Origin of the sequence: Nocardioides sp. 503 (assembly GCF_004522095.1) — a bacterium.
Classification (GTDB): Bacteria; Actinomycetota; Actinomycetes; order Propionibacteriales; family Nocardioidaceae; genus Nocardioides.
Map to the genome: position 1 here is coordinate 1,356,675 of NZ_SPUI01000003.1, position 47,280 is coordinate 1,403,954.

A 47,280-nucleotide genomic window follows, 5' to 3' on the forward strand; every position below is an offset into this window, starting at 1 on the left:
ACAAGGACGCCGCCCGGACCTACTACAGCTTCCACGAGGGCAGCACCGCCCACGAGGGTCGGTGGGCCCAGGGCAACACGCTCATCGGGAACGAGGAGATCCGCTTCGAGGAGGGACGCCCGCTCTCGGACGACATCAACGACATCCCGGCGCCCGACCCCCTGCTGTTCGCGACCTACGACGGCCACAAGGGCCCCGGCAAGCCGGGGACCGCCGGCGGTGCCTATGTCCAGGGCGCGGAGAACCTGCTGTCGAAGGCCAAGGACGCCCTCACGCCCAACGACTGACGCCGCCCGCCACCACGAGGAGAGCATCATGGTTGAGATCCTGCTGCGGCCGCTGGCCGACGCCTTCATGCAGGTAGGGGTCTTCGTCGCTCTCCTCGTGGCGCCGTTCGGCTGGGCCCGCTACCGCTGGGGGCACCGGCTCGACGACGCCCTCGTGCGGCACCGCCGCCTCGGCCCCCTCGTGGCCGCGGCGCTGACGGTGCCGCCCGGGTGCGGCGGTGCCATCATCGTGATGGCGGTCTACTCCCGGGGGGCCGTGTCCTACGGTGCCGCGATCGCGGCCCTCGTGGCCACGATGGGCGACGCCTCCTGGGTGCTGCTCGCGGCCGACCCCGTGCTGACCCTGCAGCTCAAGGTGCTGCTGGTCGTCACCGGGGCGGCCGCGGGGTACGTCGTCGACGCTCTCGGGATCGCGCCCCGGCTGCGGCACGGGGCCGCCGTCGCCGAGCAGCGCCCGGCGCGGCCGGCACCCGTCGTGCTGCCTCCCGCGCCGGTGCGGCTGGCCTCGGCCACCCGGCTGCACGAGCTGGGCGTCCTGCCCGCGCTCCTGTGGCTGACCCTCGGCACCGGGGCGACCGTCAGCGTCCCGGTCACCTTCCAGCTGCTCCAGCCAGACAACCTCTACCTGGTGCTCGGTGTCGCCGGGACCCTGCTGGCCGTCGTCGCGTTCGCGCGCGGCGGGGGCAAGCTGGCCGACGACGACACCGAGTCGGCCCACCCGACGTCGATGACCCAGGTCCTGCGCCACGGCGGCCACGAGATCGCGTTCGTCACCGTGTGGGTCGCCGTGGCCTACGTGACCTGGTCGGTGGTGTCCCACACGACCGGCTTCGACGGCTCCCAGCTCCCGCTGTTCGGCGTCGCCGGCGTCCTCGTGGGTGCGCTGATCGGGCTGGTCCCGGGGTGCGCCATCCAGATCGTCTTCGCCGGCATCTTCCTCGCCGGGGGCATGCCGCTGCCCACGCTGGTCGCCAACACGATCAGCCAGGACGGCGACGCGCTGCTGCCCCTGCTGGCCCTCGAGCACCGCTCCGCCCTGCTGGCGACCGTGCTCACCACCGTCCCGGCGCTCCTCGTCGGCTCGGCCCTGCTCGTCCTCACCTGACACCTGCGGAGGTCTCCATGCACAGCACGCTCGGCACGACCCGGCTCCACCTGCTCCTCGCCGCGACCGCGGCGCTGACCGGCACGACGTACGGCCTCGCGGTGGCGCTCGGCGTCCTCGTCGTGGTCGCCCTGCGGCTCGCCGCGCGCGAGCTCGTGGCGAGAGAGGTCTCAGCCCCAGTGGGTGCTGGGGTGCTCGCCCCGGCGCAGCACGCCCACGTGCTCGATGCGGCCGGCCGCCCGCGCCATCGCCTGGCTGGCTGAGCGCAGCCGCGCGGAGGTCGGGTCGGGGGTACGCCGGGCGGCGGCGTCCACCAGATCGCGACCGTGGTCGATCACGGTCAGCGGCAGCGCGGCCAGCGCGTTGCCCGGAGGTCGGCGCGCGACGACGCGGTGCGGCCGCGTCGGCGCGGTGCGCCGTACGACCTCCCACGCGACGCCGAGCTGCCGCAGCCGGCTGGGCGGCACGGCCCCCTGCAGCCGCGGGAGCAGCCGGTCCTCCTCGTCGCGCACGTCCTCGCGCAGCACCTCCACCAGGCGGTCGAGGGCGGAGCACCGCTCGGCCGCGTCGAGCTCGTCGCTCTCGAGGCGCACCCAGATCTCGTTGACCTCCTGGTGCTCCTGCTCGACCTGCAGGGTCAGCTCCTCGCCGTCGGGCAGGACGCGCCGCAGCTCGGGCCACAGCACCGACTCCTCGGCGAAGGCGTGCGGGAAGACCAGCCGCGCGATCGCGTGCAGGACCCGCTCCTGGGCCGAGCCGGACGTGCCCTCGAGCTCCTGGAGGAGGCGGTCGAGGCGGACGTGGTCGCGCTTCTGGCGGGCCAGGACGCTCCACGGTCCGCCGAGCTGCTCGACGGACTGGTCGGCGAGGGAGGGCATGGGGATCTCCTGAGGTGGGGGACCGGGTGGTACCCCGGGCGCGGTCCGCCATTCGGCCCCCCCACTCTGCGTGCGGGGAGGCCTAGCCCGCGGCGTCGGCGAGGCGCCTGGACAGGCGGGCGCAGGCCTCGCGCAGCTCGGGCGGCCCGACCACGGTGACGTCGGCGTCGAAGCGCGCGACCGCCGCGGCCAGGCCGGTCCAGGACCACGAGCCGAGGACGAGCCGGCAGCGGTCGGGACCGAGCTCCTCGACCACCCCGTCCATCGCGTACGGCGTGACGTCGCGGGCGGGCAGCGCGAGGACCACCTCGCCCGTGCACGGCCAGTCGCCGGGACCGTCGGCCCCGCGGAACCGGCCGGCGACGAACGCCCCGACGTCGCCGCCGGGCACCTCGCGCGGGGTGAAGCGCGGGCCGGTGGGGGTGCGCGGCGTCATCCGGTCGGCGCGGAAGGTGCGCCAGTCGTCGCGGTCGAGGTCCCAGGCGAGCAGGTACCAGCGCCCGCCGCGCGACACCAGGTGGTGCGGCTCCGCGCGACGGGGAGGGGCGTCGTCCTCGGGTGGGCCGTAGTCGAAGCGCAGCACCTCGTGGGCGGAGATCGCGGCGGTGACCGCGACCAGGACGTCGGGGTCCACCGCGTCCGGCCGGGCGCCCACCGCGCTGACCTGGACCGCGTCGATGCGGTGGCGCAGCCGCGAGGGCATCACCTGCCGCAGCGTCGTGAGCGCCCGGGCCGCGGCCTCCTCCACGCCGGCGCCGCTCGCGGCCACGACCCGCAGGGCGACGGCCAGCGCGACGGCCTGCTCGTCGTCGAACAGCAGGGGCGGCAGCGCGGTGCCCGCGTCGAGCCGGTAGCCGCCGTCCGGACCCTTCACGGCGTGCACGCGGTAGCCCAGCTCGCGCAGGCTGTCGACGTCGCGCCGCACGGTGCGGGGGCTGACCTCGAGCCGCTCGGCGAGCAGCTGACCGGGCCAGTCGCGGCGTACCTGCAGCAGCGAGAGCAGCGCCAGCAGCCGGGCGGAGGGTCCGTTCGTCATGACCTCATCCTCGCGCAGGTAGCGGACAGGATCCGACCGCTACTCCCGTCAATCTCTCCCCAGTGCCCCGGACGGACCGGGGCCACATCTGCGAGGAGAACCCATGAGCATCACCACCGTCGCCCACCTCAACCTCCGCGGCGACGCCCGCGCCGCGCTCGAGCTCTACCGCTCGGTCTTCGGCGGCGACCTGGTCGCCGTCACCTACCGCGACGCGCACAGCGTCACCGAGCCCGACGAGGCCGACTGGGTCATGTGGGGGGAGGTCCGCTCCGAGGCCGGCTTCCACGTCATGGCCTACGACGTCCCGTCGGCCCGCCCGTGGAGCCGTGGCGAGGACCCGTTCTTCGTGTCGGTGCGCGGCACCGACCCGGCCGAGCTGACGGCGTACTGGGAGAAGCTCGGTGACGGCGCGACCGTGGTCGTGCCGCTCGCGCCGGCCGCGTGGTCCCCGCTCTACGGGATGCTCACCGACCGCTTCGGCGTCACCTGGGTCCTCGACGTGGCCGTCGCCTACGCGTAGCCCGACGGCAGGCGAGGCGTGTAGGCCTCCTCCAGCGAGGCCACCTGGTCGTCGGTGAGCTCGAGGTCGAGGGCCGCGGCGGCGTCGGCGAGGTGGTGCTCCTTGGTGGGCCCCACGATCGGGGCGTCCACCGACGGGTGCCGGAGCACCCAGGCGAGGGCCACCTGGGCCATCGGGACGCCGTGCTCCTCGGCCACCCGGCCGACGGCCGCGACGATCGGCTGGTTGGCCTCGTCGACGTAGCGCTGGCCCATCGGGTCGTTCTCCGAGCGGAGGGTCTGCTCGCCCCACGGCCGGGCGAGCCGGCCCTTCGCCAGGGGGCTCCACGGGATGCTGCCGACGCCCTGGTGGGCGAGCAGGCCGAACATCTCGCGCTCCTCCTCGCGCTGGAGCAGGCTGTACTGGTTCTGCATCGACACGAACCTGGTCCAGCCGCCCAGGTCGGCGGCGTGCTGCATGGTGGCGAACTGCCACGCGTGCATCGAGGAGGCGCCGAGGTAGCGGACCTTGCCGGCGCGCACGACGTCGTGCAGGGCCTCCATCGTCTCCTCGACGGGAGTGTCCGGGTCGAAGCGGTGGATCTGGTAGAGGTCGACGTAGTCGGTGCCGAGCCGGGTGAGCGAGGCGTCGACCTGCTCCAGGATCGCCTTGCGGGACAGGCCGGAGCCGCCCGGGCCGTCGTGCATCGGGAAGAAGACCTTGGTCGCCAGCACCACGTCCTCGCGGCGGCTGTAGCGCGCGATGGCGCGGCCGGTGATCTCCTCCGACGTGCCGGCGCTGTAGACGTTGGCGGTGTCCCAGAAGGTGATGCCCAGCTCGACGGCCTGACGGAAAATCGGCTCCGCCGCGTCGTCGCCGAGCGCCCAGCCGTGGGCGCCGCGCGAGGTGTCGCCGAAGCTCATGCAGCCCAGCGCGATGCGGCTGACCTTGAGGCCCGAGCCGCCGAGACGGGTGTAGTCCATGTCCTGCTCCTTGGGTGTCCGAGAGGTGCTTCCACCGTAGGCGGCCCGTGGGGAGGTCCTACCCCGAGCCGGTGAGAATCACCGGGTACCCGGTGAAACTCACGCTTCCTGTAGGAAACTTCGTACGGGAAGCAGGAGTTTCTCGACGGCCGTGTGGCGGGTGGGAAGGGCGGGACGGGTGCCTGGGACGACGAGCACCGCCGCGATGATGTGGCTGCTGGTGCGCGGGGCGCTGTACGTCGCCGTCGCCGTCGTCCTCTCCCAGTACTACTGGCCGGAGCCGGCCCCGCCGGACGGTGGCAGCGGGGACGGGGTCCTCTACGAGATCGACGAGTTCATGTCCGCGGGCGCCATCGCGATCATGACGGGCGCCGCGGTGGCGCTCGGCGAGCTCGCCGCCCACCTCCACGGCGATCATGACGGGCGCCGCGGTGGCGCTCGGCGAGCTCGCCGCCCACCTCCACCGTGACCGCCGCCGGCGACTGGCCGCAGCCCACGGGACCGGCGCCGTCCGAGGCTGAGGCGCTCCCCGCCGGCGAACCTCCGGACGGAAAGCGCGGCGAGCCCTCCACCCTGACGCTGGTCTAGGCCGATCGACCTGCTCGCACGAAGGACCCTCACGTCCGGCGCGTGCCCCGCAGACTGTGACGCGGACCTGAGTGCTCGCTCGCAGCGCTGGTCGGCAGGAGTCACGACGTGGCACCCTCGGTGGCGGACCGGTTCCTGGCCTGGCGCTGGCTGCTGTACGTCGTGGTCGTGGTCGTGGTGGCGTGGCTGCTCTGGCCGGATGCTCCACAGTCGGGCGACGACCCCGACATCGACGACGACGGTGCCCTCCACGAGTGGATCCAGCTGCTCGCACTCGCGGCCGCCCTGGTGGTGGGCGCCGTCGTCGCACTCCTGGGGGAGCTGGCCGCTCACCGCCGTGCTGCTCGGGGGCGTCGCGAGGTCACGCACTCGCTGTAACGCGGAGTTATCTGCTCTGCGGCCCCCCTGCAGGGGAGCCGAGGAGCCGACAGAGGGGCACCAGACGCGCCGTCGCGGGGACCCGTACGCCGCCGTCAGGCGCGCAGCTTGGCGTTGACCGCGTCGGGGGAGAACTGCTGGTCGACGACCAGGCGGGTGAGGCCGGCGACGGCGGCGTCCTCGCCGAGGGTGCCGAGCTGGAGCGCCATGTGGCGGGTGGCGCGGGGCAGGGCCAGGCGGTAGAGGGTCTCGCGGATCCCGGCGAGCAGCGAGGCGGAGGCCAGCGCGCCGCCGATGAGCACCACCTCGGGGTTGAGCAGGCACACGACGGTCGCCATGACCTCGCCGATGCGCTGGCCGGCCTCCTGGGTGAGCCGGGCCGCCTCGGCGTTGCCGGCCTGGAGGAGCTGGCGCACCTCGCGCCCGGACGTCGCCGGGATGCCGAGAGCGGTGAGCTCCGCGGCCACCGCGCGGCCGCTGGCCACGGCGGCGAGGCAGCCGGTGAGGCCGCACTGGCAGCGGGCGTCGGAGCGCGGTGAGACGCGGACGTGGCCGATGTCGCCGGCCCCGCCGTCGACGCCGCTGTAGGAGCGGCCGTCGATGACGATGCCGGTGCCGATGCCCGTGGAGACCTTCACCAGGCAGAGCGAGCGGACGTGGGAGTAGCCGGCGGCGTACTCGCCCATGGCGGCGGCGTCCGCGTCGTTGGCCGTGAGGACGGGGACGCCGGGCAGCGCGCTCTGCAGGTGCTCGGCGATGGGGTAGGCGTCCCAGCCGGGCAGGATCGGCGGCTGGCTCGGGCGGCCGGACTCGGGGTCGACGGGACCGGGCAGGCTCAGCCCCAGACCGCACAGGTGCTCGACGCCGACGTCGTGCTTGCCCAGGAGCGCGCCTGCGGCCGCGGCGATCCGGTCGAGCACCGCGGAGGGGCCCTCCTCGACGGCCACGTCGATGGAGTCCTCCGCGAGCACCGCGCCGCCGAGGTCGGTGATCGCGATGCGGGTGTGGGTGGTGTCGATCGCGGTGACGAGCACGTGGGACTGCGAGGTGTTGAACTCCAGGCTGCGCCGACGGCGCCCGCCGGTGGCCTCGGTGGTCGGGCCCTCGACGATCATCCCGGCGGCGAGCAGGGCGTCGATGCGCTGGGTGATCGTCATCCGCGACAGGCCGGTGACCGCGAGGACGTCGCCGCGGGTGCCGGCGCGGCCGTGGCGGATCAGGTCGAGCACGTCGCCGGGGCCGGTGGGCATCGGGCACCCCTCTCTGCCGGTCCGTGGGGCGCGAACGGGCCATCCAAGCACCGTTGCGGACCCTGAGTATAACGAGCGCGCAACAAATGCTTGACAGATATACGACATAGGTCCAATGTCTGGACAAAACTATCCGAACTCCCGGAGGCCTCATGTCCACACCCCGTCGGCGCCGCGTCAGCGTGGTCGCCGCGCTCTCGACGCTCGTGCTCGGAACCCTCGCCGCCTGCAGCTCCGACGACGGCGGCGACGGCGGCGGCGACGGCGACGCCATCACCGTCTGGATCGTCGAGGACCTGCCGGACCGGGTGGCCGCCACCCAGGCCATCGTCGACGACTTCACCACCGCCTCCGGCGTCGACGTCGAGCTGGTCTCGGTGGCCGAGGACCAGTTCAACCAGGTCCTGACGTCCAGCGCGGCGGCCGGCGACCTCCCCGACGTGATCGGCGGCCTGCCGCTCGGGCAGGTCCGCACGCTGTCGGCCAACGAGCTGGTGGACACCGCGGCCGTGGGCGACGTGCTCGACACCCTCGACCCCGGCACGTTCAGCGAGAGCTCCCTGGAGCTGACCTCCGACGGCGACGACCAGCTGGCCATCCCGAGCGAGTCCTGGGTGCAGCTGCTGGTCTACCGCAAGGACCTCTTCGAGCAGGCCGGCCTGGAGGTGCCCTCGACGTACGACGACGTGCTGGCCGCCGCCGAGGAGCTCGACTCCGGCGACGTCGCCGGCTTCCTCGGCGCCAACGTCGCGGGCGACGCGTTCACCGCGCAGACCTTCGAGGAGATCGGCCTGGGCAACAACTGCCAGATGGTCGACGACGAGGGCGAGGTGACCTTCGACAGCGACGAGTGCGTCGAGGCGCTCGACTTCTACGGGACGCTGCAGCAGGACTACTCGATCGAGGGAGCCCAGGACGTCGACACCACCCGCGCGGCCTACTTCGCCGGGCAGGGCGCGATGCTGATCTGGTCGAGCTTCATCCTCGACGAGATGGCGGGCCTGCGCAACGACGCCCTGCCGAGCTGCCCCGAGTGCAAGGGCGACCCGGGCTTCCTCGCCGAGAACAGCGGTGTCGTGACGTCGATCCAGGGTCCCTCGGGCGAGGAGCCTGCGACGTTCGGCGAGATCACGTCGTGGACGATCACCGCCGACTCCGCGACCGACTCCTCGAAGAAGTTCGTCGAGTACCTCCTCAGCGACGGCTACGAGCCGTGGATAGCGATCGCCCCCGAGGGCAAGATCCCGGTCCGCACCGGCGACACCCCCGGCGGCACGGAGTACTCCGAGGCCTGGGCCAAGATGGACGTCGGCGTGGACACCAAGGCGCCGCTGTCGAAGTTCTACGGCCCCGACGTCATCGAGGCCCTCACCGGTGGGGCGGACACCCTGGCGCGCTGGGCGATCCCGCAGGGCCAGGGCGACCTGCTCGGCGCGATCCAGGGCGAGCAGCCCGTAGCCAACGCCGTCAACCAGGTGGCCGGCGGCACCGATCCCGAGGAGGCGGCCAAGGCCGCCGACGAGGCGATCACCTCGGTCCAGGACTCCCAGTGAGGGACGACCAGTGACCGATTCGCCCGCTCGGGAGCACCGATGACCACAGGCGGACCGGCCGGACAGGCGGCCACGGCCCTGGAGGCGCCTCCCCCGGCGCCCCAGGGCCGGCGGCCCCGCCGCGCGCGGGGCAGCCGAGCGAGCGACGACCGGCGCGCGGGCTACCTGCTCATCTCGCCGACCGTCGTCATCGTCTTCGCGATGGTCGTGCTGCCGATCCTCTGGACGTTCTCCCTGGCCTTCCAGCAGGTGCGGCTCCTCAACCTGCGCACGACCGGGATCATCGGCGACTACAGCCTGGAGAACTTCACCAACGTCCTGACCTCCCCGGGCTTCGTCGACGCGCTGACCACCACGCTCGTCTACTCCGTGGCCGGTACGGCGTGCGCCATCGGCCTCGGCCTGGTGGCGGCGCTCGCGCTGCGCGCGCCGTTCCGCGGGCGGGGGCTGGTGCGCGCCTGCATGCTGCTGCCCTACGTCGCCCCCGTGGTGGCCGCGACCTTCGTCTGGTCGACGATGCTCAACCCGCAGTTCGGCATCGTCAACCACTACGGCGCGAGCCTGCTCGGCTGGGACGACCCGATCGCGTTCCTCAGCTCCTCGGACCCGATCTCGCCGTTCGGCATCGACCTGCACGTCAGCATGTCGCTGTTCACGGTCGTGCTCTTCGAGGGCTGGCGTTCGTTCCCGTTCGCGTTCCTCTTCATCACCGCACGGATGCAGGCGATCCCCGAGTCGCTGGAGGAGGCCGCGACCGTCGACGGCGCCACGCCCACCCAGCGCTTCTTCCACATCGTGCTGCCCCAGCTGCTGCCCACGATCGCGGTGCTGACGGTGCTTCGATTCATCTGGACCTTCAACAACTTCGACGACATCTACCTGCTCACCGGCGGCGCGTCCGGCACGCAGGTCGTCGCGGTGCGGGTCTTCGACTACCTCATCAACCGCGGCGACATCGGCGCCGCGGCCGCCCAGGCCCTCGTGCTTGCGGCGATCCTGGCCGTGCTGGTGGGCATCTACCTCAAGTTCTTCGGCCGGTCGGAGGACGTGGCATGAGCTCCTTCAACCGCGACGCCGTCGAGCGGCGCATCTTCGGCGCCCTGCGGCCGCTGACGATCGTCGTGCTGCTGCTGATCTGCCTGTTCCCCTTCTACTACATGCTGCTGCTGTCCTTCCGACCGCTCGACGCGGTCATCCAGGACCCCGGCGCCCTGTGGCCGAAGGGCGGCGAGATCGACCTCGGCACCTACCGCGACGTGCTGGCCTCCCCCGAGGACGGCGGGCAGGGCTTCCTGGTCTTCATCCGCAACAGCTTCATCGTGGCGATCGGCACCGTCGTGCTGACGTTGCTGGTCGCGATCCCCGGCGCCTACGCCGTCAGCCGGCTGGAGTTCTTCGGCCGCCGGCAGATCAGCGCCGTCTTCCTGGGCGTCTACTTCTTCCCGGCGATCCTGCTGGCGATCCCGCTGTTCGTGTTCTTCACGCGCATCGGCCAGCGGGGCACGCTGCTGGGGCTGCTGGTGGTCTACGTCGCGCAGGTGGCGGCGGTGTCGATCTACATGCTGCGCAACTACTTCGACACGATCCCGGCCGCCATCGAGGAGGCGGCCGCGATCGACGGGTGCACAAGGCTGCAGGCGATGCGCCACGTCAGCCTGCCGCTGGCGATGCCGGCGATCATGTCCAACGCGCTGTTCATCTTCATGATCGCGTGGAACGAGTTCCTCTTCGCGCTGCTCTTCCTCGTGGAGAAGCGCGAGAACTGGACGGTCTCGCTCGGCCTCTCCCAGCTCGCCGGCAGCATCGAGGTCCCCACCACGGTCCTCATGGCCGGCTCGGTGATCCTCACCGTGCCGATCATCGCGCTGTTCTTCCTCAGCGAGCGGTGGCTGGCCGGCGGCCTGACCGCCGGCGCCGAGAAGGGCTGAGCGGCCCACCGCCCGACCCCGCGCTGTCCCTCCCTCGTCCCCTCGCCCCACCCAGGAGCTGTCCGTGCCCGACGTCGTGTCCTTCACCGCACCCTTCGAGGTGGCGCTGGTGCCCACCGAGGCCCAGCCGCTGGCGCCGGGCACGGTGCGGGTCCGCACGTGGTACTCCGGCATCTCGGCCGGCACCGAGCTGACGGCGTACCGCGGGTCCAACCCCTACCTCACCGGCACCTGGGACGCCGAGCGGCGGCTCTTCGTCGAGGGCGCGCCGACGTTCGGCTACCCGGTCGAGGGCTGGGGCTACTCCGAGGTCGGCGAGGTCGTGGAGGTGGCCGACGGCGTGGAGGCGCCCGCGCCCGGCGACGTCGTGCACGGCATCTGGGGCCACCGCAGCGAGGCGGTCGTCCCGGCCGCGGCCGTGCGTGACCGGGTCTGGACCGGCGAGGACGCGCTGGCCGGGATCTTCGCCCGCGTCGGCTCGATCGCCCTCAACGCCGTGCTGGCCGCCGAGGCCCGGCTCGGCGACCGGGTGGCGGTCTACGGCCAGGGCGTCATCGGCCTGCTCGCCACGCGGCTGGCGGTGCTGAGCGGCGCCGAGGTCGTGGCCGTCGACGGGGTGCCCGACCGGCTGGAGACGGCCCGCCGCATGGGCGCGAGCCACACACTGGCGCCCGACGCCCCCGGCGGGGCGGGCGCGCACGTGCGGGAGTGGTCCGGCGGCGGCGTCGACTCGGCCATCGAGCTCAGCGGCAACGACCGGGCTCTGCACGAGGCCGTGCGCTCGGTGGTCGTCGACGGCACGGTGGTGGCGTCGGGCTTCTACCAGGGCGGCGCGGCGCACCTGCGGCTCGGCGAGGAGTTCCACCACAACCGGGTGCGGATCGTCGCCAGCCAGATCTCCGGTACGCCGCTCGCGCTCGGGCCGCGGTGGGACCAGCCGCGGCTGGTCCGCACGTTCATGGAGCAGGTGAGCCGGGGTCGGGTCGACGTCCGCTCGCTGGTCACCGACGTGCTGCCGGCCGCCGAGGTGGCCTCGGTCTTCGAGCGGCTCGACCGCGGCGACCCGGACGTGCTGCAGGCGGTGCTCCGCTTCCCGGCCGCGCCGGAGGAGCAGTGAGCGACCTCGACCTCGCGCGGTTCGACACCGGCCCGCGCTTCCCCGAGGACCGCGGCGGGGTCGCGATCCTGGGCGCCGGCACGATCGCGCAGTCCGCGCACCTGCCGGCCTACGCCCAGCACGGCGTCGGCGTGACCGGCGTCTGGAGCCGGACGCCCGCCACCACCGCGACGGTGCGCGAGCGGTTCCCCTTCGTCGGGCGGGTCTACGCCAGCGCCGAGGAGCTCCTGGCCGACCCCGAGGTGCGCTTCGTCGACCTCGCGACCGGGCCGGAGGGCCGGCTGGACTGGCTCGAGGCGGCCGTCGAGGCCGGCAAGCACGTGCTCGCCCAGAAGCCGCTCACGCTCTCGCGCGACGACCTCGACCGGCTGCCGGCGCTGTTGGCACGCGCCGAGCGCGCCGGCGTGCGCATCGCCGTCAACCACAACGGGCGCTGGGCCCCGCCCTGGCGCGCGGCGACCCTGCTGCTGCGCGCCGGGGCGATCGGCGACGTCGTCGGCGTCACCCACGTGCACGACAAGGCCCTGCCGCCGCTGGCCGGCACGCCGTTCGACGACGTGCCGCACATGCTGCTGACCGACTACCTCCTGCACTGGGTGGACATCACGCGCACCTGGCTGCTCGACGGCGGCGCCGGCCCGGTCACCTCGGTGCAGGCCGTCGACTCCCGGGTGCCCGGCCAGCCCCCCGAGGCCCGCAACCCCTGGTCGGCGACGGTGTCCCTCGCCACGGCCTCCGGCGCGACCGCCAGTGTGCGGATCGTCGGCAGCGTCGTCTCGTCCGAGCCCGGCTGCCCGTTCTGGGTGCACGGCACCACCGGCACCCTGCGCGGCAGCGTGCTCCTCGACTCCGACCGGCTCGAGCTCGACGACGGTCGGCACCGGACCGCCGTACCGCTGACCGGGGCGTGGTTCGTGGACGGCTTCGCCGCCGCGATGGGCGAGCTGATGTGCGCGGTCGCGGAGGACCGGCAGCCGGAGAGCTCCGCGGCCGACGCCGCCGAGTCCGTGCGCCTCGTGCTCGCGGCCGCCGAGTCCGCGGAGCGGGGCGGGACCCCGGTCGAGGTGTCGGCGTGAGCGCACCCGAGCCCGGCCACGTCGTCGACGAGGTCTCCGTGGACCCCGTCGCCGGCCGCGTCTACGCCGAGGGCTGGCAGAGCTGGAGCCCCGCGACCTGGTACGCGGTCGGCGGCACCGGCCGCGCGCCCGCCGAGGAGTGGGAGCACCAGATGCGCTTCCGGCCCGGCACCTCCGTCGCCCGCCACGGCCTCCAGGGGGAGGGGCTGCTCGTCGTCGACCCCGGCACCGGCGCGCCCGCGCGCTGCTACGGCTCGACCGACCCGACCGTCGTGCCCACCGTGCGCGCGCACCTGGAGGGCGACTCCGTCGTCGTCCGGTCCACCGGCGCCGTCGCCACCACCGAGCACGCGGGCGGCGGCGAGGCCGCGCTGGCGGCGTACGGCGACACGCTCGCGGCCGGCGTCGAGCGCCGTCCGCTGCCGCCGCCGCGCGTGTGGTGCTCGTGGTACCGGTTCTTCGAGGAGGTCACCGCCGACGACGTGCTGGAGGCGGTGCGCGACCTCGACGCCTACGACCTGCCCGTCGACGTCGTCCAGGTCGACGACGGCTGGAGCCCGGGTCTGGGCGAGGGGCTCGTCGTCGCCGACCGCTTCGGCTCGCTGCCCGCGGTCGTCGACGCGATCCGCAGCTCCGGGCGCCGCGCCGGGATCTGGCTGGCGCCTTTCACCGTGGGCGCCGGGACCACGCTGGCTCGCGAGCACCCCGACTGGCTCGTCGGGGAGGCCGGGCGCAACTGGGGCCAGCCCCTGCGCGGCCTCGACCTCACCCACCCCGGCGTCCGCGACCTGCTCGCCCAGTCGCTGCGCGGCCTGGTCGACCTGGGCGTGGACTACCTCAAGCTCGACTTCCTCTACGCCGGCGCCGTGCCCGGTCCGCGCCACTCCGGCGTCGACGGCGTCGCCGCCTACCGCTCCGGGCTCGAGCTCGTGCGCGAGGTGGTCGGGCCGGACGTGCAGCTGGTCGGCTGCGGGGCCCCGCTGCTGCCGAGCGTGGGGCTGGTCGACGCGATGCGGGTCTCGCCGGACACCTTCCACGAGGGTGGCGAGGACGGCTCGACCGGCCTGCGAGGGCTGATGCCGCTGGCCGCCCGCGCCTGGCAGCAGGGCCGGCTCTGGGTCAACGACCCCGACTGCGTCGTCGCCCGTCCGTCGTACTCCCAGCGCGAGACGTGGGCCGACGCCGCGCGCACCTACGGCGGCCTGCCGTCGTTCTCCGACCGCGTCGGCGAGCTCGACGAATGGGGCCTGGAGACGGTGCGCGGCCTGCTCGCGGGCGGCGGCACGGCTGAGCCGTTCGCGCCCGACGTGCTGAGCTCCGGCGCGGCGCTGGCCCGCTCCGAGGGGGAGCGGTGAGCGCCGGCCCGCTGGACGCCCGCGACCTCGCCGCCCGGATCGCACCCCACCTGGCGCTGCTCTACCCTGACGAGCACGCGGAGGTCTCCGCCCGGCTGGTCGGCCTGGCGGAGCGGTACGCCGCCCGGCTGGCCGGGCGCGCGGTCGACCCACCGACCCACCGGACGGCGTGCCTGATCACCTACGGCGACGGCATCCGGCGCCGCGGCGAGGCGCCGCTGCACACGCTGGCGGTCTTCCTGCGCGAGCAGGTGGGCGACGTGCTCAGCGACCTGCACCTGCTGCCGATGTTCCCCTGGACCTCCGACGACGGCTTCGCGGTCGTCGACCACCGCGCGGTCAACCCGGCCCTGGGCACGTGGGACGACGTGGCCGAGCTGGCCGCCGACCGGGCGGTGATGTTCGACTTCGTCGCCAACCACACCTCGAGCCACAGCCCGTGGTTCCTGGGCTGGCTGGCCGGCGACCCGGCGTACGACGGCTTCTACGTCGAGCGCGACCCCGGCTTCGACGCCTCGCGCGTCGTGCGGCCGCGCACGTCGCCGCTCTTCCACGCCTACCTGCGGCCCGACGGCACGCAGCGCTGGGCGTGGACGACGTTCGGTGACGACCAGGTCGACGTCGACGTGCGACACCCGCGCACCTTCGAGGAGCTCACCGACGTGCTGCTGGGCTACCTCGACCGGGGCGCGTCGGCCGTGCGGCTCGACGCGATCGGCTTCCTGTGGAAGGAGTCCGGCACCACCTGCCTGCACCTGCCGCAGACGCACGCGGCGATCAAGGTCTGGCGGGCGCTGGTCGAGCACGTCGCCCCGGGCGCCCGGCTGCTGACCGAGACCAACGTGCCGCACGCCGAGAACATCTCCTACTTCGGCGACGGCCACGACGAGGCCCACCTCGTCTACCAGTTCGCGCTGCCGCCGCTGGTGCTGCACTCCTTCGTCGCCGGCTCCACCGCGCGGCTCAGCGCGTGGGCCGACGGGGTGGGTCCGGTCAGCGACACCGCCACCTGGTTCAACTTCCTGGCCAGCCACGACGGCATCGGCATGCGCGCCACCGAGGGCATCCTCGACGACGCCGAGCGCGAGGCGCTGGTCGAGCGCACGCGCTCCCACGGCGGCGAGATCTCCTGGGCCGGCCGGCCCGACGGCACCCGTGCGGTCTACGAGCTCAACCTCAGCTACCTCGACGCGCTGTGCACCGTCGAGGAGGCCCACGACCCGGCGGTGCTCGCGGCGAAGGCCCTGGCCGCGCATAGCATCCTGTTCGTGTTCCTCGGCGTCCCGGCGGTCTACCACCACTCGCTGGTGGGCTCGCCGCCCGACCTCGAGGGCATGGTCGAGAGCCGCATCAACCGCCGCATCAACCGCGCCGTCCTGGACGCCGACCGGCTCACCGCCGAGCTGCACGACGACCCGCGCCGCCGGGCCGTTTTCGAGGGCATGCGGCACCTGCTCGACGTACGCCGCCGGCACGAGGCGTTCTCGCCGTTCGGCACCCAGCGGGTCGAGCGCCTCGACGACCGGGTCTTCGCCGTGCGCCGCGGCGAGGGCACCGGCGACGAGCTCCTGTGCGTCACCAACGTGTCGGCCGAGGCGGTGACGCTGCCCGTGCGCGGGCTCGACGTCCTCACCGGCGAGCGCGCCGACCCGCTGGTGCTCCGGCCGTGGGGCTACGCCTGGCTCAGGCCGGAGGCGTGAGCGCGCTGCGCGTCGTCGTCGCGATGGACTCCTTCAAGGGCTCGCTGGCCAGCGCCGCGGCCGGCGAGGCGGTGCGGCTCGGAGTCCTGGACGCCGCGCCCGAGGCCGAGGTGCTCGTGCTGCCGCTCGCCGACGGCGGCGAGGGCACGGTCGAGGCCCTCGCCTGGGGCGCCGGGGGCGAGCCGGTCGAGACGGACACGGTCGACGCGCTGGGGCGGTCGCTGCGTGCGGCGTACGTCGTGCTGCCCGACGGCACCGCCGTGGTCGAGGCGGCCCGGACGATCGGCCTCGAGGGGCTGGCGGTCGTGGACGACACGGTGCCGCCGCGGGCGTCGTCGAGCGGACTCGGCCTCCAGCTGCGCCACGCGCTCGCGGCCAGGACGGGCACGGTGCTGGTGGGGCTGGGCGGCAGCGCCACCACCGACGGCGGCACCGGGATGCTGCGCGCGCTCGGCGCCGACGTGCGCGGCGGGGAGGGCAACCCGCTGTGGTCCTTCGCGTCCCTGGATGTCGCCACGCTGCCGGACCTGTCGCGGGTCGTGGTCCTGTCCGACGTCACCAACCCGCTGACCGGCGACGCCGGCGCCGCGCGGGTCTTCGCGCCGCAGAAGGGCGCCACCCCCGAGCAGGTCGAGCACCTCGAGGCGCAGCTGCTCCGCTGGGGCGCCGCCCTGGACGGCCTACGTCCGGTCTCGGGGCTGCCCGGTGCGGGCGCGGCCGGCGGGCTGGGCGCCGCGCTGCTGGCGTGCGGGGCGCGGCTGGTCGGGGGCTTCGACGAGGTGGCCCGCCGCAGCGGGCTGCGCGAGGCCGCGACCGGCGCCGACCTGGTCCTCACCGGCGAGGGCTCGCTCGACCACCAGACGGCGATGGGCAAGGGCCCCGCCGGGGTCGCCCGGCTGGCGGCCGAGGCCGGCGCGCTCGTGGTCGGGCTCGGTGGTCGGGTCGACCGACCGGCGCCGGCGCCGTTCGACGCGGTCTTCGCGATCCACGCCGAGCCGCGCAGCCTCGCGGCCGCGCTCGACCCCGCGACCACCGCCGCCGAGCTGCGCGCGACGGCGCGCGAGGTGGTGGCGCTGCTCGGGCACCGAGCCCCCCGAGGGGCCCGGTAGCCCGGCAGCGTCGTGCCGTGGACCGGGCCGTCAGGCGCTGAGCCGGGCCCCGCTGGCCGTGTCGAAGACGTGCACCTTGTCGGGCGTCGTCGCCAGGTGGACGGTGGCGCCCTTGACCAGGTCGCGGCGCGCCTCGACGCGGACCACCATCTGGTGCAGCGGGTCCGAGCCCTCGGCGGCGGGGGTGCCGTAGAGGTAGGCGTCGGCGCCGAGCTCCTCGATCACCGCCACCTTGATCGGGTAGCCCGGCTCGCCGTCCTCGGCCAGTCGCCAGGACTCCGGACGCACGCCCAGGGTGACCTCGCCGTCGGCGCGCGAGAGCGCGGCGCGGTCGACCAGGAGCTCGTGCCCGTCGACCTCGACGCGGCCGTCGGCGCCGACCTTGGCGTCGAGCAGGTTCATCGCCGGTGAGCCGATGAACCCGGCGACGAACAGGTTGGCCGGCCGGTCGTAGAGCGCGAGCGGGGTGTCGACCTGCTGCAGGATGCCGTCCTTGAGCACGGCGACCCGGTCGCCCATCGTCATGGCCTCGACCTGGTCGTGGGTGACGTAGACGGTGGTGATCCCCAGGCGCTGCTGGAGCGCGGCGATCTGGGTGCGGGTCGAGACGCGGAGCTTGGCGTCGAGGTTGGACAGCGGCTCGTCCATGCAGAACACCTGCGGCTGCCGCACGATCGCGCGGCCCATGGCGACGCGCTGGCGCTGGCCGCCGGAGAGCGCCTTGGGCTTGCGCCCGAGGTAGTCCTCCAGGTCGAGCAGCTTGGCGGCCTCCTGGACGCGGGTGCTGCGCTCGGCCTTGCTGACGCCGGCCATCTTGAGCGCGAAGCCCATGTTCTCGGCGACGGTCATGTGGGGGTAGAGCGCGTAGTTCTGGAACACCATCGCGATGTCGCGGTCCTTCGGCGGGACGTGCGTGATGTCGCGATCGCCGATCCTGATCGTCCCGTCCGTCACCTCCTCGAGACCCGCGAGCATGCGGAGGGAGGTGGACTTGCCGCATCCCGAGGGGCCGACGAGGACCATGAACTCCCCGTCCTCGATCTCGAGGTTGAGGTCGTCCACGGCCGGCGTGTCCGACCCCGGGTAGATGCGCTGAGCTTTCTCGAAACTGACAGAAGCCATGACGAGGCCATCCCTTCACCGGCAGGCACGTGCCGGACGATCCGTAGTGAGAGGGTCGACCGGGTGATCCCGGTCACAGCGGACTCTACGGTGCGTCGCCGGGGGTGACCAGGGTTGCGAGTGGGTCTTGCGCGGGAGCAGGGTTTTCAGCAGATGCGGAAAAACCTGACGTTCTGGGCCGAAATAACGGCCCAGAAGCGAGGGGAAAGCACCAGAACCTGCCGATGCTGGTGGGCGGCCGCCAGCTCAGTCGGGCGCGACCTCGCGGGTGATCAGCTCCAGGAACTCATCGGCCATGTCCAGCTGGCGGGCGAGGGCGGCCCGGCGCTCGATGGCCTCGGTGCGGATGGCGTCGACCCGCTCGCGCGCCGTACGCCGTGCCTCGCCGTCGGCGGCGGGGTCGCAGAGGGTCTCGGTGTCGACGAGGACGCCCTTCATCTGCTCCAGGGTGAAGCCGAGCGGCTTCATCCGTCGGATGACGAGGATCTTCTCGACGTCCGACTCCTGGTAGAGCCGGAAGCCGCCGTCAGTGCGGCCCGACGGGTGCAGCAGGCCGACCTCGTCCCAGTGCCGCAGGCTGCGCAGCGACAGCGACGTCCGGGCGGCCACCTCGCCGATGTGCATGGCGGCGGAGCTGCCGGACATGGCGGCGGGATCGCTCACGGTGCTCAGCCTCACTCTCGGGACGCCCAACCCTACCCTCACGTGAAGGTAGGGTTGGGTGACGCCGAGGCAGACCGCCCGCCACCTCGAACGGAGCACGACCATGTCCGCCACCACCTCCCGCGCTCTCCTGCCGGAGACGCCGACGGTGCGTGACGCGCTGCGCTCACCGCGGCTGCTGCGCACGGAGGTCCTCGCCGGGCTGGTGGTCGCGCTGGCGCTGATCCCCGAGGCGATCTCGTTCTCGATCATCGCGGGCGTCGACCCGCGGGTCGGCCTGTTCGCGTCGTTCACGATGGCGGTGGCGATCTCGTTCCTGGGCGGGCGCCCGGCGATGATCTCGGCGGCCACCGGCGCGGTCGCGCTGGTGATCGCGCCGGTCATGCGGGACCACGGCTACGACTACCTGGTCGCCACCGTGCTGCTCGGCGGCGCGATCCAGGTCGTGCTGGCGCTCGTCGGGGTCGCGAGGCTGATGAGGTTCATCCCGCGCTCGGTCATGGTCGGCTTCGTCAACGCGCTCGCGATCCTGATCTTCGAGGCGCAGCTCGACCACCTCGTCGACGTGCCGTGGCTGGTCTACCCGATGACGGCCGTCGGCATCGCCGTCCTGGTCGCGCTGCCCCGCGTCTCCACCGTCGTCCCGGCCCCGCTGGTCGCCATCGTCGCGCTGACGGCGTTCACGGTCCTCGGCGGCCTGAACGTGCCCGACGTGGGCGACGAGGGGGAGCTGCCCGACAGCCTGCCCTCGCTGTTCCTGCCCGATGTCCCGTTCAGCCTCGAGACGCTCCAGACCATCGCGCCGTACGCGCTGGGCATGGCGCTCGTCGGGCTGCTCGAGTCGCTGCTGACCGCCAAGCTCGTGGACGACATCACCGACTCCCCCTCCGACAAGACCCGCGAGGCCTGGGGCCAGGGCGCCGCCAACGTCGTCACCGGGTTCTTCGGCGGGATGGGCGGCTGCGCCATGATCGGCCAGACGATGATCAACGTGAAGGTCTCGGGAGCGCGCACCCGCATCTCGACGTTCCTCGCCGGCGTCCTCCTGCTCGTCCTGGTCGTCGGCTTCGGGGACGTCGTGGCGCTCATCCCGATGGCCGCGCTGGTCGCCGTCATGGTCATGGTCTCGGTCGGCACCTTCGACTGGCACTCGGTGCGGCCGAGCACGCTGTGGCGGATGCCGAGGTCCGAGACCGCGGTGATGCTCGCGACCGTCGTCGTCACGGTGCTGAGCCACAACCTCGCCCTCGGCGTCGGTGCGGGGGTCCTGGTCGCGATGACGCTCTTCGCACGCCGCGTCGCCCACGTCACCGAGACCCACCGCGAGCTCGTCGAGGGGCCGGACGGGACCGCCACGGCGGTCTACACGGTCACCGGCGAGCTGTTCTTCGCCTCGAGCAACGACCTCTACACCCAGTTCGACTACGCCGGCGACCCCGCGCGGGTGGTCGTCGACCTGTCGGCCTCCCACGTCTGGGACGCCTCCACCGTCGCCTCCCTGGACGCGATCACCTCCAAGTACGAGCGCAAGGGCAAGACCGTGGAGATCGTCGGCCTCGACGCGGCGAGCGCCGAGCGCCACGGCCGCCTGACCGGACGGTTCTCCGCCCCGTAGGCGCCAGCCGCCGTCAGGACCTCAGGTACGTCAGCGTCGCGAGCACGCGGCGGTGCCCGCTGTCGGAGGTGGAGAGGCCGAGCTTGGAGAAGATGTTGCCGATGTGCTTGCTCACGCCGGTGTCGGAGAGCACCAGCTCGCGGGAGATGTCGGCGTTGGACTTGCCCTCCGCGACCAGCGACAGCACCTCGCGCTCGCGCGGGGTCAGCGAGCGGATCGGGTCGTTGCCCGAGCGGCGGCTGAGGAGCTGGGCGATGACCTCGGGGTCCATCGCGGTGCCGCCGTCGATCACGCGGCGCAGCGCGTCGACGAACTGGCCCACGTCGCCGACGCGGTCCTTGAGCAGGTAGCCGACACCCCCGGAGCCGCCGGAGAGCAGCCGGCCGGCGTACTGGTCCTCGACGTGGGCCGACAGCACCAGTACCGGGAAGCCGGGCTGCCGCTCGCGGAGCTCCAGGGCCGCGCGCAGGCCCTCGTTGGTGAACGTCGGCGGCATCCGCACGTCGAGCACGGCGCCGTCGACGCCCTCCTCGCGGTGCGCGTCGTACGCCGCCAGGAGGTCGTCGGCGTTGTCGACCGCCTGCACGACGGTGAACCCCTCGCTCTCGACGAGCAGGGTCAGGCCGGCGCGCAGCAGCGCGTCGTCCTCGGCGATCAGAATCCGCATGGGAGCTCCACCCGCACCATCGTCGGCCCTCCGGCCGGGCTGATCAGCACCAGGTCGCCCTCGAAGGCCGCGGCGCGGCGGCGGATGCCGGTCAGGCCGCTTCCGGTGCCGTCGTCGACCGCGCCCCCGTGGCCGTCGTCGCGCACCTCGACGACCAGGACCTGCTCGGCCTCTCCCTGCTCGGTGTCGACCCGCTCGGTCCGCAGTGCCACGTCGATGCGGGAGGCGCCGGAGTGCTTCATCGCGTTGGTGAGCGCCTCGGCGAGGACGAAGTACGCCGCCGACTCGACCGCCGCCGGGGCCCGGCGCAGCCCGCTCACGTCGAGGGTGCAGGGGATCGTGGAGCGGCTGGTCAGGGAGGAGGCCGCGTCACCCAGCCCGAGCTCGTCGAGCACCGGCGGGTAGATGTCGTGCACCGCCGTGCGCAGGCCCGACAGCGCGTCCCCGGCCGCGTCCTGCGCCTGCTCGAGCAGCGGCAGCGCGTTGGTCGCGCCGCTCTCCAGGGCGCGGCGGGCCATGCCGAGCATCATCACCACCGAGACCAGCCTGTTCTGCGCACCGTCGTGGAGCTCGCGCTCGATGCGGCGCAGCTCGGCGGCGTGCGCGTCCAGCGCGGCGGCCCGGCTCACCGAGAGCTCGTCCACCCGCCGGGCGAGCACCTCGGAGCGCGGCGCCTCCAGGATGCCGAGGGTGCTCCGGGCGATCCGGTGGGAGGTCCACGGGACCAGCACCCACGCCAGTGCGCCGTAGAGCAGGCCGAGCGCCACGGTCGCCCCGGCGCGCTGCCAGCTCGTGATCTCGAAGGCCAGCGACATCGGCACGTCGTCGGGGAACAGCCACCACCAGGGGGCGGCGAGGGTGTAGAGCACCGGGGCGACGCTCAGCGCCACGAGCAGCAGGGAGAGGGCGAAGACGACGGTGGCGTGCAGGACGAGCCACCACAGGTTGCGTCGCGTCTGCGGCGCGCCCAGGCTGGCCGCGGCCTCCTCCGGCAGCTCCGTCGTACGGCGGTCGGTGGCGAGCCGCGCGGCGGCGGCGTGGGCGCGCAGCGCGAGCCGGTGGACCACGTCGAGGGTGGGGGAGCCGCCGGTGCGCCCACCGACGAGCACCGCCAGCGGCAGCACCACGACGCTGGCGACCAGCAGCGCCATCGACGCGGGCCACGAGACGGCCTCGAGCGCGAGGTAGCGCAGGTCGCGACCGCGGCGCCTCAGGGCGGGGGGCGTCGTCACGGTCACCGGTCCATCCTCCCGTCCGCGCGCCGCTTTGTCGGTAGAGCTGGCTACACCATCAAGAGGGTGGTCAGCACGGTCGAGAGTGCCGCGTCCGAAACCTAGCGTCGAAGACACACCACGACGCACCACGGACGAAGGACGGACCATGCAGACCCAGGACCTCACCACACCCCCCAGGACGGCCGCCGCCGCGCTCTCGCTGCGCCACGTCACCAAGACCTACGGCAGCGGACCGCGTCCGGTCACCGCCCTGCGCGACGTGTCGGTGGAGATCCCCACCGGGTCGTTCACGGCCGTGATGGGCCCCTCGGGCTCCGGCAAGAGCACGCTGCTCCAGGCGGCCGCCGGCCTGGACCGCCCCGACAGCGGCACCGTCGTCGTCGGCGGCACCGACATCTCCCAGCTGCGCACCAAGGCGCTGACGACCTTCCGTCGCGACCACGTCGGCTTCGTCTTCCAGGCCTACAACCTGCTCCCGCACCTCTCCGTCGAGCAGAACGTCACCCTCCCGCTGCTCCTCAGCGGCCACGACGTCGACCGCGCCTGGCTGGCGCACATCCTGGAGCAGGTCGGGATCGCCGACCTCGTCGGCCGGATGCCCTCGGAGCTCTCCGGCGGCCAGCAGCAGCGCGCCGCCATCGCCCGCGCGCTGGTCACGCGGCCCGCGGCGGTCTTCGCCGACGAGCCCACGGGCGCGCTCGACTCCGTCACCGGCCAGCAGGTCCTCGAGCTGCTCCGGCAGACCGCCCAGGACCTCGGCCAGACGGTCGTCATGGTCACCCACGACGCGGTCGCGGCGGGCTACGCCGACCGCGTGCTGTTCCTCGCCGACGGCGAGCTCGTCGGCGCGATGGACGCACCCGACGCGCGCCGCGTGGCCGAGCACATGACGACCATGATCGCGGGGCGCTGACATGTGGGGCCTCGCCCTCGCCGGGATCCGCCGCCACCGCGGCGGGTTCGTGGGCGTGTTCGTCGCGGTGCTGCTCGCCTCGACGCTGATGACCGGGCTCGGCGTGCTGATGGAGTCCGGGCTGCGCGGCGGCGTACCGCCCGAGCGCTACGCCTCCGCCGACGTCATGGTCGGCGGCCGCCAGTCGATGCCGGTCGAGGAGGACCTCGCCGTGCCGTTCGCGGAGCGGGTGACCCTGCCCGAGGACGCCGTCGACGAGATCGCCGCCCTGCCCGGGGTCGAGCGCGCCGTGGCGGACGTCAGCGTGCCGCTGGGCACCGCCGACGGCGAGCCGGTCGACGCCCACGGCTGGGGCTCCGCCGTCCTGGGCTCGCAGGACCTGGTCGACGGCGAGGCGCCGCAGGGCGACCTGGACGTCGTGGTCGGCACCGGCCTCGGGCTTCACCCCGGCGACGACCTCGTCCTCACCCACGGCGCCACCCCGACGACGTACACCGTCAGCGGCACGGTGCGCGGCGACGCCGACACGGTGCTGCTCAGCGACGCGCGCGCCGGGGAGCTGTGGCCCCACCCGGGGCGCGTGGCCGCCGTCGGCGTGCTCGCCGCCCCCGGCACGGACGCCGACGACCTCGCCGAGGTCGTGGAGCGCGAGGTGGCCGGCGTCGAGACCTACACCGGCAGCCGACGCGGCGACCTGGAGTCGCTGGAGTCGTTCTCGGCGCGCGACCAGCTGATGCTCCTCAGCAGCTCCTTCATCGGCGTCGCCCTGGCCATCGCGGTCTTCGTCGTCGCCGGGACGCTCTCGATCGCCGTCGGCCAGCGACGCCGCGAGTTCGCGCTGCTGCGCGCGGTCGGCGCCCTGCCCGGACAGGTGCAGGGGCTGATCCGACGCGAGGTGCTCGTCGTCGCCGGGCTGGCCGCGCTCATCGGCGCCGCTCCGGGCTACTGGATGGCCAGCGTGCTCGGCGGGCAGTTCGCCCACGCGGGCGTCATGTCCACCGACTTCGCCCTCGCCTACAGCCCGCTGCCGGCGCTGACCGCGGTCGTGCTGTGCCTCGTCAGCGCGGTCGGCGCGGCCGCGCTCGCCGGGCGGCGTACGTCGCGGATCTCGCCGGTCGAGGCGCTCGCCGAGGCCGACGTCGAGAGCCCCGAGCTGTCGCGGCTGCGGACCGTGAGCGGGCTCGTCCTGATCGCGGGCGGCCTCGCGTCGGCCGGTGCGCCGTTCGTCGTGTCCGGCGTCGCCGGGCTCCTGGCGGCGGCCAGCGCCGCGCTGCTGCTGCTCTTCGGGGTGGGCCTGCTCGGCCCCCAGATCGTGCAGCGCGTCGTCGGGACGGCACACCGCGTCACCCGGCGCAGCAGCTCGCCCAGCCTCACGCTGGCGAGCGCCAACCTGCGCGGCTACACCCGCCGCTCGGCCTCGGCCGTCGTGCCGCTGGCCCTGGCGATGTCCTTCGCGTGCGTGCAGCTGTTCCTGCCCACCACGGTGGAGGCCGAGGCCTCGGGGCAGTCGCGAGACGGCCTCGTGGCCGACTACGTCGTGGCCGCCCCCGCGGGCATCTCGGCCGGCGCCGCGCAGGAGGTCGCCGGGCTCGAGGGCGTCAAGGACGTCAACCGGGTCGTGCGCAGCCAGGTGCTGATGACCGGGACCATGCTGGGCGACCCGACCACGGAGGCCTTCGCCGCCCAGGGCGTCGACCCCGAGGCCCAGGAGAGCACGCAGGACCTGGACGTGACCGACGGCTCGGTGGCCGACCTGGGCCGTCCGGGCACCGTCGCCCTGAGCACCGAGGCGGCCGGCTTCGTCGGCGCCGACGTGGGCGAGGTGGTCTCGCTCCACCTCGGCGACGGCACCGCCGTCGATGCCGAGCTGGTCGCGACCTACCAGCGCGGCCTGGGCTTCGGCGACGTGACGATGGACGGCGAGACCCTCCGCGAGCACACGACCGCGGGGCTCGACGACTACCTGCTGGTCAACGTCGCCGACGGGCAGCAGGCCCAGGTCGAGGCGGCCGTGGGGGAGCTCGGCCTGGCGCCGAGCAGCGCGGAGTCCCTGGCCGAGGAGGGCTCCGCGGAGCGCGACTCCCAGGCCTGGGTCAACCGGATCGCGCTCATCGTGATCCTGGGCTACGTCGCCCTGTCGGTCGTCAACAGCCTCGTGATGTCCACGCTGGGCCGGCGCCGCGAGCTCACGCTGCTGCGGCTGGTCGGCGCGCAGGACCGCCAGGTGCGGGCCATGACGCTCATCGAGTCGCTGGCCACGGGCGTGATCGCCGTGGTGCTCGGCGTCCTGGTCGCCGTTCCGCCCCTGGTCGGCATCGCGCTGGGGGTCTCGGGGCAGCCGCTGCCCTCGATCGTGCCGGTGGAGCTGCTCTCCATCGCCGCGGGCGTCCTGGTGCTCGGAGTGGCGGCCGTCGCCCTCCCGACCCGCTCCCTGATGCGGGCCCGGCCGGCCCCCTGAGCGGGCGGAGGTCCCCCGGCCCCGGGTCCGCGCCAGCGGATCCGGGGCCAGGTCACGGCGAAGACTCGGTTTGGACACAGTGCTTGACAACACACCGGCTAAAAAGGATCCTCATCCTACTAAATGTGTCCCAGGATGGAGACCGCCTTGAAGAGAACAATCACCACCGCCCTCGCCGCGTGCGTCGTCGCACTGTCGCTCACGGCCTGCGGGTCCGGCGGCAGCGACGACGACAGCGGCAACGCGGCCGACGAGCTGCGCCTCGGCATCGCCCTCGGCGACCTCGCGACGTTCGACCCCGCCCGGGTGCTCGCGGACGCGATGCAGCTCGTGATCCCGATGTACGCGGAGACCCTGGTCGACGTCGACCAGGACGACCCCAAGACCGTGCTGCCCAACCTGGCCACCTCCTGGGAGGCCTCCGAGGACCTGAAGACCTACACCTTCAAGCTCCGCGACGACGTCACCTTCCCGAGCGGCAACACCATGACCGCCGAGGACGTGAAGTTCAGCCTCGAGCGCGTCAAGAACGTCCAGGGCGCCTCGGCGTTCAAGATGGGCATCGTCGACTCGGTCAACGTCGTCGACGACACCACCGTCGAGTTCGTGCTGACCGGCCCGGACAGCTCCTTCCCCTCGCGCATGGCCGCTCCCTACCTGTCGGTCTTCGACTCCAAGGTGCTCCAGGAGAACGGCGCCGTCTCGGACGCCTCCGCCGTCACCGCGGACGACGCCCAGAAGTTCATGGACGAGACCACGGTCGGCACCGGCCCCTACGAGCTCGAGGAGTGGCGCCGCAACTCCGAGGTCGTCTTCAAGCTCCGTGACGACTACTGGGGCGAGGCCCCGGCGTTCGACACGATCGTCCTCGAGGACATCCGCGACGCCTCCACGCAGGCCCAGCTGGTCGAGCGCGGCGACATCGACATCGCGATGGACATCGAGCCCGACACCGCCGCCTCGCTCGAGGGCAAGGACGGCATCAAGGTCGTCACCGAGCCGTCGTTCAACATCAACTACCTGGCGATGAACCACAAGAGCAAGGACGCCCCCGAGCTCGCGGACGACCGCGTGCGCCAGGCGATCCAGATGGCCGTCGACTACGACGGCATCAGCTCGGCGCTCGCCGACGGCGCCCCGCGTCCCGCGGCCGTCGTCCCGATCGGCTTCGTGGGCTCCGACAAGGTCGAGCCGATCGGCTACGACCCCGACGCCGCCAAGAAGCTGCTCGACGAGGCCGGTGTCTCCGGTCTCGAGCTGGATGTCGAGTTCGCCAACGTCACCTGGTACGGCGTCTCCCAGCAGAGCCTGTGGGAGAAGCTGCAGTCCGACTTCGACAAGGTCGGCATCAAGGTCAACATCCGCCCGGTGGAGTACGAGAAGTGGATCGAGGGCTACCGCGCCGGCGAGTTCTCGATCACCTCGGGCCTGTGGGCGCCGGAGGACTTCGACTCCTCGTCCTACTTCGACCCGTTCGGTCGCGAGGCCGGCATCTACGGCGAGCGCACCTCGATGGACTTCCCGATCGGCCAGAAGCTCTACGACGAGTACCTCGCCGAGAAGGACCCGGCCGGCCGCGAGAGCATCGCCGAGGAGCTCATCACCGAGATGCGCGACGACGCGACGCTGATCCCGCTGTTCCAGGCCAACAAGTTCCTGGTGCACTCGGACGCCGTCACCGGGGTGCGCTACAGCCCCAACAAGCAGATCCGCCTCTCGGAGATCAAGCCCAGCTGATCCCCGCAGGCTGACCGGCCCGCTCCACCCGTTCCACCCGCGAGGCCCCCGACGACGACGTCGGGGGCCTCGCGGCACTCCCAGGAGGATCCCTGTGCGCATCACCGGCCGCACCGCCGTCATGTTCATCCTGTGCGACCCCGTCGACCACGTCCGCGGGAGCGACCTGCTCAACCGCCGCTTCGCCGCGGCCGGCGACGACGTGGCGGTGTCGCCGCTGCACGTGCTGCCCGAGGACCTCGCCGCGGTCGTCGGGACCCTGCGGGCCCTGCGCAACGTCGCCGGCTTCGGCGTGACCATCCCGCACAAGGTCGCGGTCGTCGACCGTCTCGACGACCTGACCGACCGTGCGCGCCTGGTCGGTGCCGTCAACTTCGTGCGCCGCGACGCCGACGGTCGGCTGACCGGCGACAACGTGGACGGCGGCGGCTTCCTCGCCGGTCTCGCCGCCGACGGCATCGCCGTCGAGGGTGCCTCCGTGCTGCTGGTCGGGGCCGGCGGCGCGGGACGCGCCCTGGCCTTCGCGGTGGCCGGGGCCGGTGCCCGGCGGCTGGCGATTCACAACCGCAGCGAGGACGCCGCGCGCGAGCTGGCCGCGGCGGTCGCGGCCGCCCGCCCGGGCTGCGAGGTCGTCGTCTCCGACGGCGACCCCGGGGCCGTCGACCTGCTCGTCAACGCCACCTCGCTCGGGCTGCGCGCCGGCGACCCGCTGCCTGCGGACGTCTCGCGGATGTCGCCCGGGGCAGCGGTCGCCGAGATCGTCATCGAGCCCCGGACGACGCCGCTGCTCGAGGCCGCCCTCGCCCGCGGCATGCGGGTGTCCTACGGGCAGTCGATGCTCGAGGGCCAGTTCGACCTGGTCCGCGCCTTCGTCTGGCCCGACCGGCTGCCGCCGCGCGTCTCCGAGGGCTGAGTCAGGACCAGGTGGTCTCGCCGTGCCGGTCCACGAACCGGCCGGAGGCGTGGCCGGGTCCCTCGGTCGCGAGCGCCACGACGGCGTCGGTCCCCTCGGTCACGGTCTGCGGGCCGCTGTGGGCGTTGAGGTCGGTCGCGGTGTAGCCGGGGTCGGCGGCGTTGATGCGGATGTCCGGGAAGGCCTTGGCGTACTGCGTCGTCAGCATCGTGAGGGCGGCCTTGGAGGCCGTGTAGACGGGTGCGACGACGTGCGACTCCGGGCGGGACGGGTCATGGGTGTGCTCGAGGGAGCCCATCCCGCTGCTGACGTTGACGATGACGGGGTCGGCCGATCGTCCCAGGAGCGGGAGGAAGGCGGTGGTCGTCCGGACGGCGCCGGCGACGTTGACGTCGAGCACGTCGAGGACGTCCTGGCCGCTGAGGTCGGCCGGCTCGACGCCGTAGGTGCCGGCGACGCCGGCGTTGTTGATGAGCACGTCGAGGTGTCCCTCGTGGCTCTCGACGTCGGCGGCGGCGGCCCGGACGGAGTCGTCGTCGGTGACGTCGATCTGGGCGAACCGGACGCCGAGGTCTCGCGCCGCGGCGGCGCCGCGCTCGGGGTCCCGCGCGCCCAGGATGACGGTGTGGCCGAGCTCGGCGAGGCGGCGGGCGGTCTCGAGGCCGAGGCCCTTGTTGGCTCCGGTGATGAAGGTGGTGGTCATGGCTCGATCCTGCGCGCTCCGGCAGGGCGCCACCAGGGACGTCGCGACGGTAGGAGCGGCAGTACCACCCAGGATCGCCCCGAGGGTGCGTCGGCGAGGGATGATGGTGGGGTGACGACCGCCAGCGACCTCGGCTCCACGATCCGTGCCTGGCGCGACCGGCTGGCACCGTCCGCCGCCGGGCTGCCCACCCGGCTCGGGCGGCGGACGACCGGGCTGCGCCGCGAGGAGCTGGCCGAGCTGGCCGGTGTCTCGGTCGACTACGTCGTACGCCTCGAGCAGGGCCGGGCCACGACGCCGTCGTCCCAGGTCGTCGCCGCGCTGGCCCGCGCCCTCCAGCTGAGCGCCGAGGAGCGCGACCACCTGTTCCGGCTGGCCTCCCTCGCGCCGCCCAGCAGCGGGCACGTCTCCGAGCACCTGTCCCCGAGCGTGCAGCGCGTCGTGTCGCGCCTGGGCGACGCGGCGGTCGCCGTCTTCGCCGCCGACTGGCAGCTGGTCTGGTGGAACCGCAGCTGGGCCGCGGTGCTCGGCGACCCGGCCGGCGTGCCGGTGCCCGTGCGCAACTTCGCCCGCTGCGTCTTCCCCCTCCCCGGAGACGGTGCCGCCGTCGCCCAGTGGCCCGTCGTCGTGCAGGACCAGGCGCACACCGAGGCCGCGGTGGCCTCCGACCTGCGTCGCGCCACCGGCCGCTTCCCCGACGATCCGCGGCTCCACGGCCTGGTCCGGAGCCTGCTGGCCGGCAACGCCCGCTTCGCCGAGCTGTGGGCCGCCGGCACGGTCAGCGCCCACCGCGAGGACCGCAAGGTGGTTCACCACCCCTCCGTCGGACCGATCTCCGTCGACTGCGACACCCTCACCGACGGCGACGCCGACCTCAAGATCGTCGTGATGTCCGCCGCCCCTGGCACCGAGGACGAGAGTTGCTTTCGCCTCGCCGTGGTCGTGGGCGCCCCGGACTCCGTGCCAGCCATGCCGAAGGCCTGACGATCAGCCCGAGGTCGACCTGGCGAGGAACTCGCGGACGGCGTTCTCGGTGAGCCGGGCGACGTTGTTGTCGAAGCCGTCGTAGGCCAGGCTGCCGGTCCACGAGATGGCGGCCGTCGACAGGACGGCGCCGCCCGCCGGCGTCTCGAAGTACGTGACGTCCGCCCGGACGTCGGGGTTGTTGGTGCCGTTGATCAGCGGCGTCGGCGCGGGCACGTTCTCGTTGGAGGCGAGGTAGTAGGCCGAGTGCGGCTGGGAGGTCGCCACGACCAGAGCGTGCCGCGGGGTGCCGAGACTGACGTCGGCGCGGTCGATCTCGTCGCCGGCGGCGCCGCCCAGCACGAGGCCGAAGTCGCCGATCACGTCGCCCTCGACGCCCTCGAAGAGGAACGCCGCGCGCTCGTCGTGCGAGGCCTCCGTGCGCTCGAAGCCGGGCGTGGCGTCGTCCCAGCCCTGTCCGGCCATGCCGATCCCGACCAGGAGGTTGGGCGCCCGGCCCCGCAGCCGCCAGAGCCCGCCCTCCTCCACCGACTGGCTCATGACCGTCTCGCCGGGCTCGCTCTGCCAGGTGCGGATGCCCTGGTGGCCACGGCGCATCTCGACCAGGTGCGGGCGGTCGAGGTCGGCGCTGGTCACCCAGTAGAAGCCGTTGCCGCCGAGGTAGACGATGCTGCCGCCGTCGTCCAGGAGGGCCTGGGCGGCGTCGAGCATCCGCTTGCTCCAGTACTCCGGGTGGCTGCCCGTGACCAGGACGCGGTGCCCGGCGAGGGCGTCGACACCCTGCTCGTGCAGCGCGTGGTCGGTCGTGACCGCGTGCTCGATGCCGAGGTGCCGCAGCCAGGTCGGGATGACCAGGTCGGCGGCGAAGTGGCGCGGCGCGTCCTGGATGGCGCTGCGGAAGTCCCAGCGCATGTTGAGGATCGGGCGCAGGTGCGAGGAGTAGCAGACTCCCGAGCCGTCGGTGTGGTGGTCGTAGAGGGAGCTGCCGAACTCGCGGTGCGCGTAGATCTGCTTGTCGCGGTCGCTGGGGATGACCTCGCGGTTGGTCAGGACGTCGCCGGAGTAGTCGAACTCCTCGGCCAGCCGGGCGTTGGCGTAGGCCAGGTAGGAGAACGTCGGCAGCAGGAACAGCACGCCGCCCGGACTCTGCGGCCGTACGACGACGGGCACGTGGTCCACCGAGTCGGAGCCCTCCACCAGCACCGCGTAGATCCCGCTCGGGAGGTCGTCGGGCAGGGCCAGCTCGTGCGTGACCGTCCAGCCGCAGTCCTCGAGGTCGTCGCTGTGGAAGTGCGCGGCGGCGTACTGGCCCGGCGCGAGGCGGTGGTCGACCTCGGTGGCGTCCCACCAGCGACCGGTGACGTTGCGGGTCGGGGCGTTGACGAGCAGTCCGTCCGGGGCGCCGTCGGTCGTGCCGCGGAACACCGTGGTGGCGAAGTCGCTGCCGAGGTCCCAGGCCGCGAGCGGGGCGTGGGCCCGGGGGTCGGTCGCCAGCTCCGCCAGGGCGTCCGCGTCGCGGGCGCCGTCGAGGACGGTGGGCGCGTCGAGCTTGCCGTCGTAGCAGTGGAGGCCGCGCGGGCTCCCGTCGGCGGCGGTGGTGGTGCCACCGGCCGCGAGCAGCAGGCGGTGCAGCGGCCCGAGCCCGCCCAGGTCGCCGCTCGCCTCGGTGGTGCGGGGCCGGTCGCCTGGCACGAGCCGGTCGAGCGGGCGCACGTGCAGCCGCAGGCTGCCGGCGAGGGGGTCGACCGAGAGGGCGAGGGTCACCCACTGCCGCAGCTGGAGCGGTACCTCGTCGACGACCTCGACCACCCGGCCGCCGGTGCGGACGCGCCCGGTGAGCACCCCGTCGGCGTCCGCGGTGAGCTCGACGGTGCCACCGACAGTGCCCTGGTCGCCGCCCAGGGACAGCAGGGTCGAGCCCTCGCTCGCGAAGCGCGTGGGCCAGGCGTGCACCACGACCGTGAGCCCGCCGTCGGCGGCGAGGTCGAGGCCGTCGACGAGGCCGAACGACCCCACGTGGATCGGCTGCGCCGTCCCCGAGGTCTCCTGGACGGGGACGGAGGCAACCGGCCGGTGCCGGTGCCGGATCCGCTCGGTGTCGCCGTCGGCCCAGGGCCGCACCAGCGACACCCGCAGCCGCTCCGAGCCCGACGACGTGTGCAGCCGGACGACCTCACCCGGGGCGTGGTCGAGGCGGTCGCAGTAGGCGAAGGTCTCCTGCTCCGAGGTGCCCGCCACCGCTCAGGAGGCCTGGCTGGTCGGGGCGATGACGACCTCGCGGACGCACACGTCCTGGGGGAGCTCGTAGAGGCCGACGATGGTCTCCGCGATCGTGGCCGCCTCCAGGCCGCCGCTCAGGCGGGTCTTGGTGGCCTCGTAGGACTCCTTGATGGCGGCGTCGGACACCGACACGAGGAGGTCGGTGTCGACGATCCCGGGGGAGACGAGGCTGAAGCGCACGCCGTCGTCGGCGTGCTCGCGGCGCATCGTCTCGGTCATGGCGTTCACGGCGAACTTGGTGCCGCTGTAGACCGCGTGGTTGGGGTAGACGTTGTGGCCGGCGATGGAGGAGATGTTGACGACCGTGCCGCGGCCGGCGGCGACCATGCCCGGCAGCACGAGCTGGGTGGCGGTCAGCAGGGCCAGGCAGTTGACGTCGAAGAGGGTGCGCCACTCCTCGGGGTCCTGGTCGACGACCCGCGACAGCGGCATCACCCCGGCGTTGTTGACGAGCAGGTCGGGGGCGCCGTGGCGCGCCGTCGCCTCGTCCAGCGCGGCGGCGAGCGCCTCACGGTCGGTCACGTCGACGGACCGGGCGAGGGAGTCGGGGACCTGCAGCTGCTCGATGAGCTCGGCGCGTCGGGCCAGGAGGAGGGTCGGGTAGCCCCGGCTGCCGAACGCCTGTGCCGTGGCGGCACCGATCCCGGAGCTGGCTCCGGTGATGACGACGAGCGGACGGTCCTGGGACATGCGGATCTCCTGGGGGGGATGGCGGACCTGGTGGTCCGGGTGGGGGTTCAGAGGCGCGAGGAGTTGCTCGCCCACTTCTCGGGTCGCAGGACCGGCGAGTCGAGGTGTCCCGACTTCTTGATCACCGCGAGGAAGGACTTCAGGTGGCGCTCCATCGCCTCGGAGGCCCGCTCGGGCTCCCGGGCGGCGATGGCCTCGACGATGTCGCGGTGCGCGCCGCGGGCGACGCAGACGTCGTCGTGGGACAGGCCGGCCTGCGGGGTGTGCCAGGCCGCGATGTTGAGGACGTAGCCGAGCGAGACCCGGTAGAACTCGTTGCCGCACGAGTCGGCGATGAGGTTGTGGAAGGACACCACGCCCTCGACGGTCTCCTGACCCTCGTCGTCGGTGGCGCGGAACATCGCCTCGATCTGCTCCTCGGTGGCGTGCGTGGCCGCGAGGCTGGCCGCCGCCGACTCCACCCCGAGGCGGAAGTGGAACAGGTCGCCGAGCGTGGCGTCGGACAGCGCGAGGAGGACGGCGATGGACCGGGTGGCCTGCGAGACGTCCGGGCGGCTGACCCGCACCCCGCCGTAGGGACCGCGGCGGGTGCTGATGAGGCCCTCGGACTCGAGCAGCCGCAGGGCCTCGCGGACCGTGCCGCGGCTGTAGCCGGTGCGCTCGATCAGCTCGCTCTCGTTGGGGAGGTCGCGACCCACCGGCATCTTGGTCACGACGATCTCGTCGCGCAGCTTGTCGGCGAGGACGGCGGAGGCCTTGGGCACCTTGGACTTGGGCCAGGGCGGCCGCTCGCTCTGGTCGGCCTTGATGAGGTCGCGACCGGAGAGGTCGTAGTTCATGGGGGGCTCCTGGGGTCTGGACGCCGGGAGGGGACCGGCGCTCACGAGTCTGCGCCACCGTGGCGCATGCGTCGGATCATCTCCTGCGACAGCCCCAGTGTCTGCAGCACCGCGTCGGTGTCCGCGCCGTGGCGCGGCGGCGCGGACGTGACGGGCAGGGAGGCCCCGTCGACGCGCAGCGGCGTCCGGACCTGCGGGACGCCGTCGACCTCGACCACCATCCGCTCGGCGATGACCGGGTCGGCGAAGACCTCGGGGAGCGTGTTGACCGGCGCGACAGGGACCTCGGCGGCGGTCAGGACCTCCAGCCAGTGCGCCCGGCCATGCGTCAGCAGCCGCGCCTCGAGCTCGGCCACGAGCTCGGCCCGGTGGGTCACCCGGGCCCGGTTGTCGACGAACCTCGGGTCCTCGGCGAGCTCGGGAGCGCCCAGGCCCTGCGCGAACCGCGAGAACTGGCGGTCGGTCCCGACGGCGACGGCCAGCGGCTGGTCGGCCGTCTCGAGCGTCTCGTAGGGCGCGATGCTCGGGTGCTGGTTGCCGAAGAGCGAGGGCTCCTTGCCGGCGGCGAGCCAGCCGGAGGCCATGTTGGCCAGCATCGAGACCTGCGCGTCGAGCAGCGAGATCTCGATGTGGCGGCCGCGGCCGGTGGTCTCGCGCTCGTGCAGCGAGCTCACGATCCCGAGCGCCGCGAACACCCCGGCGAACAGGTCGGTGACCGCGACGCCGACGCGGGTGGGGGTGCCGCCCTTGGCGCCGGTGATGGACATCAGGCCGCCCATGGCCTGGGCGAGGAAGTCGAAGCCCGGCCGCTCGGCGTAGGGGTTGTCGGAGCCGAAGCCCGAGATGGAGGCGGTGACCACGCGCGGGTTGTCGACGGCCACGGAGTCGCGGTCCAGGCCGAACGCCGCCAGCCGACCGGGCAGGAAGTTGTCGATGACCACGTCGGCGTGCCGCGCCAGGTGCTGCGCCACCCGGGCGCCGTCGGGGTCGGCGAGGTCGAGGCACACGCTGCGCTTGTTGTGGTTGACCGCCAGGAAGTAGGAGGCCGTCACGCCGTCGGGCGCGAACGGCGGGCCCCAGTGGCGGGTCTCGTCGCCACGCGAGGGCGACTCCACCTTGATCACGTCGGCGCCGAGGTCGGCGAGGTTCATGGTGGCGTAGGGACCGGCCAGGATCCGGGTGAGGTCGAGGACCCGCACCCCGGTGAGCGGTCCGGGCCGGGTCTCACCGGCGGGCCAGCCGGTCGACGACTCGACCGCGAGCTGCTCGTCCGCCTGCGTCTCGTCGGGCAGGTCGGTCACTGAGCGGCCTTGCTCGCCACCAGCTCGGCCATGCCCGGCTGGGCGAAGTGGCAGGCCACCATGTGCTTCTCGCCGTCGGTGCCGACGTCGCGGAACTCGGGCTTGTCGGTGGCGCAGATGTCCTGCGCCAGGGGGCAGCGGGTGCGGAAGACGCAGCCGCTGGGCGGGTTGAGCGGGCTGGGGACGTCGCCCTTGAGCAGGACGTGCTTGCGGTTGCGCTCCACGTCGGGGTCCGGGATCGGCACCGCCGACATCAGCGCCACCGTGTAGGGGTGCTGCGGGTCGTTGTAGACGGTGTCGCGCGACGCCAGCTCCATGGGCCGGCCGAGGTACATCACCAGGATCCGGTCGGAGATGTGGTGCACGGCCGACAGGTCGTGGGAGATGAAGAGGTAGGACAGGTCGCGCTCGCGCTGCAGCTCGCGGAAGAGGTTGAGCACCTGCGCGCGGATGGAGACGTCCAGGGCGGCGGTGGGCTCGTCGCAGATGATCAGGTCCGGCTCGACGGCCAGGGCCCGGGCGATGCCGATGCGCTGGCGCTGCCCGCCGGAGAACTCGTGGGGGTAGCGGTCCAGCGCCGACTCCGGCATGCCGACCAGGCCGAGCAGCTCGGCCACGCGCTCGCGGTGCTGGGCCTTGGGCAGCGTCTCGTGCACCAGCAGCGGCTCGGCGACGATCTGGCCCACGGTCATGCGCATGTTGAGCGAGGAGGTCGGGTCCTGGAAGACCATCTGCGTACGCCGCCGGGCGGCACGCACCTGCCGGTTCTTGAGCTTGGTGAGGTCGACGCCGTCCAGCATGATCGAGCCCGCCGTGGCCTTCACCAGGCCCTGGATCGCCAGGCCGGTGGTGGACTTGCCGCAGCCGGACTCGCCGACCACGCCCACGGTCTCGCCGTGCCCGATGGAGAAGTCCAGGCCGTCGACGGCCTTGACGACGCCGGAGCCGCCGCGGGCGCCGGCCTTGGCGTTGAAGTGGACGGCGAGGTCGGTGACCTCGAGCAGGGCGTCAGGCATGGGTCCTCGCCTCGTCGGCGGCGACGAAGCACGCCGCCTGGTGTCGGGGGGCCACGTCCACGAGCTCGGGCATCCGGCTCAGGCAGCGGTCCTCGCGCACGTCGCAGCGCGCGTAGAAGGGGCATCCGGGGGGCAGGTCGACCAGGCTCGGCGGGAGCCCGGGGATGGAGACCAGGTCGTTGCGGTCAGGGTCGCGCAGCCGCGGCACCGAGCCCAGCAGCGCGCGCGTGTAGGGGTGGCGCGGGTCGTGGAAGATCTCGCGCACGGGCCCCTGCTCGATGATCGAGCCGGCGTACATGACGGCCACCCGGTCGGCCAGGCCGGCGACCACGCCGAGGTCGTGGGAGACCCACACGATGGACAGGTCCTGGAAGGACCGGACCAGCTCGAGGATCTGGGCCTGGACGGTGACGTCGAGGGCGGTCGTGGGCTCGTCGGCGATGAGGACCTTGGGCTCGCCCGCCAGGGCCATCGCGATCATGGCCCGCTGGCGCATGCCGCCGGAGAGCTGGTGGGGGTACTGGTCCACCCGCTGCTGGGGGTCGGGGACGCCGACGCGCTCCAGCATCTCGATCGACAGCGCGCGCGCCTGCTTCTTGGAGAGCCCGCGGTGGCGGCGTACGCCCTCGCTGATCTGGCGACCCACGGTGAGGATCGGGTTGAAGGCGCTCAGGGAGTCCTGGAAGACCATCGAGATGTCGCGGCCCAGGACGTCGCGCAGCTCCTTGCGGGACAGCGAGAACAGGTCGACGCCGTCGACGAGCACCCGTCCGCCCGTCGTGCGCGACGGAGGCGTGGGCAGCAGGCGCAGCGCCGCGAGCAGGGTCGCGGTCTTGCCCGAGCCGGACTCGCCGACGATCGCCAGGCACTCGCCGGGCGCGACGGAGAACCCGACGTGGTTGACGGCCTTGGCGACGCCGGCGTTGGTGCGGAACTCGACCTGCAGGTCGTCGACCTCGAAGATCGGCTTCACGCCGGTGGGCGTCAGCGTCGTGGTCTCGGGGCCGGTCGTGAGGGGAGGCGTGGTGCTCATGCGGCGCGCTCACCCGCCTTGCCCAGGAACGTGCGGCGCAGGATGCGGGACATCGCCCCGCCGCCCTTGCTCCGCTGGGTGCGCATCTGGGGGTCGAACCGGTCTCGCATCGCGTCTCCGATGAAGTTGAAGGCGAGCACCATCGACAGGATCGCCAGGCCCGGGAAGAGGCCGAGCCACCAGCTGTCGATGCGCGACTGCGCCTCGCTGACCATGGCGCCCCACTCCGGGGTGGGGGGCACCGCGCCCACGCCGATGAAGCTCAGGCCGGCGGCCAGGAGGATGACCATGCCGAGGTCGACGGTGGCCTTGACGAGGATCGGCTGCAGGCCGAAGGGGAGCACGTGCACCCGGAAGACCCGGGCCCGCGAGCAGCCGATCGACTGCGCCGCGAGGACGTGCAGGTTGTTGCGGATCGAGAGGACCTGGCCGCGCATCAGTCGCGTGTACTCCGGCCAGGTCACGGCCGCGATCGAGATCACCACGTTGGTGGTGCTGGGGCCGAGCGCGGCGGCGATGGCCAGGGCCAGCACGATCGCGGGGAAGGACAGCACGATGTCGCTGATCCGCATGATGACCTCGTCGGCGATCCCGCCGAGGAAGCCGGCCACGGCGCCGATGAGGCAGCCGATGGCGACCGAGACCGCGACCGTGATGAGCGCGATGGGCAGCGAGAGCCGGGCGCCGTACATGACCCGGGCGAAGACGTCGCGGCCCAGGTTGTCGGTGCCGAACCAGTGCTCGCCGCCGGGGCCGGCGAGCCGGCCCTGGAGGTCCTGGTCGGTCACGGGGTCGAACGGCGTCCACCACGGGATGGTGATCGCGATGAGGACCCACAGCAGCACGAGGGTCACGCCGATGTTGAAGGCGAGCCGGCCGCCACCGCCGCCGCGGTCGGCCTTGCTCAGCGCGAACGTCGGGGTCACGGGCGCCCCGGACATCGTCTCGCCTGGGCCGGCGAGCGCGACCGGGGAGGTCGCGTCGGTCGCGTCGCCAGGACGCTGCATGTCCGTCATGTCATTCCCCCAGCCGGATGCGTGGATCGAGGGCGGCGTAGACGATGTCCACCACCGCGTTGGTGACGACGTAGACCGCGCCGATGAGCACCGTCACGCCGAGGATGGCCTGGTAGTCGAGGGCCTTGGCCGCGTCGACGGCGTAGCGCCCGATGCCCGGCCACGAGAAGACGGTCTCGGTCAGCACCGCGCCGGCCAGCAGCCCGCCGATGGCCAGGCCGAGGACGGTCACGGTGGGGATCAGCGCGTTGGGCAGGATGTGGAACTGCAGCAGGGTGCGCGCCGAGACGCCCTTGGAGCGCGCCGTCACCAGGTGCGGCGCGCGCAGCACCTCGAGCATGGAGGCGCGGGTCATCCGGGCGAGCAGGCCCAGGAAGAACGAGCCCAGGACGAACGCCGGCAGCAGCAGGTGCCGCATCGCGTCCCACATGGTGCCGAAGTCGCCGGTGATGAGGGCGTCGAAGGTGTAGAGGCCGGTGATGTGCGTCGGCGGCTCGAAGTCGCGGCCGAGGCGTCCCTCCGGGCCGGGCAGCACGTCGAAGCGCAGATAGAAGACCTGGAGGCCGATGATGCCGAGCCAGAAGACCGGCACGCCGGAGGCCACCAGGGCGATCGTGCGGACCACGAGGTCGGGCCACTTGTTGTGGTAGAACGCCGCGACCGAGCCGAGCACGAGGCCCAGCACGCCGGCGACGACGATCGCGGCCAGCGCCAGCTCGACGGTGGCCGGGAAGAACTCGAGCAGGTCGTCGGCCACGCCGCGCCGGGTCAGCGTCGACTGGCCCATGTCGCCGGTGACGAGGTGCTGCAGGTAGACCCAGAAGCGCTCGTAGATCGGCGCGTCCAGCCCCCACTCCTTCTCGTACGCCGCCCGCGCGACCGGGTCGCTGCCCCCGACGTCGCCGAGGAGACGGGCCAGCGGGTCACCCGGCAGGTAGTTCGCCAGCACGAAGGCCACGACGAGCAGGCCCAGCAGGGTGGGAAGGGCGAGGAGCAGGCGGCGTGCCGCGAACCGTACGAGTCCCACGTGCGATGTCCTCCGACAGCCATAGAATTTGTAGATTGATTATCCTATAGTGAGGTGACCCAGACCATAAGTCAACGACCTGGTCCGGGCCCTGACACGCAGTCGCGGCCCGATCGCCGGCCACCCCAGGAGGTCCCGTGCGGCACCCCGAAGACACGCAGCCACCCACGCCCGACCAGCTGGCGCTGCTGGCGGACCGCGCCACCTTCATCCGCTCGGAGACGGTACGCCTCGCTGCGATCGCGGGTGCCGGCCACTACACCTCGGTGTTCTCGATCGCGGAGATCCTCGCGACGCTCTACTACGGCCAGCTGCGGCTCACGCCGGACGAGCCGCGCGACCCCGACCGCGACCGGGTGATCCTCAGCAAGGGCCACGCGGCCATCGGGCTCTACCCGGTCCTGGCGGACCTCGGCTACTTCGAGCCGTCCGCGCTCGACGACTACACCCGGCTCGGCTCGCCGTTCGGCGACCACCCCGACATGAAGAAGGTGCCGGGCATCGACTTCAGCTCCGGCTCGCTCGGGCACGGTCTCTCGATCGGCGTCGGCATGGCCCTGGGCGGGCGCCTCGGCGGCCGCGACTACCGCACCTGGGTGCTGCTCGGCGACGCCGAGCTCAACGAGGGCCAGGTGTGGGAGGCCGCGATGAGCGCCGCCCACTTCGGCCTGGGCAACCTGGTCGCCGTGGTCGACAACAACCAGCTCGGCATCGACGGGATGACCCGCGACACGATGGCCGTCGAGCCGCTGCGCGAGCGCTTCGAGAGCTTCGGCTGGGAGGTGCAGCGCGTCGACGGCCACGACGTGGGCGCCCTGCTGGCGGCGTACGCCGCGCTGCCGGACACCGCTCACCGCGTCCCGCAGGTGATCGTCGCCGACACCGTCAAGGGCCGGGGCGTGCGTGCCATGGAGTACAGCCCCGACTGGCACGTCGGCAACCTGGTCGGCGAGGACTACGACGACGTCATGGCCGAGATCGCGGCCGGTCTGCGACCCCTGGAGGCACGCGCATGAGCGAGGACACCACCACCCTGCCCGAGGGCGCGGCCCCCGACGCCGCCGCGGCCGCCGCGGAGGCGGCGCAGGAGCAGTCCGACATCTTCAACGGCACCGGCCGGACCGGGCTGCGCAACGCCCGCTCCTCCGACGGCAACGACACCCGCGCCATCCCGGCGTTCGTGTTCGGCGAGGAGCTCGCCGACCTCGCCGACGTCGACCCGCGCGTGGTCGTGCTGACCGCCGACCTGGCGCGCGCCAACCGCGCCGTGGACTTCGCCGAGCGCCACCCCGACCGGTTCTTCAACGTCGGGATCGCCGAGAAGAACATGATCACGGTGGCGGCGGGGCTCGCGTCGTGCGGCTACGTGCCGTTCGCCGCGACGTTCGCGTCGTTCGCCGCCCTGCTCGGCTGCGAGCAGATCCGCACCGACTGCGCCTACCCGAAGATGCCGGTGCGGGTGGTCGGCCACCACTCCGGGGTGTCCATGGGGTTCTACGGCACCAGCCACCACAGCCCCGAGGACCTCGGGATCATGCGGACCATCGCCGACCTCACCGTCGTCTGCGCCACCGACGCCAACCACCTCCGCGCGCTCCTGCGCGCGAGCCTGGACCACCCGGGGGCGATGTACCTGCGCCTGGGCCGCGGCCGTGACCGCGACGTCTACGACGAGGTGCCCGACCTGACCATCGGCAAGGCCATCACGGTGCGGCCCGGCGACGACCTCACGATCATCGCGACCGGCACCGAGGTCGAGCCGTCGCTGCGCGCCGCCGAGGCGCTGGCGGAGTCGGGGCACAGTGTCGGGGTGATCGACATGTTCACCGTCAGCCCGCTGGACACCGAGGCCGTGCTCAGCGCCGCCGCGCGCACCGGCGCGGTCCTCACCGTCGAGGAGGCCAACGTGACCAACGGCCTCGGCACCGCGGTCGCGGAGTGCCTCTTCCAGTCCGGGACGGGTCAGCCCGTCCGCTTCCGCAAGGTCGGCATCCCCGATGCCTACGTGCCCGTCGGGCCTCCGGCCGCGCTCTACGCCCACTACGGGCTGGACGCCGCCGGCATCACGAAGACCGCCAAGGAGATGCTCGTATGACCACGACCCAGACCACCAGCACCGACCAGGCGCTGCGCGCCCGCGCCCGCGGCGTGATCCCCGGTGGCATGTACGGCCACATGTCGATGGGCCCGATGCCGCCGTCGTACCCGCAGTTCATGGCGCGGGGCGAGGGCGCGCGGCTGTGGGACGTCGACGGGCGCGAGTACGTCGACCTCATGTGCGGCTGGGGGACCATCGTCCTGGGCCGCCAGCACCAGGAGGTGGACGCCGCCGTCGCGGCCCAGCTCGGCAACGGCGACTGTCTCAACGGCCCCGGCCCGGTCATGGTCGACCTGGCCGAGCTGCTGGTCGAGACGATCCCCAGCGCGGACTGGTCGATGTTCGCCAAGAACGGCACCGACGCGACGACCATGTCGGTGACGATCGCCCGTGCGGCGACCGGCCGTCGCCGGGTGCTGATGGCCAACGGCGCCTACCACGGTGCGGCGCCCTGGTGCACGCCCGGACCGTCCGGCGTGCTGCCCGAGGACCGCGCGTTCATCGACAAGTTCGACTACAACGACGTCGAGTCGCTGCGCGCCGCCGTGGCCGCGGCCGGCGACGACCTCGCCGCGATCATCGTGTCGCCGGTGCGCCAGGACAACCGCCGCGACCAGGAGCTCGCGCTGCCGGAGTTCGCCCGCGAGGTGCGCGAGCTGGCGACGTCCTCGGGCGCGGTGCTGATCCTCGACGACGTGCGCTGCGGCTTCCGCCTCGACGTGCGCGGCAGCTGGGAGCCGCTCGGGGTCCGCCCCGACCTCACCGCGTGGTCCAAGGCCATCGCCAACGGCCACCCGCTGGCCGCCGTGACCGGCATCGACAGCCTGGCCGAGGCGGCCTCGTCCATCTACACGACCGGGTCGTTCTGGTTCGCCCCGGCCGCGATGGCGGCCGCGATCACCACGATCACGCTGCTCCGCGACACCGACGCCATGGCGCACACCCACCGGATGGCGCAGCTGATGCGCGACGGCATCGAGGAGCAGGCACGTCGCCACGGCCTGGAGATCCGCCAGTCCGGCCCGGCCGCGATGCCGCTGGTGCTCTTCGAGGGCGACACCGACCTGTCCACCGTGGCCTCCTGGGCCGACGAGTGCGTCAGCCGCGGGGTCTACCTGCACCCCTGGCACAACTGGTTCTACACCGCCGCGCACCAGCCCGAGGACATCGCCTGGGCGCTCGAGCGCACCGACGACGCGTTCGCGGCCGTCGCCGCGCGCCGTTCGGCGTAGGCCGGCAGGTTTTTCAGCAGATGCTGAAAAACCTGCGCTTCTGGGCTGGAATTCTGGCCCAGAAGCGACAGTACATGCCCAGAAGGTGCCTCCGCCGCGCGTCGTGGGGCTGACGCACCCGGCAGGAGAGACGACGAGGGGCGGCCCCGCACGGCGGGACCGCCCCTCTCGTCGTCCCCGGTCCGCGGCGCAGGGCCGCACGGGGGTTCAGCCCCGCGGGCGGAGCCCGGTGACGACGGCCTTGGAGTGGAGGTAGCCCTCGAGCGCCTCGGTGCCGTTCTCGGCGCCGATCCCGGACTCCTTGATCCCGCCGAAGGGGATCTGCGCGCCGCTCACGGCGACGGTGTTGACGCCGACGATGCCGACCTCGAGCAGCTCGGCGGCCCGGGTGGCGGTGGTGAGGTCGTCGGAGAAGAGGTAGCCCGCGAGCCCGTACGGCGTGCCGTTGGCGCGCGCGATCGCCTCGTCGAACGTCGCGAACGTCGCCACCGGGGCGATCGGCCCGAACGGCTCGGTCTGCATGATCGCCGCGCTCTCCGGCACCCCGCTGAGGACGGTGGGGGTGTAGAAGTAGCCGGCCGTGTCCTCGACCCGGTGCCCGCCGGTCCGCACCTGCGCGCCCTGGCGCACGGCGTCCTCGACGAGCTCGCCGGCACGCGCCAGCCCGCGGGCGCTGGCGAGCGGGCCGACGTCGGTGCCGTCGGCCAGGCCGGAGCCCACCGTCAGCGCCGCCGTGGCGGCGGTGAAGGACTCGAGGAACGCCTCGGCGATGGTGTCCTGGACGTAGAAGCGGGTCGCCGCGATGCACACCTGGCCGGCGTTGCGGAACTTGCCGGCGGCGCACAGCCGGCCCGCGAGCTCGGGGTCGGCGTCGCCGAAGACCAGGACCGGGGCGTGCCCGCCGAGCTCCATCGACACGTTCTTCACGCCCTGCGCGGCCAGCCCGAGCAGGTGCCTGCCCACGGGGACCGAGCCGGTCAGGCTCACCTTGCGGATGACCGACGAGCCGATGAGCTGCTCGCTGATGGCCGCGGGGTCGCCGGTCACGACGTTGAGCACGCCCGGCGGCAGGCCGGCGTCGGTGAGCGCGGTCGCCATGGCCAGCGCGGCGCCGGGCGCCTCCTCGGCGGGCTTGAGCACGACCGAGCAGCCGGCCGCCAGCGCGGGGGCGACCTTGCGGGCCGCGAGGAGGACCGGGAAGTTCCACGGCGTGAACGCCGCCACGGGACCGATCGGCTGGCGCAGCACCTGCATCCGCTGGTCGGGGTTGCGCGAGGACACGGTGCGGCCGTAGATGCGGCGGGCCTCGTCGGCGTACCAGTCGAACTGCTCGACCGTCGCCTGGAGCTCCGCGCGGGCCTCGGCGAGCGGCTTGCCCTGCTCGCGGGTCAGCATCGTGGCGATCTCGTCGGTGCGCTCGTCGAGGAGGGTGGCGGCCCGGCGCAGGACGCCGCTGCGCTCCCACGGGGTGACGGCCTTCCAGGCCTCCCAGCCGGTCGCCGACGACGCGAGCGCCCGGTCGAGGTCGGCCGCGCTCGCGCGGGGCGTGCTGGCGATCACCTCGCCGGTCGCGGGGTCCTCGATGTCGACGACGGCGCCGTCGGAGGCGGCGACCTGGTCGCCGTCGATGAGCATGGCGTGGACGTGGGTCATGGCAGGCGCTCCGCGGGTCGGTGGGGTGGGGTCGGTCAGGGGGTGAGGACGGCGGCGTCGCGCACGAAGGCCTCGAGCTGGTCCCAGTCCCTCAGCAGGCCGTCCGAGCCGAGGCCGGAGGCGACCAGCGCGGCCGCGCCCGAGGCGCGGCGCAGCGAGTCCTCGACGGAGTCGCCGCGGACGGTGCTGAGCAGGAACGTCGCGCAGAACGAGTCGCCGCAGCCGGTGGTGTCGACGACGTCGACGCGGAACGCCGGCTGGTGCACGAGCCGCTCGGCGTCGCGGTAGACCGCGCCGTGCTCCCCGCAGGTGACGACGACGGCGCGCGGCCCGTGCTCGAGGAGCCGGCCCGCGACCTCCTCGGGGGTGCCGTCGCCGACCAGGCCGACGGCCTGCTCGAGGTTGGGCATGAAGTAGTCGGCTCCGGGGAGCAGCTCGAGCAGGTCGGCCCCGAGCCACTGCGCGGAGGACTGGAAGTCCAGCGAGACGACGGCGCCGGCGGCCCGCGCCGCGCGCATGACCTCCAGCGACCGGGGCCGGTCCAGGGCGCTCATGGCGTCCAGCCCGCCTACGTGCACGCCGGCGAAGCCCTGCAGGTCCGGCGGTCCGAGGTCGTCCCAGGTCGCGATGCCGTTGGCGCCCTTGACGTGCAGCGCCGGCCGGTCGCCGTTGGGCCGCACGAGCAGGATCGAGGCCGACGTCTGCACCCCGTCGAGGTGGACGACGCCCGCGGTGTCGATGCCGTGGCCCTGCAGGCTGCTGAGGAGGAAGGCGCCGATCTCGTCGTTGCCCACGGCGCCGTACGTCGCCACGTCCGCGCCCAGCAGCGCCAGGTCGACCGCGACCCCGGCGGCGGTGCCGGCCGGGGCGACGCGGATCTCCTGCAGGCGCAGGCTGTTCTGGCCGCTGGGCAGGTGGTCGACCGGCGCGCCCAGGGTGTCGAGGATGTGGACGCCGACGGTCGCGATCCGGGGCCGGGTGGTGTCGGTGGTCTCGGGCTCTGTCACGGGCTGGGTCTCGGGCTGGGTCATCGGGTCCTTCACAGTCGGTAGCCGGTCTGCTGAGCGCTGCGCGCGACGTCCTCGAGCTCGGCCATCGTGAGCTCGGCCGGCTCGCCGAGCGTGGCGGCGCGGCAGTAGAGCTGGCACAGCCACTCGAGCTTCTCGGCGTTCTGGGTGGCCTCCTCCAGGTCCGTCCCGTAGGCCACGGCGCCGTGGTTGCGCATCAGGGCCGCGCGCCGGTCGCGCAGCGCCGTCGACACGTGCTCCGCGAGCTCCGGGCTGCCGAACGTCGCGTACGGCGCGACCCGGACGGGCCCGCCGAGGGCGCGGATGGCGTAGTGGACGCTCGGGAGCGTGTCGCGGACGAGCCCGAGCGCGGTCGCCCAGGGCGCGTGGGTGTGGACGACGGCCCGTGCGTCCTGCGACCCTCGGTAGACCGCCAGGTGGAGGGGGGCCTCGGAGGAGGGCGGGAGCGGGGCGTCGACCACCGTGCCGTCGCGGAGGTCGAGCGTCGCGAGCTGGTCGGGCACCATCTGCTCGTAGTCGACACCGGAGGGCGTGATGAGGACCTGGTCGCCCACCCGGGCACTCACGTTGCCGGACGTCCCGGTGACCAGCCCGGAGCGCAGCATCCGCCGCGAGACGTCGACGACCTGGCGGCGTACCTCGTGCTCCGACGTGGCGTGCATCACGGCCTTTCCAGAGGGTCGACGTACCGTGGGTGATTAAGTATATTAAACCTCACTTAGTCGAAGATGTTCAAGGAGATCGCCGTGGACGCCCAGCACGACCTGCTCGATGTGGACCACCTGCTCGATGACGAGGAGCGTGCGATCCGCGACACTGCCCGACTCTTCGCACAGAAGCGCCTCGCCCCCCACGTCGCCGAGTGGTTCGAGTCCGGCACGCTGCCGGCACGCGAGATCGCTCGGGAGATGGGGGAGGCCGGCCTGCTCGGCATGCACCTCGAAGGGTACGGCTGCGCCGGCGTCTCGTCGCTGGCCTACGGCCTGGCCAGCGCGGAGCTGGAGGCGGTCGACAGCGGCCTGCGCTCGCTGTTCTCCGTGCAGGGCTCGCTGGCGATGTACTCGATCCACGCCAACGGCTCCGAGGAGCAGCGCCAGCAGTGGCTGCCGGGCATGGCAGCCGGCACCTACGTCGGCGCCTTCGGCCTGACCGAGCCCGACCACGGCTCCAACCCCAAGGGCATGCGCACCAAGGCCCGCCAGGACGGCAGCGACTGGGTCCTCAACGGCTCGAAGATGTGGATCACCAACGGCAGCATCGCCGACGTCGTGATCATCTGGGCCCAGACCGACGAGGGCGTCCGCGGCTTCGTCGTGCCGACCGACACCCCCGGCTTCTCGGCGCGCGACATCAAGCAGAAGATGTCGATGCGCGCCTCGGTGACCAGCGAGCTCGCGCTCGAGGACGTCCGGCTCCCGCACGACGCCATGCTGCCCGGCGCCCGCGGCCTCAGCGGCCCGCTCGGCGCCCTCAACGAGGCCCGCTTCGGCATCCTCTTCGGCACCACCGGCGCCGCGCGCTCCTGCGTCGAGACCGCGATCGAGTACGCCAAGACGCGCGTGCAGTTCGACCGGCCCATCGCCGCCTTCCAGCTCACCCAGCAGAAGCTGGCCGACATGAGCCTCGAGCACGGCAAGGCGCTGCTGCTCGCGGTGCACCTCGGCCGCCTCAAGGAGGCCGGCCGGCTCACGCACGCCCAGGTGAGCGCCGGCAAGCTCAACAACACCCGGGTCGCGCTCGACATCGCGCGCACCGCGCGCACCGTGCTGGGCGCCAACGGAGTCTCCGGCGAGTACCCCGTGATGCGCCACGCCAACAACCTCGAGTCGGTCCTGACCTACGAGGGGACGGCCGAGATCCACACCCTCACCATCGGGCGGGCCCTGACGGGCATCTCCGCCTTCGAGTGACCTCCCACCTCCGCGAGACCCCCCGACGATGAAGGAGCAGCACCGGTGAAGATCGGCGTCCCGAAGGAAGTCAAGAACCACGAGTACCGGGTGGCGATCACGCCGGTGGGGGTGCACGAGCTGACCGCTCATGGTCACGAGGTGTTCGTCCAGGCCGGTGCGGGGGTGGGTTCCTCGATCGCCGATGAGGAGTACGTCGCGGCGGGGGCCGTGATCGTGGCGGACGCGGATGCCGCGTGGGGCACCGACGGGTCGATCGACCTGGTGCTGAAGGTCAAGGAGCCGGTGGCGGAGGAGTATCA

43 protein-coding genes and 1 pseudogene (1 of these 44 cut by a window edge) are annotated in these 47,280 nt (G+C 73.1%); 24 read left to right on the plus strand and 20 right to left on the minus strand.

What is annotated here, in order from left to right; all coding sequences use genetic code 11:
* Positions 1 to 287: the final stretch of a manganese catalase family protein gene (locus E4622_RS13585; protein WP_134740677.1), read on the plus strand. It extends 634 nt beyond the left edge of the window; the window shows 287 of its 921 coding nt (coding positions 635–921); its start codon lies beyond the left edge, outside the window; its stop codon occupies positions 285 to 287.
* A 28-nt stretch (positions 288 to 315) separates the two neighbouring features.
* On the plus strand, positions 316 to 1,392 hold the full coding sequence (locus E4622_RS13590) for a putative manganese transporter (protein WP_167736075.1): 1,077 nt from the start codon (positions 316 to 318) through the stop codon (positions 1,390 to 1,392).
* 170 nt (positions 1,393 to 1,562) lie between these two features.
* Here E4622_RS13590 and E4622_RS13595 read toward each other — a convergent pair whose 3' ends face one another.
* Both E4622_RS13595 and E4622_RS13600 read right to left on the minus strand, forming a co-directional pair.
* Complete coding sequence (locus E4622_RS13595) at positions 1,563 to 2,270, minus strand: hemerythrin domain-containing protein (RefSeq protein WP_134740679.1); 708 nt, start codon at positions 2,268 to 2,270, stop codon at positions 1,563 to 1,565.
* Positions 2,271 to 2,352: 82 nt separating this feature from the next.
* Positions 2,353 to 3,306 (minus strand): WYL domain-containing protein, encoded by a 954-nt coding sequence (locus E4622_RS13600; RefSeq protein WP_134740680.1) that lies wholly within the window; start codon positions 3,304 to 3,306, stop codon positions 2,353 to 2,355.
* Between the two features lie 103 nt (positions 3,307 to 3,409).
* Here E4622_RS13600 and E4622_RS13605 point away from each other — a divergent pair, with 103 nt between their 5' ends.
* Positions 3,410 to 3,829 (plus strand): VOC family protein, encoded by a 420-nt coding sequence (locus E4622_RS13605; protein WP_134740681.1) that lies wholly within the window; start codon positions 3,410 to 3,412, stop codon positions 3,827 to 3,829.
* Here E4622_RS13605 and E4622_RS13610 read toward each other — a convergent pair.
* Complete coding sequence (locus tag E4622_RS13610) at positions 3,820 to 4,791, minus strand: aldo/keto reductase (RefSeq protein WP_134740682.1); 972 nt, start codon at positions 4,789 to 4,791, stop codon at positions 3,820 to 3,822. The two genes, E4622_RS13605 and E4622_RS13610, sit on opposite strands and share 10 nt — an antisense overlap.
* A gap of 178 nt (positions 4,792 to 4,969) precedes the next feature.
* On the opposite strand from E4622_RS13610, the gene E4622_RS13615 reads away from it, so the two are divergent.
* A complete protein-coding gene (locus E4622_RS13615) occupies positions 4,970 to 5,260 on the plus strand; it encodes a hypothetical protein (protein ID WP_134740683.1) in 291 nt (96 codons plus the stop codon).
* Positions 5,261 to 5,487: 227 nt separating this feature from the next.
* The gene (locus E4622_RS13620) at positions 5,488 to 5,757 is read left to right on the plus strand and encodes a hypothetical protein (RefSeq protein WP_134740684.1); all 270 of its coding nucleotides are present in this window, start codon (positions 5,488 to 5,490) and stop codon (positions 5,755 to 5,757) included.
* Between the two features lie 95 nt (positions 5,758 to 5,852).
* Here the strand turns inward: E4622_RS13620 and E4622_RS13625 are convergent, their stop codons facing one another.
* On the minus strand, positions 5,853 to 7,007 hold the full coding sequence (locus E4622_RS13625; protein ID WP_134740685.1) for an ROK family protein: 1,155 nt from the start codon (positions 7,005 to 7,007) through the stop codon (positions 5,853 to 5,855).
* 152 nt (positions 7,008 to 7,159) lie between these two features.
* Between E4622_RS13625 and E4622_RS13630 the strand changes: the two genes are divergently transcribed.
* The 8 genes from E4622_RS13630 to E4622_RS13665 all read left to right on the plus strand — a co-directional run bounded on the left by E4622_RS13630 (position 7,160) and on the right by E4622_RS13665 (position 16,845).
* On the plus strand, positions 7,160 to 8,560 hold the full coding sequence (locus E4622_RS13630) for an extracellular solute-binding protein (RefSeq protein ID WP_134740686.1): 1,401 nt from the start codon (positions 7,160 to 7,162) through the stop codon (positions 8,558 to 8,560).
* Between the two features lie 39 nt (positions 8,561 to 8,599).
* A complete protein-coding gene (locus E4622_RS13635; protein ID WP_134740687.1) occupies positions 8,600 to 9,616 on the plus strand; it encodes a sugar ABC transporter permease in 1,017 nt (338 codons plus the stop codon).
* Entirely contained in the window at positions 9,613 to 10,488 is an 876-nt protein-coding gene (locus E4622_RS13640; RefSeq protein ID WP_134740688.1) for a carbohydrate ABC transporter permease, read from the plus strand. The genes E4622_RS13635 and E4622_RS13640 overlap by 4 nt, the downstream gene beginning before the upstream one ends.
* A gap of 64 nt (positions 10,489 to 10,552) precedes the next feature.
* A complete protein-coding gene (locus tag E4622_RS13645; protein WP_134740689.1) occupies positions 10,553 to 11,605 on the plus strand; it encodes a zinc-binding alcohol dehydrogenase in 1,053 nt (350 codons plus the stop codon).
* On the plus strand, positions 11,602 to 12,681 hold the full coding sequence (locus E4622_RS13650; protein ID WP_134740690.1) for a Gfo/Idh/MocA family oxidoreductase: 1,080 nt from the start codon (positions 11,602 to 11,604) through the stop codon (positions 12,679 to 12,681). Before E4622_RS13645 ends, E4622_RS13650 begins: the two co-directional genes overlap by 4 nt.
* Complete coding sequence (locus tag E4622_RS13655) at positions 12,678 to 14,036, plus strand: glycoside hydrolase family 36 protein (RefSeq protein ID WP_134740691.1); 1,359 nt, start codon at positions 12,678 to 12,680, stop codon at positions 14,034 to 14,036. The genes E4622_RS13650 and E4622_RS13655 overlap by 4 nt, the downstream gene beginning before the upstream one ends.
* A complete protein-coding gene (locus E4622_RS13660; RefSeq protein WP_209021906.1) occupies positions 14,033 to 15,736 on the plus strand; it encodes an alpha-amylase family glycosyl hydrolase in 1,704 nt (567 codons plus the stop codon). Before E4622_RS13655 ends, E4622_RS13660 begins: the two co-directional genes overlap by 4 nt.
* Entirely contained in the window at positions 15,733 to 16,845 is a 1,113-nt protein-coding gene (locus tag E4622_RS13665) for a glycerate kinase (RefSeq protein WP_134740692.1), read from the plus strand. Before E4622_RS13660 ends, E4622_RS13665 begins: the two co-directional genes overlap by 4 nt.
* A gap of 30 nt (positions 16,846 to 16,875) precedes the next feature.
* Here the strand turns inward: E4622_RS13665 and ugpC are convergent, their stop codons facing one another.
* Together ugpC and E4622_RS13675 are read right to left on the minus strand one after the other, a co-directional pair.
* Complete coding sequence (gene ugpC, locus E4622_RS13670; protein WP_134740693.1) at positions 16,876 to 17,967, minus strand: sn-glycerol-3-phosphate ABC transporter ATP-binding protein UgpC; 1,092 nt, start codon at positions 17,965 to 17,967, stop codon at positions 16,876 to 16,878.
* A 246-nt stretch (positions 17,968 to 18,213) separates the two neighbouring features.
* Positions 18,214 to 18,630 carry a MerR family transcriptional regulator gene (locus E4622_RS13675; RefSeq protein ID WP_209021907.1) on the minus strand — a complete coding sequence of 139 codons (417 nt, stop codon included), beginning with the start codon at positions 18,628 to 18,630 and terminating at the stop codon, positions 18,214 to 18,216.
* 103 nt (positions 18,631 to 18,733) lie between these two features.
* Between E4622_RS13675 and E4622_RS13680 the strand changes: the two genes are divergently transcribed.
* Positions 18,734 to 20,245: a SulP family inorganic anion transporter gene (locus E4622_RS13680; protein WP_134740694.1), complete on the plus strand. Its 1,512-nt coding sequence runs from the start codon at positions 18,734 to 18,736 to the stop codon at positions 20,243 to 20,245.
* Positions 20,246 to 20,258: 13 nt separating this feature from the next.
* Here E4622_RS13680 and E4622_RS13685 read toward each other — a convergent pair whose 3' ends face one another.
* Together E4622_RS13685 and E4622_RS13690 are read right to left on the minus strand one after the other, a co-directional pair.
* Positions 20,259 to 20,912 (minus strand): response regulator transcription factor, encoded by a 654-nt coding sequence (locus E4622_RS13685; RefSeq protein WP_134740695.1) that lies wholly within the window; start codon positions 20,910 to 20,912, stop codon positions 20,259 to 20,261.
* Positions 20,900 to 22,150 carry a histidine kinase gene (locus E4622_RS13690; RefSeq protein ID WP_209021908.1) on the minus strand — a complete coding sequence of 417 codons (1,251 nt, stop codon included), beginning with the start codon at positions 22,148 to 22,150 and terminating at the stop codon, positions 20,900 to 20,902. The genes E4622_RS13685 and E4622_RS13690 overlap by 13 nt, the downstream gene beginning before the upstream one ends.
* A 142-nt stretch (positions 22,151 to 22,292) precedes the next feature.
* Between E4622_RS13690 and E4622_RS13695 the strand changes: the two genes are divergently transcribed.
* The 4 genes from E4622_RS13695 (at position 22,293) to E4622_RS13710 (ending at position 28,168) form a co-directional block, all read left to right on the plus strand.
* Positions 22,293 to 23,060: an ABC transporter ATP-binding protein gene (locus tag E4622_RS13695; RefSeq protein ID WP_134740696.1), complete on the plus strand. Its 768-nt coding sequence runs from the start codon at positions 22,293 to 22,295 to the stop codon at positions 23,058 to 23,060.
* A 1-nt stretch (position 23,061) separates the two neighbouring features.
* A complete protein-coding gene (locus E4622_RS13700; RefSeq protein WP_134740697.1) occupies positions 23,062 to 25,518 on the plus strand; it encodes an FtsX-like permease family protein in 2,457 nt (818 codons plus the stop codon).
* Positions 25,519 to 25,653: 135 nt separating this feature from the next.
* Complete coding sequence (locus E4622_RS13705; RefSeq protein WP_167736076.1) at positions 25,654 to 27,255, plus strand: ABC transporter substrate-binding protein; 1,602 nt, start codon at positions 25,654 to 25,656, stop codon at positions 27,253 to 27,255.
* 94 nt (positions 27,256 to 27,349) lie between these two features.
* Complete coding sequence (locus E4622_RS13710; RefSeq protein ID WP_134740699.1) at positions 27,350 to 28,168, plus strand: shikimate dehydrogenase; 819 nt, start codon at positions 27,350 to 27,352, stop codon at positions 28,166 to 28,168.
* Position 28,169: 1 nt separating this feature from the next.
* Here E4622_RS13710 and E4622_RS13715 read toward each other — a convergent pair whose 3' ends face one another.
* Positions 28,170 to 28,871 carry an SDR family NAD(P)-dependent oxidoreductase gene (locus tag E4622_RS13715; RefSeq protein WP_134740700.1) on the minus strand — a complete coding sequence of 234 codons (702 nt, stop codon included), beginning with the start codon at positions 28,869 to 28,871 and terminating at the stop codon, positions 28,170 to 28,172.
* A 111-nt stretch (positions 28,872 to 28,982) separates the two neighbouring features.
* Here E4622_RS13715 and E4622_RS13720 point away from each other — a divergent pair, with 111 nt between their 5' ends.
* Positions 28,983 to 29,855, plus strand: coding sequence for a helix-turn-helix transcriptional regulator (locus E4622_RS13720; RefSeq protein WP_134740701.1), 873 nt, complete (start codon positions 28,983 to 28,985; stop codon positions 29,853 to 29,855).
* A gap of 3 nt (positions 29,856 to 29,858) precedes the next feature.
* Here the strand turns inward: E4622_RS13720 and E4622_RS13725 are convergent, their stop codons facing one another.
* From E4622_RS13725 to E4622_RS13760, 8 genes are read right to left on the minus strand one after another with little or no spacing between them, the layout of a single operon-like run.
* The gene (locus E4622_RS13725; RefSeq protein ID WP_134740702.1) at positions 29,859 to 32,093 is read right to left on the minus strand and encodes a N,N-dimethylformamidase beta subunit family domain-containing protein; all 2,235 of its coding nucleotides are present in this window, start codon (positions 32,091 to 32,093) and stop codon (positions 29,859 to 29,861) included.
* Between the two features lie 3 nt (positions 32,094 to 32,096).
* On the minus strand, positions 32,097 to 32,825 hold the full coding sequence (locus tag E4622_RS13730; protein WP_134740703.1) for an SDR family oxidoreductase: 729 nt from the start codon (positions 32,823 to 32,825) through the stop codon (positions 32,097 to 32,099).
* 47 nt (positions 32,826 to 32,872) lie between these two features.
* The gene (locus E4622_RS13735) at positions 32,873 to 33,664 is read right to left on the minus strand and encodes an FCD domain-containing protein (RefSeq protein ID WP_134740704.1); all 792 of its coding nucleotides are present in this window, start codon (positions 33,662 to 33,664) and stop codon (positions 32,873 to 32,875) included.
* 41 nt (positions 33,665 to 33,705) lie between these two features.
* Entirely contained in the window at positions 33,706 to 34,965 is a 1,260-nt protein-coding gene (locus E4622_RS13740; protein WP_209021909.1) for a CaiB/BaiF CoA-transferase family protein, read from the minus strand.
* Positions 34,962 to 35,981 (minus strand): oligopeptide/dipeptide ABC transporter ATP-binding protein, encoded by a 1,020-nt coding sequence (locus tag E4622_RS13745; protein WP_134740705.1) that lies wholly within the window; start codon positions 35,979 to 35,981, stop codon positions 34,962 to 34,964. Before E4622_RS13745 ends, E4622_RS13740 begins: the two co-directional genes overlap by 4 nt.
* A complete protein-coding gene (locus E4622_RS13750; protein ID WP_134740706.1) occupies positions 35,974 to 37,014 on the minus strand; it encodes an ABC transporter ATP-binding protein in 1,041 nt (346 codons plus the stop codon). The genes E4622_RS13745 and E4622_RS13750 overlap by 8 nt, the downstream gene beginning before the upstream one ends.
* Entirely contained in the window at positions 37,011 to 38,030 is a 1,020-nt protein-coding gene (locus E4622_RS13755; protein ID WP_209021910.1) for an ABC transporter permease, read from the minus strand. Before E4622_RS13755 ends, E4622_RS13750 begins: the two co-directional genes overlap by 4 nt.
* Before the next feature lies 1 nt (position 38,031).
* Positions 38,032 to 39,057, minus strand: coding sequence for an ABC transporter permease (locus tag E4622_RS13760; protein WP_134740707.1), 1,026 nt, complete (start codon positions 39,055 to 39,057; stop codon positions 38,032 to 38,034).
* A gap of 137 nt (positions 39,058 to 39,194) precedes the next feature.
* Between E4622_RS13760 and E4622_RS13765 the strand changes: the two genes are divergently transcribed.
* Genes E4622_RS13765 through E4622_RS13775 form a run of 3 tightly spaced genes read left to right on the plus strand, consistent with a single transcriptional unit; the run spans position 39,195 to position 42,387 of the window.
* The gene (locus E4622_RS13765) at positions 39,195 to 40,073 is read left to right on the plus strand and encodes a transketolase (RefSeq protein ID WP_134740708.1); all 879 of its coding nucleotides are present in this window, start codon (positions 39,195 to 39,197) and stop codon (positions 40,071 to 40,073) included.
* Entirely contained in the window at positions 40,070 to 41,152 is a 1,083-nt protein-coding gene (locus E4622_RS13770; protein ID WP_134740709.1) for a transketolase C-terminal domain-containing protein, read from the plus strand. The genes E4622_RS13765 and E4622_RS13770 overlap by 4 nt, the downstream gene beginning before the upstream one ends.
* A complete protein-coding gene (locus tag E4622_RS13775; protein ID WP_134740710.1) occupies positions 41,149 to 42,387 on the plus strand; it encodes an aminotransferase class III-fold pyridoxal phosphate-dependent enzyme in 1,239 nt (412 codons plus the stop codon). The genes E4622_RS13770 and E4622_RS13775 overlap by 4 nt, the downstream gene beginning before the upstream one ends.
* 207 nt (positions 42,388 to 42,594) lie before the next feature.
* Here E4622_RS13775 and E4622_RS13780 read toward each other — a convergent pair whose 3' ends face one another.
* From E4622_RS13780 to E4622_RS13790, 3 genes are read right to left on the minus strand one after another with little or no spacing between them, the layout of a single operon-like run.
* On the minus strand, positions 42,595 to 44,040 hold the full coding sequence (locus E4622_RS13780) for an NAD-dependent succinate-semialdehyde dehydrogenase (protein WP_134740711.1): 1,446 nt from the start codon (positions 44,038 to 44,040) through the stop codon (positions 42,595 to 42,597).
* 35 nt (positions 44,041 to 44,075) lie between these two features.
* Complete coding sequence (locus tag E4622_RS13785; RefSeq protein WP_134740712.1) at positions 44,076 to 45,071, minus strand: carbohydrate kinase family protein; 996 nt, start codon at positions 45,069 to 45,071, stop codon at positions 44,076 to 44,078.
* 8 nt (positions 45,072 to 45,079) lie between these two features.
* Positions 45,080 to 45,730 (minus strand): class II aldolase/adducin family protein, encoded by a 651-nt coding sequence (locus E4622_RS13790; protein ID WP_134740713.1) that lies wholly within the window; start codon positions 45,728 to 45,730, stop codon positions 45,080 to 45,082.
* A gap of 66 nt (positions 45,731 to 45,796) precedes the next feature.
* Here E4622_RS13790 and E4622_RS13795 point away from each other — a divergent pair, with 66 nt between their 5' ends.
* Both E4622_RS13795 and E4622_RS13800 read left to right on the plus strand, forming a co-directional pair.
* Positions 45,797 to 46,978 carry an acyl-CoA dehydrogenase family protein gene (locus E4622_RS13795; protein WP_134740714.1) on the plus strand — a complete coding sequence of 394 codons (1,182 nt, stop codon included), beginning with the start codon at positions 45,797 to 45,799 and terminating at the stop codon, positions 46,976 to 46,978.
* A gap of 45 nt (positions 46,979 to 47,023) precedes the next feature.
* Positions 47,024 to 47,280: pseudogene (locus E4622_RS13800) on the plus strand (alanine dehydrogenase); the annotation flags it as partial.

Bases quoted from the DNA above. Each gene is read 5' to 3' on its own strand.
- E4622_RS13630 (WP_134740686.1), top strand. From the start codon at position 7,160: ATGTCCACACCCCGTCGGCGCCGCGTCAGCGTGGTCGCCGCGCTCTCG.
- E4622_RS13635 (WP_134740687.1), top strand. From the start codon at position 8,600: ATGACCACAGGCGGACCGGCCGGACAGGCGGCCACGGCCCTGGAGGCG.
- E4622_RS13685 (WP_134740695.1), bottom strand. From the start codon at position 20,912: ATGCGGATTCTGATCGCCGAGGACGACGCGCTGCTGCGCGCCGGCCTG.
- E4622_RS13770 (WP_134740709.1), top strand. From the start codon at position 40,070: ATGAGCGAGGACACCACCACCCTGCCCGAGGGCGCGGCCCCCGACGCC.
- E4622_RS13700 (WP_134740697.1), top strand. From the start codon at position 23,062: ATGTGGGGCCTCGCCCTCGCCGGGATCCGCCGCCACCGCGGCGGGTTC.
- E4622_RS13785 (WP_134740712.1), bottom strand. From the start codon at position 45,071: ATGACCCAGCCCGAGACCCAGCCCGTGACAGAGCCCGAGACCACCGAC.
- E4622_RS13600 (WP_134740680.1), bottom strand. From the start codon at position 3,306: ATGACGAACGGACCCTCCGCCCGGCTGCTGGCGCTGCTCTCGCTGCTG.
- E4622_RS13640 (WP_134740688.1), top strand. From the start codon at position 9,613: ATGAGCTCCTTCAACCGCGACGCCGTCGAGCGGCGCATCTTCGGCGCC.
- E4622_RS13610 (WP_134740682.1), bottom strand. From the start codon at position 4,791: ATGGACTACACCCGTCTCGGCGGCTCGGGCCTCAAGGTCAGCCGCATC.
- E4622_RS13595 (WP_134740679.1), bottom strand. From the start codon at position 2,270: ATGCCCTCCCTCGCCGACCAGTCCGTCGAGCAGCTCGGCGGACCGTGG.
- E4622_RS13705 (WP_167736076.1), top strand. From the start codon at position 25,654: ATGGAGACCGCCTTGAAGAGAACAATCACCACCGCCCTCGCCGCGTGC.
- E4622_RS13715 (WP_134740700.1), bottom strand. From the start codon at position 28,871: ATGACCACCACCTTCATCACCGGAGCCAACAAGGGCCTCGGCCTCGAG.
- E4622_RS13795 (WP_134740714.1), top strand. From the start codon at position 45,797: ATGTTCAAGGAGATCGCCGTGGACGCCCAGCACGACCTGCTCGATGTG.
- E4622_RS13745 (WP_134740705.1), bottom strand. From the start codon at position 35,981: ATGCCTGACGCCCTGCTCGAGGTCACCGACCTCGCCGTCCACTTCAAC.
- E4622_RS13590 (WP_167736075.1), top strand. From the start codon at position 316: ATGGTTGAGATCCTGCTGCGGCCGCTGGCCGACGCCTTCATGCAGGTA.
- E4622_RS13775 (WP_134740710.1), top strand. From the start codon at position 41,149: ATGACCACGACCCAGACCACCAGCACCGACCAGGCGCTGCGCGCCCGC.
- E4622_RS13625 (WP_134740685.1), bottom strand. From the start codon at position 7,007: ATGCCCACCGGCCCCGGCGACGTGCTCGACCTGATCCGCCACGGCCGC.
- E4622_RS13605 (WP_134740681.1), top strand. From the start codon at position 3,410: ATGAGCATCACCACCGTCGCCCACCTCAACCTCCGCGGCGACGCCCGC.
- E4622_RS13755 (WP_209021910.1), bottom strand. From the start codon at position 38,030: ATGACGGACATGCAGCGTCCTGGCGACGCGACCGACGCGACCTCCCCG.
- E4622_RS13750 (WP_134740706.1), bottom strand. From the start codon at position 37,014: ATGAGCACCACGCCTCCCCTCACGACCGGCCCCGAGACCACGACGCTG.
- E4622_RS13695 (WP_134740696.1), top strand. From the start codon at position 22,293: ATGCAGACCCAGGACCTCACCACACCCCCCAGGACGGCCGCCGCCGCG.
- E4622_RS13780 (WP_134740711.1), bottom strand. From the start codon at position 44,040: ATGACCCACGTCCACGCCATGCTCATCGACGGCGACCAGGTCGCCGCC.
- E4622_RS13735 (WP_134740704.1), bottom strand. From the start codon at position 33,664: ATGAACTACGACCTCTCCGGTCGCGACCTCATCAAGGCCGACCAGAGC.
- E4622_RS13730 (WP_134740703.1), bottom strand. From the start codon at position 32,825: ATGTCCCAGGACCGTCCGCTCGTCGTCATCACCGGAGCCAGCTCCGGG.
- ugpC (WP_134740693.1), bottom strand. From the start codon at position 17,967: ATGGCTTCTGTCAGTTTCGAGAAAGCTCAGCGCATCTACCCGGGGTCG.
- E4622_RS13680 (WP_134740694.1), top strand. From the start codon at position 18,734: ATGTCCGCCACCACCTCCCGCGCTCTCCTGCCGGAGACGCCGACGGTG.
- E4622_RS13790 (WP_134740713.1), bottom strand. From the start codon at position 45,730: ATGCACGCCACGTCGGAGCACGAGGTACGCCGCCAGGTCGTCGACGTC.